The 57671-nt window shown below is 35.8% G+C and carries 53 protein-coding genes (2 of these 53 cut by a window edge); 19 read left to right on the top strand and 34 right to left on the bottom strand.

What is annotated here, in order from left to right:
* From C1631_RS14670 to C1631_RS14650, 5 genes are all read right to left on the bottom strand, one after another.
* Positions 1 to 143, bottom strand: the 5' end (the start) of a protein-coding gene (locus C1631_RS14670; RefSeq protein ID WP_109712994.1) for an NADPH-dependent FMN reductase. It extends 409 nt beyond the left edge of the window; 143 of the gene's 552 nt are visible here — the first part of the coding sequence; it begins with the start codon at positions 141 to 143; its stop codon lies beyond the left edge, outside the window.
* A gap of 111 nt (positions 144 to 254) precedes the next feature.
* Positions 255 to 983 (bottom strand): pirin family protein, encoded by a 729-nt coding sequence (locus C1631_RS14665; RefSeq protein ID WP_109712992.1) that lies wholly within the window; start codon positions 981 to 983, stop codon positions 255 to 257.
* Between the two features lie 299 nt (positions 984 to 1282).
* Positions 1283 to 2686 carry an MFS transporter gene (locus tag C1631_RS14660; RefSeq protein WP_109712990.1) on the bottom strand — a complete coding sequence of 468 codons (1404 nt, stop codon included), beginning with the start codon at positions 2684 to 2686 and terminating at the stop codon, positions 1283 to 1285.
* Positions 2687 to 2688: 2 nt separating this feature from the next.
* Complete coding sequence (locus C1631_RS14655; RefSeq protein WP_103249617.1) at positions 2689 to 3207, bottom strand: nuclear transport factor 2 family protein; 519 nt, start codon at positions 3205 to 3207, stop codon at positions 2689 to 2691.
* A 12-nt stretch (positions 3208 to 3219) separates the two neighbouring features.
* Positions 3220 to 5079 carry a glycoside hydrolase family 13 protein gene (locus C1631_RS14650; RefSeq protein ID WP_109712988.1) on the bottom strand — a complete coding sequence of 620 codons (1860 nt, stop codon included), beginning with the start codon at positions 5077 to 5079 and terminating at the stop codon, positions 3220 to 3222.
* A 205-nt stretch (positions 5080 to 5284) separates the two neighbouring features.
* Here C1631_RS14650 and C1631_RS14645 point away from each other — a divergent pair, with 205 nt between their 5' ends.
* Positions 5285 to 6259, top strand: a complete 975-nt coding sequence (locus C1631_RS14645; RefSeq protein WP_109712986.1) for a sterol desaturase family protein — start codon at positions 5285 to 5287, stop codon at positions 6257 to 6259.
* A gap of 51 nt (positions 6260 to 6310) precedes the next feature.
* On the opposite strand, the gene C1631_RS14640 is transcribed toward C1631_RS14645, so the two are convergent.
* From C1631_RS14640 to C1631_RS14600, 9 genes are all read right to left on the bottom strand, one after another.
* The gene (locus C1631_RS14640) at positions 6311 to 7306 is read right to left on the bottom strand and encodes a bile acid:sodium symporter family protein (protein WP_109713333.1); all 996 of its coding nucleotides are present in this window, start codon (positions 7304 to 7306) and stop codon (positions 6311 to 6313) included.
* Between the two features lie 95 nt (positions 7307 to 7401).
* Positions 7402 to 8559, bottom strand: a complete 1158-nt coding sequence (locus tag C1631_RS14635; RefSeq protein WP_123966693.1) for a pepsin/retropepsin-like aspartic protease family protein — start codon at positions 8557 to 8559, stop codon at positions 7402 to 7404.
* 14 nt (positions 8560 to 8573) lie between these two features.
* On the bottom strand, positions 8574 to 9449 hold the full coding sequence (locus C1631_RS14630; protein WP_109712983.1) for a hypothetical protein: 876 nt from the start codon (positions 9447 to 9449) through the stop codon (positions 8574 to 8576).
* A gap of 29 nt (positions 9450 to 9478) precedes the next feature.
* Positions 9479 to 10309: a hypothetical protein gene (locus C1631_RS14625; RefSeq protein WP_103247776.1), complete on the bottom strand. Its 831-nt coding sequence runs from the start codon at positions 10307 to 10309 to the stop codon at positions 9479 to 9481.
* Positions 10306 to 11547 carry a radical SAM protein gene (locus C1631_RS14620; protein ID WP_103247775.1) on the bottom strand — a complete coding sequence of 414 codons (1242 nt, stop codon included), beginning with the start codon at positions 11545 to 11547 and terminating at the stop codon, positions 10306 to 10308. The genes C1631_RS14625 and C1631_RS14620 overlap by 4 nt, the downstream gene beginning before the upstream one ends.
* A gap of 72 nt (positions 11548 to 11619) precedes the next feature.
* Positions 11620 to 11829, bottom strand: a complete 210-nt coding sequence (locus tag C1631_RS14615; RefSeq protein WP_109712980.1) for a hypothetical protein — start codon at positions 11827 to 11829, stop codon at positions 11620 to 11622.
* A gap of 195 nt (positions 11830 to 12024) precedes the next feature.
* Positions 12025 to 14181 carry a glycoside hydrolase family 97 protein gene (locus C1631_RS14610; protein WP_109712978.1) on the bottom strand — a complete coding sequence of 719 codons (2157 nt, stop codon included), beginning with the start codon at positions 14179 to 14181 and terminating at the stop codon, positions 12025 to 12027.
* Between the two features lie 78 nt (positions 14182 to 14259).
* Entirely contained in the window at positions 14260 to 15864 is a 1605-nt protein-coding gene (locus tag C1631_RS14605; protein WP_109712976.1) for a RagB/SusD family nutrient uptake outer membrane protein, read from the bottom strand.
* A 12-nt stretch (positions 15865 to 15876) separates the two neighbouring features.
* Positions 15877 to 18636 (bottom strand): SusC/RagA family TonB-linked outer membrane protein, encoded by a 2760-nt coding sequence (locus C1631_RS14600; RefSeq protein WP_109712974.1) that lies wholly within the window; start codon positions 18634 to 18636, stop codon positions 15877 to 15879.
* 333 nt (positions 18637 to 18969) lie between these two features.
* Between C1631_RS14600 and metG the strand changes: the two genes are divergently transcribed.
* Complete coding sequence (gene metG / locus C1631_RS14595) at positions 18970 to 21006, top strand: methionine--tRNA ligase (protein WP_109712972.1); 2037 nt, start codon at positions 18970 to 18972, stop codon at positions 21004 to 21006.
* Positions 21007 to 21199: 193 nt separating this feature from the next.
* Here metG and C1631_RS14590 read toward each other — a convergent pair whose 3' ends face one another.
* From C1631_RS14590 to C1631_RS14560, 7 genes are all read right to left on the bottom strand, one after another.
* On the bottom strand, positions 21200 to 21904 hold the full coding sequence (locus tag C1631_RS14590) for a class I SAM-dependent methyltransferase (RefSeq protein ID WP_103249820.1): 705 nt from the start codon (positions 21902 to 21904) through the stop codon (positions 21200 to 21202).
* Between the two features lie 171 nt (positions 21905 to 22075).
* The gene (locus C1631_RS14585; RefSeq protein ID WP_109713331.1) at positions 22076 to 22888 is read right to left on the bottom strand and encodes a siderophore-interacting protein; all 813 of its coding nucleotides are present in this window, start codon (positions 22886 to 22888) and stop codon (positions 22076 to 22078) included.
* A gap of 106 nt (positions 22889 to 22994) precedes the next feature.
* Complete coding sequence (locus C1631_RS14580; protein ID WP_109712970.1) at positions 22995 to 25208, bottom strand: TonB-dependent receptor; 2214 nt, start codon at positions 25206 to 25208, stop codon at positions 22995 to 22997.
* Positions 25209 to 25485: 277 nt separating this feature from the next.
* Positions 25486 to 27078, bottom strand: a complete 1593-nt coding sequence (locus C1631_RS14575; protein ID WP_109712968.1) for an MFS transporter — start codon at positions 27076 to 27078, stop codon at positions 25486 to 25488.
* Between the two features lie 102 nt (positions 27079 to 27180).
* On the bottom strand, positions 27181 to 28299 hold the full coding sequence (locus tag C1631_RS14570; protein WP_109712966.1) for an HlyD family secretion protein: 1119 nt from the start codon (positions 28297 to 28299) through the stop codon (positions 27181 to 27183).
* A 25-nt stretch (positions 28300 to 28324) separates the two neighbouring features.
* The gene (locus C1631_RS14565) at positions 28325 to 29635 is read right to left on the bottom strand and encodes a TolC family protein (protein WP_109712964.1); all 1311 of its coding nucleotides are present in this window, start codon (positions 29633 to 29635) and stop codon (positions 28325 to 28327) included.
* Positions 29636 to 29724: 89 nt separating this feature from the next.
* Positions 29725 to 30570, bottom strand: coding sequence for a helix-turn-helix domain-containing protein (locus tag C1631_RS14560; RefSeq protein WP_109712962.1), 846 nt, complete (start codon positions 30568 to 30570; stop codon positions 29725 to 29727).
* A 73-nt stretch (positions 30571 to 30643) separates the two neighbouring features.
* Between C1631_RS14560 and C1631_RS14555 the strand changes: the two genes are divergently transcribed.
* On the top strand, positions 30644 to 31117 hold the full coding sequence (locus C1631_RS14555; RefSeq protein WP_103249732.1) for an Mpo1 family 2-hydroxy fatty acid dioxygenase: 474 nt from the start codon (positions 30644 to 30646) through the stop codon (positions 31115 to 31117).
* Positions 31118 to 31205: 88 nt separating this feature from the next.
* Complete coding sequence (locus C1631_RS14550; RefSeq protein WP_109712961.1) at positions 31206 to 32054, top strand: DUF4349 domain-containing protein; 849 nt, start codon at positions 31206 to 31208, stop codon at positions 32052 to 32054.
* A gap of 225 nt (positions 32055 to 32279) precedes the next feature.
* Here the strand turns inward: C1631_RS14550 and C1631_RS14545 are convergent, their stop codons facing one another.
* The 5 genes from C1631_RS14545 to dnaA form a co-directional block, all read right to left on the bottom strand.
* The gene (locus C1631_RS14545) at positions 32280 to 34076 is read right to left on the bottom strand and encodes a lytic polysaccharide monooxygenase (RefSeq protein ID WP_109712959.1); all 1797 of its coding nucleotides are present in this window, start codon (positions 34074 to 34076) and stop codon (positions 32280 to 32282) included.
* A gap of 398 nt (positions 34077 to 34474) precedes the next feature.
* Positions 34475 to 35173: an SAM-dependent methyltransferase gene (locus C1631_RS14540; protein WP_103249388.1), complete on the bottom strand. Its 699-nt coding sequence runs from the start codon at positions 35171 to 35173 to the stop codon at positions 34475 to 34477.
* Positions 35174 to 35177: 4 nt separating this feature from the next.
* Positions 35178 to 35678, bottom strand: a complete 501-nt coding sequence (locus C1631_RS14535; protein ID WP_109712957.1) for a Cif family virulence factor — start codon at positions 35676 to 35678, stop codon at positions 35178 to 35180.
* Positions 35679 to 35683: 5 nt separating this feature from the next.
* The gene (locus C1631_RS14530) at positions 35684 to 36133 is read right to left on the bottom strand and encodes a low molecular weight protein-tyrosine-phosphatase (RefSeq protein ID WP_109712954.1); all 450 of its coding nucleotides are present in this window, start codon (positions 36131 to 36133) and stop codon (positions 35684 to 35686) included.
* A 101-nt stretch (positions 36134 to 36234) separates the two neighbouring features.
* Positions 36235 to 37689 (bottom strand): chromosomal replication initiator protein DnaA, encoded by a 1455-nt coding sequence (gene dnaA, locus C1631_RS14525; RefSeq protein WP_103292907.1) that lies wholly within the window; start codon positions 37687 to 37689, stop codon positions 36235 to 36237.
* 135 nt (positions 37690 to 37824) lie between these two features.
* Here dnaA and C1631_RS14520 point away from each other — a divergent pair, with 135 nt between their 5' ends.
* From C1631_RS14520 to C1631_RS14495, 6 genes are all read left to right on the top strand, one after another.
* Positions 37825 to 38250: an acyl-CoA thioesterase gene (locus tag C1631_RS14520; protein ID WP_109712952.1), complete on the top strand. Its 426-nt coding sequence runs from the start codon at positions 37825 to 37827 to the stop codon at positions 38248 to 38250.
* A gap of 158 nt (positions 38251 to 38408) precedes the next feature.
* Positions 38409 to 39257, top strand: coding sequence for a prephenate dehydratase (gene pheA, locus C1631_RS14515; RefSeq protein ID WP_109712950.1), 849 nt, complete (start codon positions 38409 to 38411; stop codon positions 39255 to 39257).
* A 288-nt stretch (positions 39258 to 39545) separates the two neighbouring features.
* On the top strand, positions 39546 to 40256 hold the full coding sequence (locus C1631_RS14510) for a hypothetical protein (protein WP_103248432.1): 711 nt from the start codon (positions 39546 to 39548) through the stop codon (positions 40254 to 40256).
* A 389-nt stretch (positions 40257 to 40645) separates the two neighbouring features.
* On the top strand, positions 40646 to 41353 hold the full coding sequence (locus C1631_RS14505; RefSeq protein WP_109712948.1) for a hypothetical protein: 708 nt from the start codon (positions 40646 to 40648) through the stop codon (positions 41351 to 41353).
* A gap of 102 nt (positions 41354 to 41455) precedes the next feature.
* Positions 41456 to 43678 (top strand): DUF2339 domain-containing protein, encoded by a 2223-nt coding sequence (locus tag C1631_RS14500; protein ID WP_109713329.1) that lies wholly within the window; start codon positions 41456 to 41458, stop codon positions 43676 to 43678.
* 110 nt (positions 43679 to 43788) lie between these two features.
* Positions 43789 to 44205, top strand: coding sequence for a hypothetical protein (locus tag C1631_RS14495; RefSeq protein WP_109712946.1), 417 nt, complete (start codon positions 43789 to 43791; stop codon positions 44203 to 44205).
* A gap of 43 nt (positions 44206 to 44248) precedes the next feature.
* Here the strand turns inward: C1631_RS14495 and C1631_RS14490 are convergent, their stop codons facing one another.
* The gene (locus C1631_RS14490) at positions 44249 to 45526 is read right to left on the bottom strand and encodes a replication-associated recombination protein A (protein ID WP_109713327.1); all 1278 of its coding nucleotides are present in this window, start codon (positions 45524 to 45526) and stop codon (positions 44249 to 44251) included.
* Between the two features lie 100 nt (positions 45527 to 45626).
* On the opposite strand from C1631_RS14490, the gene yidD reads away from it, so the two are divergent.
* Positions 45627 to 45875 (top strand): membrane protein insertion efficiency factor YidD, encoded by a 249-nt coding sequence (gene yidD, locus C1631_RS14485; protein ID WP_228441243.1) that lies wholly within the window; start codon positions 45627 to 45629, stop codon positions 45873 to 45875.
* Positions 45876 to 46302: 427 nt separating this feature from the next.
* Positions 46303 to 47169, top strand: a complete 867-nt coding sequence (gene lgt, locus C1631_RS14480) for a prolipoprotein diacylglyceryl transferase (RefSeq protein ID WP_228441268.1) — start codon at positions 46303 to 46305, stop codon at positions 47167 to 47169.
* A 104-nt stretch (positions 47170 to 47273) separates the two neighbouring features.
* On the opposite strand, the gene C1631_RS14475 is transcribed toward lgt, so the two are convergent.
* On the bottom strand, positions 47274 to 48791 hold the full coding sequence (locus C1631_RS14475) for an NAD(P)H-hydrate dehydratase (protein WP_109712941.1): 1518 nt from the start codon (positions 48789 to 48791) through the stop codon (positions 47274 to 47276).
* A 221-nt stretch (positions 48792 to 49012) separates the two neighbouring features.
* On the opposite strand from C1631_RS14475, the gene mscL reads away from it, so the two are divergent.
* Both mscL and C1631_RS14465 read left to right on the top strand, forming a co-directional pair.
* Positions 49013 to 49390: a large conductance mechanosensitive channel protein MscL gene (gene mscL / locus C1631_RS14470; protein WP_109712939.1), complete on the top strand. Its 378-nt coding sequence runs from the start codon at positions 49013 to 49015 to the stop codon at positions 49388 to 49390.
* Between the two features lie 247 nt (positions 49391 to 49637).
* Positions 49638 to 50681: a peptide-N-glycosidase F-related protein gene (locus C1631_RS14465; protein WP_103248893.1), complete on the top strand. Its 1044-nt coding sequence runs from the start codon at positions 49638 to 49640 to the stop codon at positions 50679 to 50681.
* 38 nt (positions 50682 to 50719) lie between these two features.
* Here the strand turns inward: C1631_RS14465 and C1631_RS14460 are convergent, their stop codons facing one another.
* Positions 50720 to 51682 carry a D-2-hydroxyacid dehydrogenase gene (locus C1631_RS14460; protein ID WP_103248892.1) on the bottom strand — a complete coding sequence of 321 codons (963 nt, stop codon included), beginning with the start codon at positions 51680 to 51682 and terminating at the stop codon, positions 50720 to 50722.
* An 82-nt stretch (positions 51683 to 51764) separates the two neighbouring features.
* On the bottom strand, positions 51765 to 52175 hold the full coding sequence (locus C1631_RS14455) for an LNS2 domain-containing protein (RefSeq protein ID WP_109712937.1): 411 nt from the start codon (positions 52173 to 52175) through the stop codon (positions 51765 to 51767).
* Between the two features lie 319 nt (positions 52176 to 52494).
* On the opposite strand from C1631_RS14455, the gene idi reads away from it, so the two are divergent.
* Genes idi through gcvT form a run of 3 tightly spaced genes read left to right on the top strand, consistent with a single transcriptional unit; the run spans position 52495 to position 54563 of the window.
* On the top strand, positions 52495 to 53004 hold the full coding sequence (gene idi / locus C1631_RS14450) for an isopentenyl-diphosphate Delta-isomerase (protein ID WP_103249691.1): 510 nt from the start codon (positions 52495 to 52497) through the stop codon (positions 53002 to 53004).
* Between the two features lie 2 nt (positions 53005 to 53006).
* Entirely contained in the window at positions 53007 to 53477 is a 471-nt protein-coding gene (locus C1631_RS14445; protein WP_109712935.1) for a hypothetical protein, read from the top strand.
* A gap of 9 nt (positions 53478 to 53486) precedes the next feature.
* Positions 53487 to 54563 carry a glycine cleavage system aminomethyltransferase GcvT gene (gcvT, locus tag C1631_RS14440; protein ID WP_109712933.1) on the top strand — a complete coding sequence of 359 codons (1077 nt, stop codon included), beginning with the start codon at positions 53487 to 53489 and terminating at the stop codon, positions 54561 to 54563.
* 64 nt (positions 54564 to 54627) lie between these two features.
* On the opposite strand, the gene C1631_RS14435 is transcribed toward gcvT, so the two are convergent.
* The 4 genes from C1631_RS14435 to C1631_RS14420 all read right to left on the bottom strand — a co-directional run bounded on the left by C1631_RS14435 (position 54628) and on the right by C1631_RS14420 (position 56844).
* A complete protein-coding gene (locus C1631_RS14435; protein ID WP_123966691.1) occupies positions 54628 to 55356 on the bottom strand; it encodes a hypothetical protein in 729 nt (242 codons plus the stop codon).
* A gap of 309 nt (positions 55357 to 55665) precedes the next feature.
* Positions 55666 to 55851 carry a hypothetical protein gene (locus tag C1631_RS14430; protein WP_103249924.1) on the bottom strand — a complete coding sequence of 62 codons (186 nt, stop codon included), beginning with the start codon at positions 55849 to 55851 and terminating at the stop codon, positions 55666 to 55668.
* A gap of 137 nt (positions 55852 to 55988) precedes the next feature.
* Positions 55989 to 56351: a hypothetical protein gene (locus tag C1631_RS14425; protein ID WP_123966689.1), complete on the bottom strand. Its 363-nt coding sequence runs from the start codon at positions 56349 to 56351 to the stop codon at positions 55989 to 55991.
* Positions 56352 to 56490: 139 nt separating this feature from the next.
* Positions 56491 to 56844, bottom strand: coding sequence for an arsenate reductase family protein (locus tag C1631_RS14420; protein WP_109712929.1), 354 nt, complete (start codon positions 56842 to 56844; stop codon positions 56491 to 56493).
* Between the two features lie 113 nt (positions 56845 to 56957).
* Here C1631_RS14420 and C1631_RS14415 point away from each other — a divergent pair, with 113 nt between their 5' ends.
* Positions 56958 to 57425, top strand: a complete 468-nt coding sequence (locus tag C1631_RS14415) for an acyl-CoA thioesterase (protein ID WP_109712927.1) — start codon at positions 56958 to 56960, stop codon at positions 57423 to 57425.
* A gap of 104 nt (positions 57426 to 57529) precedes the next feature.
* A protein-coding gene (locus C1631_RS14410) for a GLPGLI family protein (protein ID WP_109712925.1) crosses the window boundary here: on the top strand, positions 57530 to 57671 show its 5' portion. It continues 695 nt past the right edge of the window; 142 of the gene's 837 nt are visible here — the first part of the coding sequence; the start codon lies at positions 57530 to 57532; its stop codon lies off the right edge, out of view.

The following is a 57671-nucleotide window of genomic DNA, read 5'->3' as shown; positions in this document are numbered from 1 at the left end:
TCATGCTTATAAATGGGCATTTCGAAAGGATTTAAGTCGATTACTTCTACCTCTGCATTTTCAAATAATGTTGATGCGTATGCCACCAACTGCTTGTTCATGGAAACTTCTGAGTTACTTCCTGCTATTGCTAAAATTTTCATACTTTGATAATTATTTTTTAAGTTAATATCAACCCGTCATGGTCATTTCGTAAAATTTCACGAATAACGGGTTGATCTTATTTCTGATTTTAAGATTACAAATTTAGTTTTTTATTTAAGATAAGCCGGTAATTCCATTGGTACTTCCATCAATAATATTTCTGTGTCTTCTACTGCTTCAATGTTAAAACTTTGGGTATCCCAGATTCCCAACCCGTCTCTTTCATTCAAAACACGGTCTCCTACTTTTGCGCTTCCTTTTAAAACAAATGCATACACTCCATTTCCTTTTTTATTAAGTGTATAATTTTTACCGTTTCCTTTTTTAAAGTTAGCCAGATTAAACCAGGCATCCTGATGAATCCATACTCCGTCATCATTTTTATTCGGAGATAAAATCTGTTGGAACCCGTTTATTTTTTCTCCTTCTTTGATGCTTTTCTGATCATATCTTGGCTCAACATTCAGCTCTCTTGGGAAAACCCAGATTTGTAAGAATTTAACCTCTTCATCTTTATTTTTATTATACTCACTGTGTTGTACACCGGTCCCTGCGCTCATCACCTGAATTTCACCTTTTCTGATGACCGCAGTGGTACCTATTGAATCTTTATGTTCCAGATCACCTTCCAAAGGAATGGAGATAATTTCCATATCCCTGTGCGGATGTGTTCCGAAACCCATTCCCTGGGAAACGGTATCGTCATTCAATACTCGTAAAACGCCAAAGTTTGTTCTGTCTCTGTTTTGATAATTGGCAAAACTGAATGTATGATAAGAATTTAACCATCCGTGATTGGCATGGCCTCTTGAATCTGCTTTATGATATACTGTTTTCATTTCTGTGATTATTTTATGATACAAATGTACGGGATGTTATCTGGGAAAAAGTTGATATAGGATAAGAAAGGAAATTTATGACAAAAGAGTTGAGGGAATAATGAAGATGGGCAGGTTGGATACCCAAGATCTGTGTTATTTGTGGAATCTGTCGGAGACTATAGTTCTCCGATCCTTATGATAAAGATAGGTTTCGGCTAAAGCCAATTAATAAACGGATAAAAAAAGCGGGCTTTAGCCCGCTTCTATTGATATTTTGATAAATATTTTTTTCGACAATCACACACAATTTTCAACTCTTAAAAGTGTACCTGCTGGATTTCTTCTTCAATTTCCTTTGGTGTTTCATCTTCAGATTTCACAAAAATCATAGTAACCAACGCTCCTATCAACATACAGATACCTCCAACAACTACATAATCCATAGCCTGTTTTCCAAAAATTCCACTTACAATAGGCCCACCAAACAAACCGTTGATGATCTGTGGAATCACAATAAAGAAATTGAATATTCCCATGTATACCCCCATTTTCTTTTGAGGAATCACTTCAATCAGCATCGCATAAGGCATTGCAAGGATGCTTGCCCACGCAAACCCTAATCCGATCATTGAAATCCATAGATGGTTGACATCTTTAATAAAATACATTGAAATCAGCCCTACACCTCCACACAACAAGGCTAAAGCATGGGTTTGTTTCTTTCCGATCCACTTTGCAATGGGGGTCAATAGAAAAGCAAAAGGTATTGCCCACAGATTATACATTCCGAAGAGTTTACCTGTTAGATCTCCGGCATCATTAAATGCTTTAGAATGGGTATCTTCCGGCGAAAGGCCAAAATGATGGGTAGCTAATGCACTTGTTGTAAACACCCACATGGTAAATAAGGCAAACCATGAAAAGAATTGTACGGCTCCCAACTTTTTCATTTGTGTTGGAATGGCCGCAAAATCTTTAAAAATATCTGAAAATCTTGAAGGCTCTTCTTCTATTTTTTTCGCATCTTCAAATTCTTCAAATTCTTTTGGGGAATATTCTCTGGTTGTAAAAATCGTATATAAAATTGCTATGAGAAGTAATGCTGCCCCTATATAAAAAGAATAGATGACATTATCTGCCACAAAACCTTTGGGGGCTACATTGGAAATTCCCAGATTCGTCAACCAGTCTGGTAAATATGAACCCAGTACAGCCCCAATCCCGATCAGAATGGTTTGTACAGAAAATCCTATTGTTCCCTGATGTTTTGGAAGCATATCTCCTACTAAAGCCCGGAAAGGCTCCATCGCGATATTGACTGAAGCATCCATCATGGCAAGGAAAATAACAGCCAGAAGAAGAGCATTAGCTGCAAACATCTGAGTTACTGATGCTGCATTTGGTAGTAACACAAGTCCTATTGAACATAAAACAGCTCCTATCAGGAAATAGGGTTTCCTTCTTCCTAACGGACTCCAGGTATTATCTCCCATGTGCCCGATAATCGGCTGAACAATCAACCCTGTAATGGGGGCAACCAACCAAAACCATGATAATTCATGAACGTCGGCTCCGAGGTTGGCTAAAATACGGCTTGCATTTCCATTCTGCAACCCGAAAGCCATCTGAATTCCCAAGAAACCCATGCTCATATTAATGATCTGAAGCATGGAAAGATTAGGCTTTATTCTCTTTGAAACTGTATTCTGCGAAAGATTCATTTTTATTTCTTTAATTCCTTGATTAAAGGATCTTCAAGAGCAGTTTTCTCAGCAACTACTTTATCAACTACGTCATTAGGAATGGTCATGGAAAGTACATACTGTTTTATTTTCCATGTTCCGTTGATTTTTTCAACGACTCCGGAACCTCTGCATATTTTCATCTGGGTATCCAATAGTTCATCAAACCATGCCATTTTTCCATCTTTACTGAAATAAATATTTCTTTTCAATGCTGTAAAATTCCAGGTTTTCTTTTTGTCAAAATGAGGTTTTGCCCAGATCATAAAAGCTTTTTTGTCCCAAACTTCAGTAGCATCTGTTCCGATAAATGTAGACTCCTCTGCAAAATAATTAAAGTAGTTGGTATACTCTGCTTTTGCAGCAGCCACATTGAAGGCATCGAGCATGGTACTGATTTCTGATTTTTCTTTTTCAAATCCATTTTTTGACTGTGCCGAGAAAAATGCAGATCCCAATAAGAAGAGGACCAGTACATAAACGCTTATTGATTTTTTCATATAGTTAGTAATTTATTTTTCAAGTTCAATAATCAACGAAGATTTCCCGGGAATGGTGATGTTGTCTTTAAGGTTCCATTTTTTTTCTGAAATCACTTCTTTTCCTTTAGAAAATCCTTGTAATGATTCTTCAAAACGTTTTACATCCAACGTCTGATTTTCCTCATTATTGTTGATGGCAATCATTACACTTTCTTTTTCGTTATATCTGAAATAGGTAAAAACTCCATCCTGAGGAACATAATTTTTAGTTTTCCCGGTATGAATTACTTCTTTTCCTTTTCGCCAGTTCAATAATTTTTGAGTAAACTGAAAGAATTCTTTTTGTTCTGTTTTTTGGGTAGAAAGGTTAAAAGCATTTTGCTGATCTGACTTCCAGCCTCCCGGAAAATCTCTCCTGATATCAGCATCACCCCCTTTGTTTTTATCTCCACGCATCCCTATTTCTGATCCATAATAGATCTGGGGAATTCCGCGAACTGTTGAAATCAGAGTAAGAGCTATTTTATAGGCTTTTGGATCGGAATTGAAGATTTCATTCCATCTTTCTGTGTCATGATTCTCGAAAAAGACGAGAAGGTTATTGATATCCGGATACAGGAAATCGCTGGTAAAAGAGTCATACAATTTTATCATTCCTGTATTCCAGCTTTCTTTTTCTTTCAGTGCTTTAGGCATATCCGCAAATAACATAAAATCCATTACTGAAGGTAAATTCGAATTATACCCTGCTGCTTCTCCAGTTTTGGAATTTTTTTGCCATGCCGAAATCTGTCCTGCTGTATATAACCAGGTTTCTCCTACAATATTGAATTTCGGATATTCATCGGTAATGGCTTTAGCCCATTTTGCCATGGCTTCTTTGTCGTTGTATGGATAAGTATCAACACGAAAACCTCCCAATTCAGCATATTCAATCCACCAGATGGCATTCTGGGTCAGATATTTTAATACTAATGAATTTTTCTGGTTGATGTCCGGCATTGTTTTATCAAACCATCCATCCAGGGCATATTTTTTATCAATTTCAGAAGCGTTGGTGTCAAACTGTGTGGTTGTTTTATAGTTTGATCGCTTAAAGCCATTCTCGCCATCCTTAAACCAATGAATCCAGTCTTTTGTGGGAAGATCTTTGATCATCCAATGAGAAACGCCCCAGTGATTGGTCACATAGTCCATCACCAGCTTCATATTTCTTTTATTGAGTTCGCGGGAAAGAGTTCTGTATTCATCATTGGTTCCGTATCGGGCATCAATTTTATATAAATCAGTTTGGGCATAGCCATGATAAGAATAGACTTTTTCATTGTCTTCATTCACCGGAGTCAGCCACACTGCTGTGGCGCCAAGATTTTGAATGTAGTCAAGATTATTGATGATCCCTTTAAGATCTCCTCCATGTCTTCCATTGGGCAAAGTGCGATCTGCTTTTTCTGTCAATTCCGGAGTGGAGTCATTTTTTACGTCTCCATTGGCAAAACGATCGGGCATAATGAGATACATTACATCTTTTGAGGTAAAAGATTCCCGGTTTGCAGAATTAGGTTCTCTCTGTTTCAACTCATAGATATAAGAGGCGAGATTCTTTTTCCCTTTTTTGATCGTAACAGAAAACTTAGAAGTTTTTATTTCATCGGTATTAAGGGTAATAAAAACATAGTTTGGATTTTCAACTTTCCGAATATCTCTGATCTGTATACCGTCTGAAAGAGTGATTTCCTGATTAGCGATATCTTTTCCATATACTAAAAGCTGTAGTTCGGGGTTTTTCATTCCCTTCCACCAAAATGCAGGTTCTACTCTTTCCAATATTTTTTGGGAAAAAGCAGCAGAAGCGATAGAGAGGGCCAATGCTACATATATTGTCTTCATATTAGTGGTCAATTTAGCATTAAATTTTCAAATATACACTCAAAACCTATCGGAATACATCTTTTCCTTTCTTGCCCTGGTCAAAAATTAAAAATTCACTATCGTTATCTTAAATTCTATTAAAAAAGTGTAAAAATTTTCATAAAATTTTAATCTAAAAATAGGCTGTCCCACCCTTTTTATCTTTAGATTTACAGAAAAAAAGATGTTTGACTTCAGTAATATGTTCAAAACAGAGGGTCCTGATGTTGTTTACACGTGGACAATTCCTGTTTTTGCTGTTATTATTTTTATTGAAATGGCGTACAGCCATTTTAATAAAGAGAAAATTTATGAAACAAAAGATGTCGCAACCAATGTCCTTTTTGCCTTATTAAACTATGGGTTAGACATTATCATGAAAGGCTTTTCTTTGTTTGTTATGATGTTTTTTTATCATCACCGCATTTTTGACTGGCAGGAAGGTATATGGTATTGGATTGCGGTTTTCCTTGCCCAGGACTTTGCCTATTATGTACATCATTATGTAGACCATCATTCACGGGTTTTCTGGGCAGTACATATTACCCATCATAATTCTGATTATTTCAATATCAGTACAGGTTTCAGAAGTCCGGTATTTCAACCGTTGTACCGATATTTATTTTTCTCTCCACTGGCATTCATGGGATTTCATCCATGGCATATTCTGGTAGCTTATTCTGCTATACAGATCTACGGTACTTTTGTTCACACTCAATCGATTAAAAGCATGGGCTTTCTGGAATATATTCTCGTGACTCCATCACATCACCGTGTACATCATGCCTGTAACATCAAATACCTGGATCGCAATATGGGAATGGGACTGATTATCTGGGATAAGATTTTTGGAACATTTGAGAAAGAGGATCCCGAAGTTCCTGTTAAATATGGTGTATATCCGAAAATAAAATCTAAAGATCCTGCTACCATGCTTTTTTATGAATGGAGAAGAATAGGAAAAGATATCAGACAACCCGGCATCTCATTTAAGACCCGGATAAAATATCTTTTTTATTCACCGGGATGGCGACACGATGGTACCGGAAAAACGGTAAAACAATATCAAAGAGAATACAAAGAAAAGATAAAGAAGAAAGGAGAACTTAAGACGTCTCAACAACCTGAAATCCAGGAACCTGAGTATAGTTCAAATTAAAAGATAAAATACCCTAAACTATTACTGTAGTTTGGGGTATTTTTTGAAATTTTAAAAATTGATTTCTTTTTTTCTTAAAGATTTTTCAGCAATTCTGCCGGCTAGCCAGCTCACATAGAACAACTGGAAACTATGATACACCATTACGGGAAGTAAAAATAACACCTTCTTTTCTTCAGGGATACCTAAAACCAAAAGGAAAAGACTTCCGTGAACAAGTGATTTTTTTGAACCACAAAAAGCAACTGTAATGATGTTCTGAGCAGTAAATCCCATCTTTCGTGCGATCAGTTTAAGAACATTATACACTGTAAAAAACAGGAAAACCACACTGAAAGCCAGAATTAAAAAGGTGACCGGAGGAACCGAACTGAAAATATTTTCTATAAATGCTGTTGAAAAGCTTTCGTAAACGATTAATAAAATAATTAATCTATCAAACTCTGCGATGATGCCTGAATATTTTGTTACCCATTTTTTGAAAACAGGATTCAATATAATTCCCAGAATAATAGGCAATAATACTTTCATCAAAAGCTGTTGCAAAACCTCGCCATGATCTCCAGATCCGGATTCTGAAGTTAAGAAAAAACTCATGAGAAGGGGTGTCATCACAATACCTATCAATCCGGAAATTGAAGCATTGAAGATTGCAGAAGTGACATTTCCTTTGGCAATAGACACCATTACTACCGAAGATGAAACCGTAGAAGGAAGACATGCCAGAAAAAATAGGGAAAGCCAGATTTCATGATATTCGGACCCTTTTACGAAAGGATAGAAAATAAGGACCAACAGAGGAAAAAGAATAAATGTTCCTGACTGTATAAGTAGATGTAATTTCCAGTTGGAAATATCTTTTATTACTTCTTTGAGGTTTAATTTGAGGCCATACAATAAAAAAATGACCGCAATTCCCCAATCTATAAAGGCTGAAAGGTTAAAATAAGAATTGTAAGATTCGTGAAAAGGGATCAGATATCCCATGAAGACCATCCCGATCAGAAGGAGAAGAAAAACATTTTGTTTATTGAAAATTTTAGCCATCAACATTAAAAATAGAATATTCACACATAAAATAATCCTTAAAGGCAAAAACCTTTAAGGATTATAAAGTTAAGGAATATTATTTATCCCCATTATTATTGCTTTTCGACATAGCCTTCATTAAACAATTTATTAGGTTTCATATACACCACATTGTTTTGAAAATCCAGGAAAACATTAAATCTTTTTAGAATTTCATTCCCCAGAATATTCATTTTTTTATCATTTACAGGTCTGCTTGCGGAAAGCAACTGAGCTGGAATATTTTTAAGGCTATATCTACCCAGACTCAGCGTTTCAAGGTTGGCAGTAACGACCGGAATTTCATTTCCTTTAGCTCCTTTCATAATCACCTTTTTTATCAGCTTCATTTGATCTGTAGGAAATTTTTGTTCTTTCAACAGAGGGCCATCCAGCATCACTGTTCTCTGATAACCGGTGTCAAAAAGAAACCAGTCTTTATTTTTTACTGAACCTTGCTGTATTGTTGTTTCAACAAAAAATAATTTATCGAAAAACGTGATATTTAATTTTTCATAGGCTTTATCTTTTTTCACTTTTTCCGGAAGTTGAGAATGAACAATCATATTTCCAAGATCATAATTAAGCTCAACAACCATTCCGTCAAAGAGATCCCAGCCAAATCTTCCATCGGTTCCATGTCCGGTTAATTCTACTTTGAAAATTCTGAAATCCTGATACTTTTTGTTTCCTATAGCAAGTACATTGACTCCCGATTTTAAGGATTGTTTAATTTTGTTCTGTAATGTTTCCTGAGTAAGAGAAAGATTACTGCTTCCCGTATCGAAATTCAGGGTAAGAGAGTCTGTTTTGTTTAAAGCTGCTTTTACGAACATGGTATTCTGTTCGTTAATCCCCATACGAATTGTATCGTGAAAAGCAGGATGGACAGTACTAAAATTCTTAGAGGGTAGACTTTCAATCCTTGTTAAACATGAATCTTTACCTTTAAGAAGGATGATAAAATCTTTTTTCTCGCCTTTTTTTATTTTTATTCTGATAGAATCGATATCTGTTTTTACCTTTATTGTTTTCGAACCCTTTACCATTCTGGAAACAGTATACACATCGGGCTTTATGGACGGATCGATATTCCAGTCTGTTTTGAGATCGTTATCTTCTTCAATGAAAATTGCTTTTGAAGAATTGGCATTCAATACAGGAAGTTTTTTCTGAGCCATTATCTGAATAATCGAAAAAATTGATACTAAAAAAGTTAATGTATATTTCATAATAAAGTTATTCATTACAATAAAAACTTGCCCAGATAAGTCATAAGAATATCAAGAGAACCCGTCCCCATTGTAGACCCGTCATGGAAGCAATTGTCTGTAGGTGCAATATAATAATGATAGGGTTTATGCTCTATTCTTAAAACAGGATAGTCAGGAAAAAGTTTTAGGAAATAAGAGGTAATATTTTTATTGTTTACTTCGTTTTCTTTGATATCAATTTTCTTTTTGATCATGTCATAGACCTGAAGCATAGACAAATTGATAATGAGCAGATATCTCGATTCTTGTCCCAGATTGAAGGCAATACGGTTTCCGAATTTATGGGCGGTATGCAAAGTCATATCTTTGGAACTGTCTTTATGCACTCCGATAAACCTGATATCATGGATGGTGTAGCCGGGAGGTAGCTTTCTTTTATCCAAAGAAACAATTTCGCTGTTGGCAAAATTGGCTGCAAGGCTCATAAATTTAAACGGGGCCAGAGAAATACTCTCAAGAAATGCATTTAATTTGTCATTCATCTGACTGACCAGCATTTCATTTTCCCTGAATCGATCAAATACTTCCGTCTCTGTAGTAGCACTATGAAGGTCAAGTTTAATGAAAAGTTCTTTTATATCATGAGGAATTTCTCCTGTAAAAACGGAATTATAATCTCTTTTATTTTTATGATCTCCTGTAAATATTTTAGATTCTTCCTCAGTAGGAGTTCGCCAGTCCCTTTTGGGAAGATGAGCCTCCGGTTCATATTTTTGTACAAACTTTTGATTTTTAAAAATAATTTCGTTCGGAATCTGCTTTGCGTGATGGATGGTGCCTGAGTTGATCTGAACATTCCCTTCCTTCTCATTCAGATATATTTTAATCCCTGGTTTTAGTTTTTTCATATGTAATATCTTAATATTGGTGATTGTATCTAGTATTTATCAAATACTCCTGTATAAACCATGGTAATATCAAAAAATTTGTTTCCCAATGTCGTCCCGTCATGAATGAAGTTATCTGTAGGGGCAATATAATACTGATAAGGTTTTATTTCCAGCCTCAGTACAGGATAATGAGGGTATAATTTAAAAAATTCTTCTACAATATTCTCGGAGGTAATTTTTTCTGAGTTTTTTTTTTGAATTTTAGTATAAATCTGCCTCAGGGTAAGATTAATAAAATAAAGAAACCGGGATTCAGCACTTACATTAATAGAAATTCTGTTATCTGATTTGTAAGCGGTATGAGGTGTAAAAAAAATGCTTTTGTCAATATGTAATCCTGTATATTTAAACGTATTATCACCTGTATGGTGAAAAGTTGTACTTTGCATATCAGGCAATGATCTTGCAATTCTATGAAATTTATAGTTTCCGGTTACTGATTTCTGATCCAAAAAAGTATTCAGTTCTTCATTCAGTTTCCTGATCAGTTCTTCATTTTTTTCAAATTGCTTCGGAACATCAAAAAGAGATTCACATTCATTCAATTTAAGATTCTGAAACAACTTTTCTAAAGATCGCGGAATCTCACCCATTCCCAGGGTATTGAACATCCTGCTATCCTCATTGGCTGTGAAAATTTGCTTATACTCCCAATCGGTAAGTGCCCTCCATTCTGGATTGGGTAAATAGGCGTTGTGATAATATTCTATCTCAGGGTTCGTGTTATGAACCGGTAAAACTCCCGAGTTTATACTGATCTGATCTTTTATATTTTCAATCTGCCGACTGTAAACTCTGATACCTTCTTTTAAATTCATGCTAAACTGTAAGCTAATAATTTTTCTTTAATTTCTTGCTGAGGAAAACCTTCATTTATATTTTCCAGTTCCTGTACAATGTCATCATATGAAACTCTGGTAAGTTGCATTTCTTCACACACCTCTTCCGGAAGGCTATCAATAAGATCATTCTGGATATAGCTCACCAGCTTTATCATATCATGACAATAAATTGTAGGATTGTCGAATCCTTTTTCATTGGAATATCTGTTGAGCAGAAAACCTCCTCCACAAATTTCATAAATCGGACAATGAAGACATTTTGCATTCACCATCTGATGAGAGTTGATGTAAACATCAAAAAGAGGATCTTCCAGGATCGCTGCAATTTCATGAGTATGAATGTTAATATTATTTCTGGTGATTCCTTCATAACAAGCTCTGATAGAGTCTGCAACTTCCAGATTTCCGTTGGTTTCCACCACCGCTACTCCATTTTTTTTCAATCCTACCATCTGATCTCCTACTTCTTCACCTGCGACAAGCTGGATAAGCGTTTTGAAGAATCTCATATTAGGTCTGTCCGGATCGTTCTTCCATATTTGAAACAGCTCAATCAACCAATCTGCAAAAGGAGTATATCCATGAGTATTGATCTTCTCCGGAAGTATATCATCGGGTAATTTATCAAAATGGCCATCCGGAAGAAGAAGGTTAAAACTCGGTATATTAAGATTTTTGAATTCCTGATACAGCTCCCTGGGAGTAATGTTAAGATTAACGACAGATAAAACGCCATGCATCCCTTTATCCAAACCAATCTGAATAGCATGCCGAACCTCATCGTAAGACCCTTTCCCGTTATGAAAAACACGGTATTTATCGTGATATTCTTTAGGCCCATCCATGCTGATTCCGACACGGATATTGAGTTCATCAAAAAGAGCATACCAGTCTTCATCCAGCCCGACACCATTGGTTTGAATTACAAAATCAAAATATGAATCGTTGAGCGTTTCTGTAAATATCCGGACACTTTCCTTATAAAATTCCTTAGGAAAAAGTAAAGGCTCACCACCATGAAATACAATCTGAAAAGCTTTTAATCCGTTTTCAGTGCTATAGCGTGATAATTTTTCAGCGAATGTTTTTATGGTATGTATGGACATAAATTTAGGCTGTTTCAAATACGTTTTATCGCCTAAATTGTACATATAACAATAAGAACAGTTGAGGTTGCATCTGCTTGCAACCTTCAGAACAAAAGAAGTAACCATATCTCTATCAATAATAAAGTTCTTCGCTATTTGACTAACGAAGAACTTAAATTTTTTATAAAAAAGTAATTTTTAAGCTCTTAAAAAAGTATCATGAGCTCTGTCGTATGCTGCAGAAGCTCCTGAAATAGCCACTACACCACAAGTTCCGATTGAAGAGTCGATACCACGTCCCCCAAAGATAGATTTGTAAAGGTCTGCGTTTTTTTCAGAGTTTTGGATTGATTTTTTAAGAATTTCCTTTTGTTCAAGATTTTTAGAAATCTGTACTTTCTTTTTCATGTTTAATTAGTTTTGATTAATAATTTTACTTACATCACCAAATATAGATAAATATTTAAAAAAACAAAACTATTTTAACTTAATTATTCCTTTTTTTTAAAAATTAAAAAAAACTTCACTACATCCAAAGAAAGCAAAGCCAAAAAAAACCAGGAAGAATACACATTTCTCAGCCTATTTTTCCCGGTTTTTAAATTATTTTACAGGTTTGATAGAAACAGCAAAACCACCGCTTCTTACCATTTTGAAATTAATTTTTGATTTGCTTGTAATCTCTTTTTTGTAGATATTATAGCTTTGAGGATTATCAATATAATCTGCATCTTTTCCATCTTCATAGATGGTTGCTTCATATTTTTTCCCTTTATCAAGGAATGAGAAGTCAACAGTATATTCACGTTTATTTTCGTCTGTAATACCTCCTACAAACCAGTTTTCAGTACCTTTTGCTTTTCTTGCAGTGATCACATAATCTCCCGGCTCAGCAGATAATATTTTTGTATCATCCCAGTCTGCTGCTACATCTTTAATAAACTGGAAAGCATCCATATGTTTTTTATAGTTCTCAGGAAGGTCTGCTGCCATCTGAAGAGGCATATACATTGTTACATACAATGCAAGCTGCTTAGCCAGTGTAGTTTTTACAAAACGATTATCTCCAGGGAAATAATAATCCAACTTTGTCTGGAAAATTCCCGGTGTATAGTCCATAGATCCACCCATCCATCTTGTGAACGGAAGAACCGTCTGATGATCCGGCTTATTTCCTCCAAATGCTTCATATTCTGTACCACGGGCTGCTTCTGCAGAAATATAATTCGGATAGGTACGGCTTTCTCCCGTAGGACGCACAGATTCATGAGAATTTACCATGATTTTATAATCATTTGCTTTTTCAGCAATTCTATAATAATGGTTGATCGTCCATTGAGAATAATGATGCTCGCCTCTTGGGATGATATCACCCACATATCCGGTTTTAACTGCATCATATCCATATTTATTCATGGTCTGGAATGCTTTATCTGCCCATCTTTCATAGTTGGTTGCAGAACCTGAAGTTTCGTGGTGCATGATCAGCTTGATTCCTTTAGAGTGCGCATACTCATTCAACATTTTGATATCAAAATCCGGGTAAGGAGTGATGAAATCAAAAACATATTCTTTGGAATTTCCAAACCAATCTTCCCAACCGATATTCCAGCCTTCGATCAATAATCCCTGGAATCCGTTTTCTGCTGCGAAATCAATATATTCTTTCACTTTGGTGTTGTTGGCAGCATGTTTCCCGTTAGGAGTCAGTTTTGCAAAATCTGTTTTACCTAAGTGTACGTTTTCAGCAGTAGAATATGCCCATTGTGACTTACCAATAATCATTTCCCACCAGACGCCCATATATTTTGTAGGGTGAATGTAAGAAGTATCGGTATATTTTGTAGGCTCATTAAGGTTGAAGATCATTTTAGAATCCATTACCTCTTCAGCTTTTGGAGCAACGATGATCGTTCTCCAGGGTGTCACAGATGGAGTCTGAATATATCCTTTTGCTCCTTGTCTGTCAGCAGTTAAATGCGTTTTGAATTTAAAATTCGCAGCATCAACTTCCAGATGTGAAGCCGGATAATCTAATACAGCCGCTTCAGCAACGTTGATATATAAAGGATTTTTTCCTTCTTTTTTAAGCATCAATGGAGATTGAACAGCATTTTTCACCAACGTCTGAGAAGCATTGGCATCGAATGCCTTATCCCATTTTCCAGGAATTTCAGAGACTTTTGTTTCCTGATACTGATATTCCTGAGAATCGTAATCTGCCACCATCCACCAGGCCTTCATATCGGTTGGAAAATCGATTTCAGAATCTTCCTCTCTGATGACAAAATAGTTCAGATTTTTCTGTTGCGGGAATTCATATCTGAATCCCAATCCGTCGTTGAATAATCTGAACTTCACTACAATACTTCTGTCTGTAGACGCCTGATTCAACGTGACTGCCAATTCATTATAATTGTTGATATAATTCTTCTTCTCTCCTAAAACAGGTTGCCATGTTTCATTTTTAGAATCTCTTTTTTCATCTACTTTAGCAAAACCGTTATTCAAATCGAATTTTGCATCTTCCGGTTTCGCGATTTCAGAAGCGAATTTTATCGCTTTGTCTTTAAATAATCTTAACCCCAATTTAGAATCTTCAACTACCACTGAACCGTTGTATTTCAGGTTGTAAAAAGGAACTCCGTCTTTCAACTGAAAATTCATTTCAAACTTCCCGTCCGGTGATTTTAAAGATTGTGCCTTCACACCTGCAAACATCATCGAGAGCAAAAGGGCTCCAACTGTAATTTTCTTCATAATGACTATTTATTAAACTTTAGTAAAAGAAAACGCTGCACAGAGCAGCGTTTTTACTCTTTATCAATGTAAATTGTATTAATACCCTGTATTTTGTACCAGGTTTGGATTAGCAATAAGATCCCTTGTAGGAATCGGGAAAAGGTTTCTGTAGCTGTCAACAGCTTTTCCATCTTTTACATTTCCTTTCCATGGCCACAGATAAGCTCCGGTAGTATATTTACCGAATCTGATAAGATCTGATCTTCTGGTCATTTCCCATGACAATTCTCTTGCTCTTTCGTCTAAGATAAAATCAAGGTTAATAGCGCTAACATTTCCGCTTGTATCTCCATAAGCACGCTCTCTCAGCTTATTGACATATTCAATAGCAGTAGCCTGACTACCTCCGCTTCCACCTCTGAGCACCGCTTCTGCATACATCAGATAAATATCTGCCAAACGGTACAAAGGAATATCAGCTTCTACCCAGTTATTGTGAGCACCGGCAGATCCGTTACTTTTAATGTTTTTATATTTGATAAAGGCATATCCGTCATTGAAAGACGCCAGATCATTAATTTCAAGGTTTTGTCCCTGGGTAAAGAATCTTCCTCTTTTATCATTTCCGTTAGCCGGGAATAAGCCTACAAATGATTTTGTAGCTCTCAGACCGTACCAACCTCCATTGATTCCATAATCTACAGCTTTCATATCACCTCCTACGGCTGCGTGTACCATATAGGTAGTTCCACCGTTAGTCTGGGTGTTGATTCCGTCAAAGTTTACACTTAAAATCTGTTCGGAATTGCTGATGTTGTTATCTGCTAAAAACAGGTCTTCATATTTTGGTTTTAAAGAATACCCGGCTCCGATCACTTTATTACAATACGTGATACAATCGGTATTTCTTTGAGTTCCCGTATAGACTTCAGCATTTAAATACAATCTTGCCAGCAAAGCCCATACTGCAGCTTTATCAGCTCTTCCATATTCGTTTGTTCTTGGATCTTTTAATTGATCAGCAATGGCTAAAAGTTCAGTCTCAATATATTTGAATAAGTCTTTTCTTTCTATTCTTCCTGGCGGATTAGGTGTTCCCGGAGTGTAAGCTTCATCTACAAAAGGAACATTTCCAAACATATCCAAAGCATGGAAATAAGATTGCGCTCTTAAGAAGCGAGCTTCTGCCCGCATTAATTTTGCCTGGGTAAGATTTTCCCCGGTAATATTGTTTGTGCTCAGTCTTTCATCGGTAACATTTCTTAAAAACTCATTACAATAAGCAATTTCCGTATATACTCTGTAATACATTGCTGCAATAAATTCGTTGGAGGCATCCCACGTCATTTTGTGCATTGTGTGAAGATTTCCGTCATTCCAGCCAATTACAGCTTCATCTGTAGTCACCACATTAAGGGTATACAACAATCTTGTATATTGAGAAAAGCCACCATTGATCCCGTTAATATCACTATCCGGCTGATCTCCGTCACCACTGATCTGTCCTCCCATGGCAAGGCCTCCATATAACTTAGCCAACACATTTTTATAGTTGGAGAAATCTTTATAGATATTATTTCCAATCTGATCTGTTATCGGTTCTCTTTCCAGGTCTTTCAAACAGGACGCTGCTGTTGTTAACAGAAATGCAGCAGAAATTGGTAATATTATATTTTTAAGTTTAATCTTATTAAGTCTCATCATACTTCTTATTTAAAATTGAAAGTTAAAGCCTAATGAATAAATTCTAGGCATCTGATAATATCCGTTGTCTATCCCACCATATACTTCAGGATCCAGACCTGAATATTTAGAGATCACAAAAACATTTTGTGCCATACCATACACTTTCAGATTACTTCCTTTGGAGAAAATTTCTCCGAAATTATATCCGATATTAAGATTATCCAATCTGAAAAATGATGCATTTTCCACATAAATATCAGATCTGTACTGGAAATCTGAGAACTTATAGTCAGCAGCGGACGAAAATACATTCTGTAGGTACTCGTTGGTAGAAGCAGACTTCAGGGAACTATTGGATGCCGCATTATTATATACATAGTTACCCAATACAGCTCTTGCGCTTAAAGCAAAATCCCATTTTTTATGAGACAATTTGGTAGAAAAACCTAAAATAGCATCAGGAGTAGTTGATTTGTAATAATACATATCTTTCGTGTTGATGACCCCATCACCGTTTCTGTCTACATACCCACCACTGATCGGGTTTCCGCTTCCGTCATATGCCTGTTGGTATACCCAGAATGAATTAGGAGCATATCCTACAGCATGAGCCTGAATTCTGTTTCCTGACCCTCCTTCAATTCCTCCAACTTCCATATTAAAGGATTCTCCTCCTCTGTCTTTCAATTTTGTAATGATAGGTTTGTAGTGCGTTGCATTAAAGCTTACTTCCCAGGTGGTATTTTCATTTTTAACAGGAATTACAGTAACAATTCCTTCAATCCCTTCATTTTTCATATCTCCGATATTCTGCCAGCTTGCATTACTTAAACCTCCTGCCGGTTCGTCTGCAAATACCAATAAATCTTTGGTGTCTTTTCTGAAGAGATCAATGGATCCTGTTACTCTGTTTTTAGCAAAACCAAAATCCAATCCTATGTTTTTGGTAACGGTCGTTTCCCAGGTAAGATTAGGATTGAAATTGGCTGGACGGAACATATAATAATATTCGTTGCCAAACTGATAATAGGCTCCCGGATTACTTGGATTATAAGCTCCCAATGCAGGATAATTATTCGGTTTGTTACCATTTACGCCCAATGCCGGTAATTCCTGCTGTCCTGTTTTCCCCCATCCTGCTCTCAGTTTTAAGGTACTGATCGCTGAAATATTTTTAATAAAATTTTCTTCGTTTAATTTCCATGCTAAAGATAGCCCCGGAAATACCCCCCAAACATTATCTCTTGTCAGGTTATAGAACCTTGAAGAACCATCCCTACGGATAGATCCGGAAATGATATATTTGTTGGCAATGGTGAAAATAGCTCTACCATAGAAAGAGATCAGTGTATTTCGGCTTTCAAAATCCACATCTTTTGTATTATTTCCGATCCCTCTGTACGTCATAGCCCCCGGGATAAGGATATTAAAATCCTGATAAGAATATCCGGCAGTAAGATCTACCCCAGTATTAATTGCAGAGATATTTTTAGTATAGCTCAAATAGGTTTCCAACAACTTATTTTTCTTCTCCATAGAATAGAAGTTCTCACTTCCTTTGTCTTCGTATCCTATTCTGTATCTTGCATCTTTTACTTTGTGCCCTTCACTTTTGGTATAATCATAACCTGCGTTTACGTTAAAATGTAAATCCGGAAGAAAATGGAATTTGTAATCCAACTGAATATTTCCCAACCCTCTGGTCACTGAAGAAACGTCACGCAGACCATCAATCATTCCCAGTGGATTTGAACTGGCATTTACATTATAACCATTGGGAGAATTGGCATCCAACCATTCATAATATCCGCCATACTTAGAGTTCCCGGAATATACGGGTTGTGTAGGGTCAAAATAAGTAGCCGCTTTTATTACCCCTGCATCAACAAATCTATTGTCGGTAAAAGTTCCTTTTGCGTTTACATTCACTGATAAATGATTATCGAAGAATTTAGGATTCAGATTTAACCCTACTGAAGTTCTTTTGAATGAGTTTGATCTTACAATACCATTTTGTTCATTATATCCGATTGATAAACGATACGGTAAATTTTTAATTCCCCCGGAAAAAGCAACATTATTATCTGTTCCCCAGGCTGTCTGATAGATGACATCCTGCCAATTGGTATTTGAGTTTCCGAGCTTCGTTTTATAATTGTCGGGAGCATAGGTATTCACAAATTTTCTAAACTCATCAGCATTTAAAACATCTACATTACCCATTTTGGTAGAAAGTGAAGTCACCGTTGAGAAGTTCACTTTGAATCTTCCGGCACTTCCTTTTTTGGTAGTGATCAAAATAACCCCGTTAGATGCCCTGTTTCCATAGATTGCGGTTGCAGAAGCATCTTTTAAGATATCAAATGTTTCAATATCATTAGGATTTATTAATGATAAGGGATCTGACACTCCATTTACTCCCACAAAATCCTGAGGTACTCCATCAATAACAATCAACGGTGAGTTCTCCCCTCCAAGAGAAGAGGTTCCTCTGATACGGATTTTAGTTCCGGATCCCGGAGCACCGCTATTATTGGTAATCTGTACCCCCGGTGTTTTTCCCTGGATCAACTGCCCGGCAGAAGTAGCTCCGCCGTTGAAGTCTTTGGCTGTAACCGAAGTGATGGAACCTGTAAGGTCAGATTTCTTTTGTTTCCCGTACCCGATCAATACAACTTCTTCAATCTTCTTCTCCTTCGTGACAGAGTCTGTGGTCTGCGCATGCATTATTGTACTGGCCAATAAAAAAGCGGGCGCAACTTTTAATACCGTTGTAAAATTCTTCACAATCTTATTTTTAATATAGTTTCGTTTTTGTTCATTTTTAGCGTAAAGCTTGTGTGCAATTTAAAAAAAAATCAGAATTATCATAATTTTAATATAATTTAAGTTAAAATTCTGTATATTACGAAACTAAAATAAGTTAGTTCTTTACAATCCAATAATTTATTGGATCATATGTAATGCATAACATATTCTTTACAGCAATCAATAAGTTAAACATTTGTTTAACTTTATTTCATATTAAACTCCGAAAAATTCATTACAGATCATAATAACTCCACAAATAGCGGTATTCAAGAGATAATCCTTATCTTTGCAGTTAAAACTTTACTATAAATGTCAAACAGAAAGATGATTACGGCAGCTTTGCCTTATGCAAACGGGCCGGTTCATATAGGACATTTGGCAGGTGTTTATATTCCTGCGGATGTTTACGCAAGATTTCAGAGAAGATTAGGAAAAGATGTAGCGTTTATCTGTGGTTCAGATGAGCATGGGATTCCTATTACCATAAGAGCTAAAAAGGAAGGGGTTACCCCACAGGATATCGTTGACAAATACCACGGGATCATTAAGAAATCCTTTTCAGATCTTGGAATTTCTTTTGATGAATATTCAAGAACGACTTCCAAGAAGCATTATGAAACGAGCCAGGACTTCTTTAAGGTTCTGTATGAAAAAGGGAAATTCACAGAAGAAATTTCGGAACAATATTTTGATGAGCAGGCAGGAGAATTCCTTGCTGATCGTTATATTGTAGGAACGTGCCCGAACTGTGGCAACGAAAACGCTTATGGAGACCAGTGTGAGAAGTGTGGTTCTACCCTTTCTCCATCAGAACTGATCAATCCGAAATCAATGCTTAGCGGAAATGTTCCTATTTTAAAAGAAACAAAAAACTGGTACCTTCCTTTAAATGAATATGAAGATTTCTTAAATGAATGGATCATTGAAGGTCATAAAGATGACTGGAAACCCAATGTATACGGACAGGTTAAATCATGGTTAAATGATGGCCTAAAGCCGCGAGCCATGACGAGAGATCTGAACTGGGGAGTTCCTGTTCCTCTTCCGAATGCGGAAGGGAAAGTTCTTTACGTATGGTTTGATGCCCCAATCGGGTACATTTCTTTTACAAAAGAATGGGCAGAGAAAAACGGAAAAGACTGGAAAGATTACTGGCAAAGTGAAGACAGTGACCTGGTACACTTTATCGGAAAAGATAATATTGTATTCCACTGTATCATCTTCCCGGCGATGATGAAAGCACACGGAGATTATATTATGCCTAAAAATGTTCCTGCATTTGAATTCCTGAATCTTGAGAATGATAAAATCTCAACATCAAGAAACTGGGCGGTGTGGGCACATGAGTATGTAGAAGATTTCCCTGGACAACAGGATGTATTAAGATATGCGCTTCTTTCCTCTGCTCCGGAAACAAAGGATAATAACTTTACATGGAAAGATTTCCAGACGAAGAATAATTCTGAGTTGGTGGGTATCTTTGGAAACTTTATCAATAGAGTTGCGGTTCTTATTCATAAATATTATGATGGTGTAGTTCCACAAGGAGATATTAATAGTCCTGAGCTACAAGAAATCAGTAAATCAGCAAAAGAGATTTCCGGGTTTCTGGAAAACTATGAGTTTAGAAATTCCTTGACTGCCTTGATGAATCTTGCTCGTTTTGGAAATCAGTATCTTCAAACGGAAGAGCCATGGAAAACGATTAAGGATAATCCTGAAAAGGCTGCTCAATCTTTATTTGTTGGAGCTCAGATCGCTGTAGCATTAGCTCAATTATGTGAACCGTTCATGCCTTTCAGTTCTGAAAAACTTCTGAACATGTTCAACGTTGAAAAGAAAGCATGGAATGATATCGAAACTCAACCTGTTTTAATCGAAACGGGCCATAAGATCAATGAAGCATCTCTTCTCTTCTCAAAAATTGAAGATAATGTGATCGAAGCTCAGATTCAAAAGCTGGAAGACACCAAACAAAACAATAAAAAAACAAACCCTAACGCCAACCCTATGAAAGAAGAGATCACCTTTGATGATTTTACTAAAATAGACTTACGAACAGCTACTATTACAGAAGCTGAAAAAGTAGAAAAAGCAGATAAATTATTAAAACTGACTGTTGATACAGGAGTAGACGTAAGAACTGTAGTTTCAGGAATTGCTGAAAGCTTTACTCCAGAAGAAGTAATTGGTAAGCAGGTAATGATTTTATTAAATCTTGCACCAAGAAAAATCAGAGGAATTGAATCTCAGGGAATGTTGTTACTGACTACTAAACCGGATGGTAAATTATCTTTCGTAACACCGGACGACAGCAATGTTGAAAACGGTATTGAGATCGGATAATTGTCCCTTGATATAAAAATTGAAGGCTGTTTCAAAATGAAGCAGCCTTTTCTTTTGATTATAGAACAACAGTTGTGATCTATTCTACTGTCCCACAGATTAGCAGGTGATTCCAAAAATAAGTTTTGGCTAAAGCCAATCGAAAGGATTAAAAAAGAAAACGGGCTAAAGCCCGTTTCTATTGACGTTTATATTATTTTTTAGTCAGTTTTGCCAGATAAGAATCTTCATCCTTCAAAACTTTTTCTATTTTGAAACCGTTATTCACTGCCGCATTTTTCAACGTATTAAAGTCGAGATATAACCAGGTAATAGGTTCTTCAGATTCTCCTTTATAATGCACAATATAATCCAGTTCTCCGTAATATCCTCCTGCAGGAATATACACTCCTCCATCTTCATCACGGTCAAACATATAGAGAATATCCGTACTGTCAATTAATATTTGTCCTTCATCATTTAATAAGGTATGCAGCTTCTTAAGATAGGTATCAATTTTAGAAAGGCTTTCAAAAATTCCTGTTCCATTCATCAATAAGATAATGGTATCAAAAGTTTCGCCTGAAAAGTTGAGAATATTTTCACTTACTGCTTTTTTAATTCCTCTTAGTTTGCAGACCTCAATAGATTTTGGGGAAATATCCAATGCTAGCACATCCAAATTTCTTTCATTCTGGAGGTATAAAGCATGAGATCCTGCACCGGTACCAATATCTAAAGTTTTTCCTTTGGAAAATTGCAATGCTTTCTGTTCAATTTTATTCATGTCTTCAAAACCTCTGAATAGATACTCGACCGGAAGTTCGTCCAGTTCAGAAATTGAAGTTTCAGTCTGCAAATCTTCAGAATTTTCATTGTGGTAATAGTCCCAGATCGCTTTGCCCATTAAATCTTTCATGATGCAAAGATAAGTGTTCAGGGTTCAATGTTCAAAGTTTTTGGCTGCGAGTTGCGGGGTACGGGAGAATTCGAGATGCGAGGTGTAGGTTATTATTGCTCTTGGTTATCCTCAACGTTAAACTCAAAACCTTAACCCTACCGCACTCAAACCCTAATCTCTCCACTCTTCCTACTCCATCGAATCCTTCTCCTTATGTCTGTCAGCTTGTGATTCATTTTCTGCCACACCTGCTTTCCAGTAAGAATAGGCATACAGCTCTTTCGACGTCCAGTTTCTTTCTTTTCTGAGATAGTTTCGGATTTCTTTAACGCTTGAGAATTCACAAGCTACATATCCGAATTTACTTGTTTCAGGAATGACAATGCTTTTGACTACCTCAGCAATTTCACTTGCATTTTGTGGTTCCGAATTATGTACCCATATAAAATCAATATCGGCTTTAGTTTCTAGTATCTGCTCGTCCTCCTTTCCATGAACCTCAATGATACAGACTCCTTTTGCAGTAGCCGGTAATGTTTCTAAAATAGCACTTAGTACAGGAATGGCGGTTGCATCTCCCACCAGCAAATACCATTCAGCTTCAGGATATAACTCTTTTCCACCCAGGCGCATCATGACTCCCAGTTTTGAGCCTGCTTTCGCTTCCCTCACCCATTTTGATGCCGGGCCGGTGTCTCCATGGTCTACAAAATCAATGATCAGTTCATTCTTCTCAAGGTCAATTCCCCTGTGGGTATAGGTTCTGATCACAGGCGCTACTTCTTTTGGTGGATACACCCATTGATGATTTTCGTCCAATGTGGGGAAATGAATTTCATTCAATCCTGCCGGCGGAACTGCAATTTTGTTGTTATCTCCCACAGTAGCTTCTTTAAACTGAGGCACTTCGGGTGAATACAGATATACCCTGATAAAATGATCTGTAATGTATTCTTTTCTGGTTACTTCGGCAACAATTTGCCCTGTTGAAACTTTGGCCATAACTGATTTTTTTAAGTTAATATCCGGTTTCAGTTCTTTGATCAGAAACCGGATTTTGTTAGAAAGTATCATTCAGACCAAGGCAGGTACACCTTGATCCTGTTTTTTAAAAATCAAATGTATAAGACAGGTTAAATGTTCTTCCTCTTCCTTTATAATTAAATAGTTCCGGAAGTCCGTAAGAAGAATACAGAACCTGCGAACGTTTGCTCCATATGGTCTGATAATCCGTATTGAATATATTCTGGATTCCCAGGTTAAATTTCCCCCAATGGAAACGATACCCTACCATCAGATCAGAGGTATTATATCCGTCAATCACATTACTCAATTCATCCGTGAGTTTGAAGTTTTGCAAAGACTGGAATCTAAATGACCAGTTTTGGATATTATATCCGATATAGGTTACTAATTTTGAAGGGGAAGCATTATAAATCTCCTGCTTCTTCCATTCTCCGTTATTATCTACTTCAGATTTGATTAAAAGACCGCTGGCTCCAAAATAAACTCCATTGCTCATAGAATAGGAAATCTCAGCTTCGATTCCCATATTTCTTAACTTCAGGTCATTAACCAGAATCTGGAAAGTCTTTTTATCTACGGCCACACTTTTATCTGAATTACTCAGGAACCCTGCAATCTGAGCTCTCAATCCTCCTTTATTAATACGGTATCCTACCTCAAACTGATTGGTTTTAATAGCTTGTAAAGGCTGATCTTTGACATTGATACTGGATATCACATTCCAGTTGGTACCCTGCATTTCATATTTTCCAATACCATAATATTTTGCAGGATCAGCAAGGCTTGCTCCCTGGGAAAAAGTTCCCCAAACCTGGTGGTGTTCATTAAATTTGTACAGTAACCCGGCATTGGCAAGGGTTACATTATAAGAACTTTGTCCTCCCGGAATTGCAGATGCCGATTGTCCGTATCCCATCGCGATCTGTGTCTGCTGTTCAGAGCCTACAAAATCATCCATTTTGACAGTGATGTTCTGGTAACGAACACCTGCATTAAGCTGTAATTTGGAAAGAATATTATATTTCGCCTGCACATATCCGGCATAACTTTGTGAATGGTTGGTAGGATATCTTCCCAATCTGTATTGGGTCTCGTTGATCAATCCGCCACTTGACATGGTTTTACCAATATTATATACAGACTGATTGCCTTCAAATTTCTCAAAATCGATGTCTGCTCCGTACGTGACATTGAGTCCGCGCCATGATTTGGATAGCAAAGCCTTAATTCCGGAGTAATAAGTATCCTGTTGAGATGAGGACATGTAGGCTACTTTTTGATTACTCTGCAGGGTTACATTTCCGGGGAAAGGGTAAAATCCCAGCTTTTCACCACGGGTAGCAAATTGTACATAGATGTCCTGGCCACCCAAAATTCCGTTTCCGGTATAGGCTACAGTTCCCATATAACGTTCAGTACCAACATTTTTATCAGAAGAAAAGCCATCTCTCATTTCCAGTAGTGATGCTTTTTTCTGGGTAAAAGCGCTTAGGTTTTCACCTAAAAATAAACTTCGGTCTCCATTAAATTTTGAATTGTAATATTGAAGTGAAGCCGTTATTTTATGTTTATTATTAAACTGATATCCTCCTGTAGCAAGAATATCAATGGATTGATTGTATTGAAGGTCAGTTTGAGTAATATCTGTAAACAGTTGTTTTTCATCTGCTCCATAAGCTCCCCCATTTTGTTGGTATGCGACTCCCAGTCTGCCGAAGAATTTCTCTCCTTTTCCTGAAATAGATTGTGCTGCCCGGAAATCGTGATCATCTTTTCCCATAAAACCGGTACGTACTCCCAATTCAGTTTCTCCACTAATTCCTTTTTTTGATGGTGTTTTGGTTATAATATTGATGATCCCACCCGTCGCATTGCCTCCGTAAATAGAGCTTGCTCCCGAAAGAACTTCAATTCTTTCTATATTAAAAGGATCAATCGCATCAAGCTGGCGACTGATTGCACGAATACTGTTCAGAGAAACTCCGTCAATCATTACCAATGCAGAGCGTCCTCTCATATTCTGCCCATAGTTGGTTCTTCCCTGGGGACCAATATCCATACTTGGAATTAAAATAGACAACATTTCTTTAATAGGAACACCGCTTTTTGCCTGCTGCTGAATTTTTTCTTTCTGTACGACCCAAACCGTACCCGGAATTTCAGAAATTTTTGTAGGTTTTCTGGAGGCTACGATCACAACATCGTCAATACCTTTAGAGGATATAGAATCCTTCACTGTTTGGGAAAACATCATTCCCGATGCTACCATACCTATGAACGCATACTGCTTTTTCATTCTTCTACTCAAAGTTTTATAATCCCACAAAGGTAATTTTTATTATTTCTAAATAAAAATAAGAGACTATGAAATTTTTCATTATTTAACAAGATGGAAACCGGGAAAATGGAGCAAGAAGTGGCCTGACAACTTATAACCACTAAAAAGTTATAATGATGATGTATAGTTTTATCCTTAACTGCTCATTTTAACCTTTATTACTTATCTTCCTAAAAAGCGTAAAATCCAAGCCCTAAAAAGGACCAGGATTTTACTAGTGAAAAACAAGGTATTTTTACATCGCAGGCCCTGCTGCGTCTTTTATTTCTTCTAATAATTTTTTGCGCTCACGAAGTCTTCTTCGGGCAATCACTGATTTACCTCCTAAAACTCTTACAAATCTGAAATATTGGAAACGTTTTGCTCCAAAATGATGGGTAATCACATAAAGCAACACTCCGAATCCTGTTACAATTATATATCCAAATATTTTTTTTGTGGCTATAATAATAGCATTCAGCTGAATGGCCTTCATATTGGCAGCAACATTCTGAGGGGTAATGGTCATTCCGTCCATATAAACTGCCAGATCTCCTATTGCATTAATCTGAAACCGGTATTGCAACCATGAATATAATGTCGAAAATATACCTACGGCCAGGAACGTTCTCCACACTAAAACAAGTCCGATTGCAGCAAGCATTTCATCCATTTCGAGCTTATCCAGAGTATAAAACCAGACTGAAATAAATAATGAACACATTCCATAGCCTTTTAAAAACATCGGCAAATACCAGTTTTCATAATTAAATTCCAGTACCATTGAGAAATACATAATGATTGCATAACCTACCATCGCGGCAAAACCGGAAAAAATGTACATCTTCAGCGGTTTCTCCTTTTTAAACCAGAACACGGCAATACCACCCGCTAAAATAATCCCTGGGATCATCAATAAGCTTAATCTTGCATTCGTTACCTGATCATATCCCAAAACTCCTACTGCAAAAGTATTCTGAAGAGAAGCTGTTCCTAAAAACATTCCCAGCCAAAACAGCATAAATAACCCATTCTGTACATTATTTCTCGAGAAAATTTTGAATGAAAGATAAGGTCTTTTCAGGGTTAGTTGCCGTATCGAAAGTAATGCAAAGCTAACAAAAGCAGCAATGCTTGCATTGATGATGTTCTTAGAGTTCAGCCAATCCTGCTGTCGTCCAAATGCATATACATAAGCTGAAAACATAAAGGTGGATATGAAAAGTAAGATACTTAACCAATCAATATAATGCAACGGCACTTTCAGGGCGAAGTATTTATTGTGCATAAAAATCCAGTGGATCAATGCTAATGTAAAACATAAAACTGCGGTAAAAATATAGAATTGCTGCCAGTTGTAGAGCAGTGCAAATTCTGCCGCATAGTAAGCTGCCACCTGGTTCATCACCAAAACGAATGTATAAAACAATCCATAAAACATCCCACGATTTCCGATCATAACCATCAATGGCAGGAACAGTTCTATCGTTACCATCATCTTCATAAATCCGATCAACAGTGAAGTAGATACGAAAATCATGGGTTGTAAAGTTGTAGCATTGATATAACTTAATACACCTAGTAATACCAGCAATAAAACCATCTTGTCCCGAACTTTGAACCTCATCTTAATTCTGAGAACAACAGGCATACAGGCTCCCATCCCAATGGTGGTTGCATAGTTTGCCCACATAAAATATTCTGTCAACGCTCCTGTACCACTTACCAGATGACTGATATTTCCCGTATATACCCCACCGATAGGCATTACCACTGCAAGCAATAATATAATCAGCAGAAGCTGTATGGGCTTGGGTACCCAGTCGTTGTATAATCCTTTGTTGTACATATTTTAGATAGTAGATTACAGATATCAGATAACAGACTTTACCAATTCAGCCTTCAATCTTTATTCCTCATATCAAGTCTGAAATCTGACCTCTGATATCTTTTAGTCTTTATTAATATTCACATTCATATTCATCCCTGCACTTAATTTATCCAGGATTTCCTTTTTATTGGATTCAGTAAACTCGATTCTCACAGGAATCCTTTGCTGAACTTTTATAAAGTTTCCGGTAGAATTATCAGTAGGTACACTTGAATATCTAGATCCGGTAGCTGCAGAAATTGCCGTTACTATTCCTTCAAACTTTTGACCGCCTAAAGCGTCGGCTGTCATCGTTATTTTTTCTCCTACTTTAATATTAGGCATCTGGCTTTCTAAAAAGTTAGCAGTCACCCATTTTTGCCCGTTAAGAACGATTGTTGCTACTTGTTGTCCTGGCTGGATCAACTGCCCTTCAGAAATTGTTCTTCTTCCCATTACTCCATCATAAGGAGCTGTAATTACGGTATACGACAGATTGATTCTTGCCATATCCAAAGCAGACTTTGTCCTTTTAATCTCTGCATCGTTGATTCCCAATTTACTTTTCACCTCAGTAGTGGAAAGATTCGCCGATTGCTTTTGATTGACCAACGTTTCATAAGCTGCTTTTTGAGCGTCGTACTCAGTCTTTACCTGATCATATTGCTGTCTTGTCACGGCTTCTGCAGCAAGAAGGTTTTTGTATCGGTTTAGGTTTTGTTCGGCATTCCAAAGTCTGGCTTTTGCTCCTGCAATGTTTGATTCCATAACATTGATGTTATTGGAAACTGTATTTACTGAAGAACTTGTGGCAGTCTTTTGTGCCATTGCATTTTGATAGGCAGCTTCAGCCTGTCCCAGTTGCGTAAGAATTTCACGATTATCAAGGATAACTAACGTATCACCTTTTTTTACTTTTTGGTGTTCAATGAATTTAATATCTTTAATATAGGCAGAAACTCTGGTGTTGATTGGATTGATAAACTCTTCTACCTGTGCTGCTTCTGTATATGTTTTATTTCCGATGTGGAAATACTCGCGAATTAACCAGAACAATCCGAAACCAATCACCAGAAAAACGATAATATTAGAAATGATCGCTCTGATTTTGTTTTTTTTGTTCTGCTTTTTTTTGCTGTCTCCACTTGGTCTTACCGGGGTTGGAGTTGTATTTTGAGTGGTTTGTTCCTTGTTTTCCATTGTGTTGATTTTCAGTTTTAAAAAATTAAAGTGTTCCCGTAGATTTCAGAAGATTATAATATTGATACAAAACATTGATTTCCGCATTGGCATAATCCAGTTCTGCCTGTAGTTTCTGGTTCTGCGCATCTATCATTTCTGCCTGCACAGCCAGCTGATTCAGATATTTGGCTTCAGTGATTTTATAATTTTCTTCTGCCAGTCTTTTAGAATCATTAAGAATATCAGCTTGTTGAATCGCTTCCTGATATTTTGTATAGCCCGCATTCACTCCCATATCTACATTTTGTTGCACCAATGTCACTGCATCATTTGCCTGATTTTTTTGTATCTCACCGAGTTTAACTTTTTCTTTTGTTTTAAACAATGTATCTATATTATAACTCAAAGAAACCCCGGTCTGCCACCCTCCTGAATACATGTCCAAAACTGGATTTCTCGTTGTAATAGGTCTTTGTAAAGTATATCCACCAAATCCTGCTATGGTAGGCATATTATCTGTTTTGATAATTTCGATATTCTTATCTGCAATATCAATGTTTTTCTTTGCTGATTTCAACGCAGGATTACTTTCATGAGCCATATTCAGGTAATAATCCATCCCAATCCCGGATTCTTTATTTTCTAAACTTTCTGTAGGGATGATTTCTGTATCCGAAGATAGTCCCAGAGCAATACTCAAATTATAGTTAAGAATTTTCTTATTATTTGTCAATGTCAGAATTCCCTGATCCAGGTTTTTGATAGCGAGTTCACCACGAATGACCTCATTTCTGGTTACCATACCCTGTTGATAAAATTTCTGAACATTTTTAAGACGCTCCTGAGCAAGCTTTTTGTTGTTTTGGAAAACTTCCTCCTGATTTATTATTTTATAAATATCCAGATAGTTTGAGATCACTAAAAACTTTACCTCCTGTTTATTTTTCTCCAGATCCAATTCGGAAAGTTGCTCACGAAGCCCTGCCATTTCAACAGACTTGTTTACTAATCCTCCTTTAAAGATCAATTGTGTTGCTTGTACAGCATATGAGCTTCCGTAGTGAGGCATCGGAATTTTTGTGGAATTCGAAAAATCTTTGTCAATTGCCACTGCGTCTCCCAAATAAAACTGGCTTGTAGAAGCCGTAATGGTGGGCAGTTTCTGAAGTTTTACAACATTAATGTTCTGTTTCGCAATATCAATATTCTGAGCAGAAACTTTTAACTGCTGATGATTCTGAACTGCCAGTTCGGCAATTTCACCTGCAGTCAGCTGTTTCACCTGTTGCGAAAAAAACAGCGCAGGAAAAGCTGCTATCAATACAGATAGTGCTGTTTTTATATTCTTTGTCATTTTACCTTGTTTTACAGATGCAAAGTTAGGTCAACAACAAAATCAATCAAATGTTTGATTTTTGGAAAAAGATGTTCAAATGTAAGATTTTAGTTTTCGAACTGATTTCTATATTGTGAAGGACTTACCTCGAGATGTTTTTTAAAGAAGTGGGAAAATGAGTATTGATCACTAAATCCAAGGATAGAAGAAATCTCCGATACAGGTTTAGTTGACGAGTTTAAAAGCACTTTTGCCTCATTGATTACAATTAAAGCAATAATCTGGCTTGCTGACTTACCTGTAATGGATTTTACAACTGCTGAAAGATGTCTGGTTGTAATAGATTGCTTCTCGGCATAAAACTCCACCGTTCTCTCGGTGAGATGATGTTCTGCAACATTCGTAAGAAATACAAAAACAATCTCCTCCTGTCTGGACATCTGGTTCATAGAATTATTGTCTTCCTTGGAAATAATCCCGGCCATCTGATAACAAAAAACAGAAAAAAGATGTTCTACCATTTCCTTTTTATACAACATCTCAGTTTCAGAGTCGAGAATATATTTAAGAAAATTGACACTTTTCCATACGACTTCCATTTCATTCTCAGGGAAAGGTACTCCCTTGTTCATTTGTTGTCTGAAATAACGATACGTGATCAAGCGATTGAATTTTAAAGATAAAGCTGAAATAAATTCTCTTTTATATGACACCATCCTCGATTGAAAATCATCACTTACCGAGACCACTTCATAGATCGTTTGGGGATCAGTTACCATAAACATATTGGCAGAAACCTCCAGATCACTGAAATGCTGCCTAAGCTTTATGGTTCCGGATTTAATAAAAATAAATGCCGGATTATCAGGCCGAAATGGCTTATCAACCGCAATTCTCTCGAAAATATTGCGTTGTGTAAAGATTTCAACTCCGAACTTTTCTAAGGCAGACATATCACAAATGTAAGCAATCTTATCACTGATTACAAAATTTTATTATTTTAGCATTTATCAAATTCCTACGAGTATGAGAAAGGTTGATTTACTTTTTGCAGAATATAGTAAGAGCCATAGAAATGCAATTAACAAATGTATTCATTGGATTTGTGTTCCTGTGATTTTCTGGACTATTCTCGGCTTTGTTTCCCTTATTCCTGCTCCGCATTTCTGCATTTCATATTTTGGTTGCATCAGTATTGTAAGTCTGGTTGTCATCAGCCTTATTACTTTATTTTATATGAGACTTTCATTATTAATCGGGATTGTCATGATCGCTATAATGACAATGATGGAACACTTTATTTATCTGACAAATATTAGCGTGGGCAAGAAATCGTGGATTCTTTACCTATCTGTGTTTGTTGTTACATGGGGTTTCCAGCTGATAGGACATACAATAGAAGGAAAAAAGCCCTCTTTTATAAAAGATTTACAATTCCTCCTGGTTGGCCCTATCTGGCTTTTAACGTATATCCTTAAGAAAACTGGAATCAGATATTAGTTTGTTTAGGGTACTCATTGAAACAATTTCAAAGCATTTATCTTTCCAAGCATGGTTTTTGCTAGCATTCATGAAAAGCTAATTTTTCATGAGAAAACTATTTTTACCACTATTAATCATCTTAGTCAACTGCAGCAAATCTCAAAATGAAATACAATCTGCAGATGCTTCCGTTGAAGAAATAATAATGGAAGACAAGGCTCCTGTTAATAAATCTTTGCTTATCAATGCAAAAACAGATGATCCATCTTCTCCTGCGGCGGGTAAGGCAGATACCTTATCCCGGAAAATTATTAAAAACGGAAATATGAGAGTTCAGGTTGGAGAAATTAAAAAAGCTCAGGCCCAGGTGAATGAGGTTTTAAAAAGGAACAATGCCTATATCCAAAAAGAGGAATTTCAAAATACAGATGTAGATGAAAATCTTAACCTGACGATTCGTGTTCCTCATAAAAGTTTTGATGCTTTAGTAAATTCATTTTCCGATGGTATTGGATCTGTTTTATCAAAAAACATTTCATCGGATGATGTTACCGAAGAGTACACAGACATTTCCATCAAATTAGCCAACAAGAAGCTCTATCTTGAAAAATATCGTGACATGCTTAAAAGTGCCGCGACCACCAAAGATATGCTGGAAATTCAGGAAAAGATTCGTGGACTTGAAGATGAGATTGATGTCGCTGAAGGCAGGCTTCATTTTATTGATGACCGTGTCAACTACAGTACCCTAAATCTAAGTCTATACAAAGAAAAAGTAAGAAGTTCAACCACTTCCAGAATAGGCTTCGGGAGTCGATTTATTGATTCTCTCACAGAAGGCTGGAATAGTTTTGTAAGTTTCCTGTTGGGACTTATCTCTTTATGGCCATTCTTTTTACTCATTCCTGTTCTTGTTTTCCTATGGAGAAAATGGAGAACGAGAAAGAATAAATAATATCATAAAAAATCCGGGCATCTCCGATGCCCGGATTTTTTATGCATTATCAACAATGTATACTGTTTCCGGTACTATATAAAAAAACAAGAATAGTGCTACAAGCTTGTTAAGGGCTGTTAAATATTTTTACGTACCAAAACAACACAAAAAAATAAAATGTTCATATCGTAAAAAACCACCTTGTTTCCACGGTGGTTTTTTCTCATTATAAATTTCAGCTTATTATTTTCGGATTGTTTTTGTTACCCTACTTCCATCTTTATAATGAATTCTGACAAAATAAATTCCAGACTGAAGATGACTGATATTAATTTTGTTTTTTGTTGGATTAACAGCAGAAAGCATCTGAAGTCCTCCAGGATTAATGATATCCACTCTACTCATTTTCTCATAGTAGTCTTCCGGTGAAAAACTGATCACATAATCAGATACAATTATTGAAAGGCCCGTTTCTTTACCTGTCAGACCAGCTGCACACCCTGTACCTTCCGTACAGTTACTTACCGCTTTCCAGACAGCATTACTTCCCGGAATTTCTCCCGGATTAACGTACCATTTATTTTCCCATATTTTGCAGGCATAAAAAACTTTTGTCCCGGCCGAAGAATACGTTTTTACAGGATTATACACCTGTGATCCACAATAAGTAACAGGACCGCCGGATGTACAATCAGGACCTTCGCTGCATACGCTTACCTCTTCCCAGACCATATTTGCTCCCGGAGTTTCACCCGGATTAGCATACCATTTGTTTTTCCATATTTTACAGGCATAAAAGACTTTCGTTCCGGCTGTAGGATAAGCATTCGCAATATTATACCGTTCAGATGCACAGTACGTTTGTCCATTACCTGACGTAATCCTGGTTTTGACTTTTAACTCATTACTCATATCAGAGATCTGATCATTCATCGCAACAGATCTCACCGTATAATGATACTCTGTGTCTTGTGCTAATCCGGTTCGTAAAAAGTTTGTTTGTACGGTCTCTCCTACTTTGATTCCATTTTCAAAGATTTGGTAATTTTTGATTCCCTGCGAGTGAGTAGAAGCCATCCACATGAGTGAAACAGAGTTTTCTGTAACTGTCATTGAATGAAGGTTGGATGGTGCTGTAGGTTTTTCAAGTGTACCTTCGTTGTTTGTCTTCACATTGAGTGGCGTGCTTTTTCCTGAAATTAGCCCAGAAGAGCCTTTCGCCTGTATTTCGTACGTATAAACCGTATTAGCAGTTAAGCCGGTATCCTGAAATGTAACTCCACTTACTTGCTGAATGTTTTGTCCATTGCGGAAAATGTTATAGGAAACAGCATCCGATTGTGGGTTCCAGCCTATTTTGACAGACGAACTTGTTATTCCTATCTGTGCTAGTCCTGTAGGTGTGGCAGGTGCAGAAACGCCTGTTCCGGAAGTTACATTAACATCAATGACATTATAAAATGCATTAGTGGTATCTGCCACATCCCAGACCGCTAAAATAACATGGTACCCTGTACGGTTGGCGGGCACTGTAATCTGATGAGAAACATTATCCTGCGGTGGTGTACCATTATGCATGATCGTACCGATGAGTTCCAGATTCTGACGGGTAAGCGGCTGATTAGGATCCCATCCTTGCTTTGTTATATAATAATGCCATTTTGCCGTCGCATGATAAGCCGTATATTTCCAGATAAAGGCATTCACTCCAGTAGTTATATTGGTTTTCTTCCAACGATCAGCCGTTTGGAGATCCAATGTAGTGTCTCCCCCTATACTTCCATTAGCTGAAGCAATCTTTCCGTCTGCAGGACCATATGTAGGAAATCCTTTTGGTGCCTCCAGAGAGGCTGGTTCATTAATTACAGAGCCATAGATTCCCAATGCAGCAGAATAGCCAAGTACTGCTCTATCCAGACTTCCCTGATAGCCTCTTGAGGCAGGGCTTACAACATATCCATGTGCAGATACATGAACTAACGACGGTACCAGTGTGGCCAGCATCAGCAATACCGGGAAAAAAAATTTACATTTAATCATATTTAAATATTTTGGTGTTAAGTTTCAAATTAAAAAATACTCAAAAAAAGTTAAATAAAATAATAAAAAAATCATGTATTATAGATAATAAAACTAAATATAATAATTCATAATCATTTATTTTAAACATATCAATAGAATATTTTTCGATATAAAAATATGAAAAAAAATACAATATATCACAAAATATAGAAATATTTTCTGCTGGTTTATATTCATATTAAGAAGTATTAAAAACGGAAAAAATGAGGGGATGCTGTTGGTTCAAAATTTCTGAAGATAATTATCTATATGACAATCAATTATTCTAAAATGAAAAAGTTGGTTTATTTCTGTCTCAGGTCTTCCATTCAGAACAAAAAAATTCCTGTAGATTAAATCTACAGGAATAAATTCTATTATTTTCCAAGTACGAATACCGCTGGTATTTTATGCAGTTCGGTTTTTTGTTTCTGCCAGTCTTTAATGGACTTTGTTTTGATAAATTCATGCTCCGGATCATTGATATTGGCTGCAATACAAAGCCTTGTATTGGGTGATAAAAACTTACACAAATCTTCAAAGAGTTGATTATTCCTGTATGGTGTTTCCATAAAAATCTGTGAATATCCTGTTTTCTGAACAAGGCTTTCAAGATTCATGATTTGTTTCTTTTTTTCTCCTTTATCAATAGGAAGATAGCCATGGAAAGTAAACTCCTGTCCGTTAAACCCACTGGATATCAATGCCAGAATAATAGATGATGGCCCGGAAACAGGGATAACCCTTATATTTTTTTCATGGCACCATTTTACAATTAAGTTCCCGGGATCTGCAATACAGGGCAATCCTGCCTCTGAAAGCAATCCAAAATCCTGTCCTTTCAACATCAGTTCCTGAGCTTCCTTAATATCTGCATTTTCAGTATACTTATCCAATAAGAACAGCTTCAGATCTGCCTGTTTTTTTTCAGGAGCAAAAAACTTAACAACCTTTCTCGCTGTTTTTTCATTTTCTACAAAGAAGTAATCAGTTTGCATGATATATTCCTTTATAACAGGTGAAAAGTGAGTAATAGAAGTATTTTCTGATAAATAAGCAGGGAGTAAAAAAAGCATTATATTATTTTTTAGTTCTTTCGTTCAGTGAAGGTTGTGGGAAGTATTTAGTCAGATCCATGGAAAAGGTAACAGAAGTAATCTTCCAGACTCCGTTGATCTTCATCAGTGTCCAGATCTCCTTACCCCAGTTTTCCATTTTTCCGTCGTACCAAAAACTGTAATCGAAATTGGCAGAAGCTACTGCTCCATCTTCCACGATTTTAATATTGTCAAATTTTTCTTCAGATTTGTAATCCTTAAAACCCTTGATAAAAGTTTTATAATTATCGGAGAAGTAATGTTCCGCTTTAGGATTTTCCTCAAAACGCTTAGCTTGTGTTCTTTCTTTGTAGATTCCGGTCCACAATACGGGTTCCTGGAATAAAGAAAGATATTTGGTTTCATCTCCGGATTTAATACATCCCATGAAGTCATCCATAACTTTACGGATTTCTGCTTCGTCCTTAGTTTGGGCAAAAGAGAAATTAAAGCTTAATAAAATGAGTAACAGCAGCTTTTTCATGAATCTTATTCTGATATTTGGTTTATAATAGCATCACATCCTTTATTCAAAAGCTGGAAAACCATTTCAAAATCTTTCATATCACCCCAATACGGGTCTGGAACCTCAGCATTTTTGTGATCTCCCAATGCTTCTAAAAACAATGAGACTTTCTGGCGTTCCTCTTCATTTTTAGTTTTAGAAACAACATCTTCTAATACGTCAATATCCATGCAGTATATCTTATCAAAGGTTTCAAAGTCTTTTCTGGTAATAGGTCTTGACTTTTGCCTGGATATATCAATATTATGGTTAGCAGCAGTTTTAATGGCTCTTTTATCAGGGTGCTCACCCTCATGCATTGAAATAGTTCCGGCTGAATCTACCATAAAACTTCCCGATAGTTTTGCTTTCATTATTCCTTCTGCCAAAGGACTCCTGCAAATATTCCCGAGACAGACCATCAATATATTCATATGTTGTTTATTTAAAAAGAGTCTTTTGTCGCAACAAAACTAAATAAAAAATGAAGAATAAAACTATCCTTCATTTTAATTTATTTAAAGCTCAACACTACTTATTGTTTGATTCTCTCTGTAAGGTCTTTAACGTACTTCTTGATTTCTTTATCAATTTTTGATACATCCTTAATAGTATCACACGCATACATTACTGTAGAGTGGTCTTTTCCTCCCATTTCTTCTCCAATTTTAGTGAAAGTAGAGTTGGTAAACTCTTTTGAAAAATACATAGCCAATTGTCTTGGTAATGCGATCTCTCTTTTTCTTGTTTTGGATAGAAGCTGCTCTTTTTTGATTCCAAAATAGTCACACACCACTTCCTGAATATAAGGAATATTAATTATTTTTTTCTGGTTTGCAGCAATTCTATTGATGGTTTCTTTTAATAATTCAAGACTCAGATCTCTCTTATATACGGTAGAATATGCAATAACAGAGTTGATAACCCCAATCAATTCTCTTACGTTGGTTTTAGTTTCTACAGCAAGGAAATCCAACATATCACCAGGCAGGACAATCCCATCTCTGCTTAATTTATCTTCAATAATTTGTCTTCTGGTAGATAAATCAGGTGATTTTATTTCTGCAGAAAGTCCCCACTTGAAACGGGAAACAATTCTGTCCTGAATATCCATTATATCCGCCGGAGCTTTATCTGAGGTAAGGATGATCTGTTTTCCATTTTGATGCAAATGATCGAAAATGTGGAAAAAACTGTCCTGAGTAGCAGATTTTCCAGATAAGAACTGAATATCATCAATAATCAATACATCTACCATCTGATAGAAGTTGGCAAACTCGGTTTGCTTATGGGCTTTTGCAGCAGAGATAAATTGCTGAATAAACTTTTCCGAAGACAGATAAAGAACTACTTTGTCCGGAAATTGGTTCTTCACTTCAAGACCAACAGCCTGACCTAAATGGGTTTTCCCTACTCCATATCCCCCATAAAGGAATAATGGATTAAATGCCGTCGCACCCGGTCTTTTTGCAATTGACCTTGCTACAGTAGCTGCAAATTTATTGCTTTCTCCTTCTACATAACTATCAAACGAATAGTCTGGCTTCAGGTTCGAATCTATATTTACTTTTCTTATTCCAGGAACTACAAAAGGGTTTACTATATTAGCTGAGAATCCTTGTGGCATCGTTTCCTGTGTTTTAGGAGTGGGAACGCTTTGTCCCTTCATATTCATGGTAACCGGTTTTTCTTCACCTTTTGGTCTGTTTTCCATAACAGAATACCATAATTTAACTCCTTTTCCAACATTTTTCTTCAGGGCAGCAGAAAGTAAGGACAGGTAATTGTCCTCGATATATTCCTTGTAAAAATCACTCGGTACGATCAACGTAAGGTTATTAGCAACTAACGAAAGTGGCTGTACCTTATCGAATAACATATCGAAAGATTTTTCAAGTTTTTTTAGATCAGAATTATCTTCAGCTGCATTGAGGTTATCACGCATAAACTGAAGGCACTTCTGCCATATCATCATTAAATTGTCATCCATTTTTATGCCCCGATTATTCTTTGTTTGTACTGTTTTTAGAAGGAAGACAAAGGTCTAATTTTTTCTTTTCAAAAAAAAATATTGCGGGTATTGATTATTTAAAAATATATTTGTATGTATAATTTAATACCTAAAATGATACACACAACACACTCAATACGAGTACGTTATGCAGAAACAGACCCTATGAAATATGTATACTACGGAAACTATGCTGAGTACTTTGAAGTAGGAAGGGTTGAACTTTTCAGAAGCATAGGAATTTCATACGATGAAATTGAAAACCAAGGAATTTGGCTGCCCGTTTCCGACTATAAAATTAAATATATCCGCCCTGCGCTGTATGATCAAAAATTAGAAATTCATACCTATGTCAAAAAAATTCCAGGTGTAAGAATTGAATTTGAATATGAAATTTATAATGAGGAGCATATTAAAATAACGGAAGCATCTACGACTCTATTCTTTTTGGATGCTCATACAAACAAAGTGATCAGGTGTCCTGATTTCCTGATGGAGTTTATTGAGGCAAATTGGAAAAAAGATGAAGCCGGCAAGTAATTACCAATCGATATAAAATTTGAAACCGTAGCCCAACAACCATAAGCTCATAATTTTATATTATCAAGTAAGGATATCTATTAATTTAAAAAGTAAACTTTGAACTTTAATTCGCACCTTTGTTCTTTATTACAACAATACCTTATATATTATACTTTATGAAGATTGCATTTTTGGGGCCGCATGCCAGTTTTACTCAACTTGCCGCAGCACAACTCTTCCCGGAAGATGAGCTTTTACCACAAGCCAGTATTCTAGACTGTTTCAATGCAGTAGAAAATGGAGAAGCAATAAAAGCTGTTGTTCCGTTAGAAAACTCTATAGAAGGAACTGTTTCTATGACGCTGGATTATTTATACAAAACACCGTCTATTAAAATCCAGGCAGAAGCTGTAATGCCTATTGCCCATCACCTGATGATTCATCCCGAAAACGCTGTAGAAGATATCGAGAAAATTTACTCACACCCTCAAGCTTTAGCACAAAGTTTCCATTTTTTGGATACCCATTATAAAGGAATTCCAAAACAGGATTTCTCATCTACCGCAGCTGCAGCAAAATATGTTTCCGAAAATCCTGATATTAAAATTGCAGCAGTAGCCAATCAATTTGCAGCCAATTTATATGGCTTAAAAATCATTAACCGTAATATTCAGGATTTTGAACAAAACCATACAAGGTTTATCGTCATATCCAAAGAACAGGACATTTATGAAAATATCCAGCTTGAGATCCTGGGAGAGAAATCAGGGATGCTTATTACCATGCCCGAAGACCATCCTGGAGGATTACATCAGGTTTTATCGGTTTTTGCCTGGAGAAAAATGAATCTTAGTAAAATTGAATCCAGGACATTAAAAACGGGTTTAGGTAATTACTTCTTCTTTATTAATGTGGTGGGCCCATGGCAGGAAGTTCTTCATGGCAACGCATTAAAGGAACTTGAATCTATTCATGCAGAGGTAGATTTTCTCGGTTACTACAAAGAGTTTCTTTTAGAAAGCTAAAATATTATTGTGAAAAAATAAAAAAAACGATAATAATTTCCTTAATTTTCTCTCTTTTATATAACGGGTAATTAAAAATATAATTATTATATATCTTAATATTTTACGTCTGAAGTTTTCTTTATTTTTTTTAAGAAAACTTCAGACTTTTATTTGATAAAAAAATTAAACTATTACTGTAAAACCAGATAAAATCTACCGTCTGCAAAACAAATTAAAAGCACTTAATAATTCTAATAAAGGTGAATAAATTTTGTATTTTCAATTCATATTACAAACATGAATACAATGAAAATTAAAATTTTAAAATTCGCACTGATCTTAATTACAACATTTAACAATGCCCAGATAGGCATTCTTACAAAAGATCCTCAGGCTATTTTGGATGTCAATGGAAACACAATGATAAGACAGGTTCCACAAACAACAACTCTGTCCGGATACCAATTATTACTTCTTAATCAAAATAATTCTGAAGTATCCCAGATAAGTCCGGATAACATCAATTTTGGAGGTTCAAAAAATCAATCGATCTATTCAGCTCAAAAGAAAAGCGGCATTAATCTCCTCAATATTGGGATTCTGCCATCGGGATTTAGAACTATAAACTTCACAACAGCTGAAAAAACAGTAGGCAACTCTTCATTATTCTCTGATTCTGACAACACATACATTGTACCTGCCAATGGTATATATATGATAGGCTATACATTTCGTTATGGAACAGGCCTTCAGGCTTCCTTACTTACCAACACCCCGGGTATTGGAATAGTAAGAACCAGAGCCAATACTGCCACCTTGATAGATAGTCGTGACTTCAGCGGTGTCAATCTGTCAATACTGCTTAGTCTAACAATATCTGACAGCAGTATAAATTCATTATACGAGCTGCAAAAAGACGATAAAATTTCGTTTGGGCTCGTGGGCTCCAACCTACTGAATGTAGGATTATTAGGCTCCAGCACCTCGTCATTTTATATTTTTAAAATATCTGATTAGCCGATTATCATTCACAGATTATTATAACAACTTCATAGAATCCCATCATTTTTTGGAACTGCACTGTCATAGCGACAGTGTTTTTTTTGTCTCGAAACCAACAAAATCAGAAACTAAAATAATTTTAAACCCCACCTAATCAGATTATTTCATTTTAATAAAAAAAATAATTCAATAAAATGAGATATACTTTCTTTTTTTTATATATTTGAACCGTCTTTAATTAATAAATAATAAACAGTAATTAAATTATGAAGCATCTTAAGATAGAATATAAACATATGTTTAGTTATTTAATATCATATTAATGTTAAAATTAAAAAATTAATAATATTAAACATATTTTTTATTATCTTTATACCTAAGAAACTAATTAAAAAAATCTGATCATGAAAACTAAAATCTACAGCCTAATTTTAGCTTGCGCAAGTATCCCTCTATTTTCCCAAGTAGGTATTAATACCGCCACTCCGCAGGCAACTCTTGACGTCAACGGAACATTAATCGTTCGTGATACTCCACAAGCCACAGTTTTGCCAGGCTTTCAACTTTTAGCAAGTAACCTTGGAAGTGACGAGGTTTTCATCATGGATCCACAACTTGTAATAGGCGCCTCCAAAACAGATCCATCAATATTTGCAGCAAAAAAAACAACAGGAATCAGTCTTTTAAGCCTTGGGCTCTTCCCTTCAGGATTTAGAGCTGTGAACTTCCTGGCAGCAGAAAGAACTATCGGATCTGCTGCATTATTTAATGATACAGATAATACCTACACAATACCCTCAACTGGTGTATATGCGATTGGATTTTCTTTCCGATACGGATCAGGACTCCAGGCATCCATACTAGCCAATAGCCCGGGAGTAGGAATTGTAAGAACCAGAGCAGGTGTAGCCACTGTAATCGACAGTCGTCCGTTCAGTGGAGCCAATCTTGTATTATTAAGCTTAACAATCTCTGACACTTCTGTTAGCTCATTATATTCATTCCAGGCAGGAGATAAAATATCATTTGGACTGGTAGGATCTACAGCATTAGATGTGGGACTTTTAGGATCTAGTACATCATCATTTTATATTTATAAAGTATCCAATTAAAACATATTGTTAGTTATCTATATCTTTAGCCCATCACTGTCGCTGTGATGGGCTAATTTTTTCTACATGTCAAAATTCTTTATATTTGATAAAAACTATATAATGAATGAACTTCTTGCTGTCATATTAATTGTGGTGATCATTATTATTTTCAACAATCTGAATAATAAGATTAAAAAACTTGAAAAAGAAATATCTGATCTTAGCTCTAAAATTACGAGCCCTTTAGTACAGCCAGAAGCCCAACCAGAAGCTGCCCCTGAAAAAGCAGCCCCACAACAACCGGAGAGCTCTTATCAAGAAGATACACAGCACAGCAAAATCAAAGAATTTCCTCCATCAATTCAAAAAGACTGGCTTAGTCCCATATTTGACTTTCTAAGGCAAAATGCCCTTACTATTATTGGTATTTTCACTCTTGTTCTTGGAATAGGTTATTTTGTAAAATATGCCATCGATAAAAACTGGATTGGCGAGACTGCAAGAGCCGGAATCGGTTTTTCTACCGGAGCAGTAATCATCCTGATCGGACATTTTCTTAGAAAGAATTATAGCACTTTCGCCTCAATCATTACAGGGGGAGGAATTGCTGTCCTTTATTTCACAATCACCATAGCCTTTCGGGAATATCATCTTTTTACTCAGAATACTTCTTTTATCATTACCATTCTCATTACCGCAATTTCTATCATCCTCTCCTATTATTATAAAAGTGAAATATTGATTATTTTTTCATTAATAGGTGGCTTTTCTGCCCCTTTAATGATCAGCACAGACCAAAGTAATTATCTGTTTCTCTTTATTTATCTGAGTCTCCTTAATACAGGAATGCTTTCCGCTACTTTTCTAAAACATTGGAAAAGTGTGGGATGGACCGCATACACTTTAACCAGTCTTTATCTCCTGTCCTGGACTTCCGAAAAGCCAGAGCTTCTAAGCATTGTTTTTTACTTCATCAGTTATATTATTTTCTACATTTTTGCCCTTCAGGATTATATCAGGAAAAATATACTTTCAACATGGGATATTTTAATGCTGGCTTTAATTAATTTTACAAGTATTATAGGTCTTGTTTATACTTTTAATGCATTAAAGTACGAACCGGTCATTATTTTCCCTCTTACTTTTGCCTTTATTAATACCCTCCTTTTATTCCGGGAATATGGAAAGAAACATCTCGGTATCCCTTTTTCAGTTTTTGCAGGCATTACCGTCAGCCTGATTACAATAGCCATCGCACTTCAATTTAAAACCCATCTTATTACCAGCGTCTGGGCCATTGAAGCAACGCTACTTCTTTTTATCTGGAAGAAAACCGGACATACAATTTTCAAAACACTTTTTTATGTTCTTTTTCCTCTTGTCATTATCGCTCAGATGATTACATGGGGTGAATATTTTAATGCTAAAAACCTCAACATTATATTGAATCCAATATTCTTAACAAGTTTAGTTACTGCTATTTCAGCAGTTGCTAATATATACCTGTTAAAAGAGGCAAGAAAAGAGAATCAGGCGGAAACCAATACTTTTTTTGAGGATCTCATTACTGTTGCCAGCTACGTACTTATTTACACTGCTCTACTGCTGGAAATCATTTATCATATCCATCACATACCGTTGGCTGCCATTATAAATATTGGATTATTGTTCAGTATGTATTACATCTTCATTTTATTACTTATCAGGAGTAAAATCAATCTTGCCAGTGATTTTAAAAGTCTGTTAATCTACCTCTTTTTATTCTTACTGATCATCAATATATCCGTTTCCACATTATCAGTAGTAACATCTATTTTATCAAAGGAACTTGAATCAAGCTTTTATTTACTTCACCTTTTACAATGGATCCCTTTTCTTTATATAGGCTTTAACGTTATTCCTTCTTCAGGTTTTCACCGATACAAAATATCTTATTGGATCTTGGGTTTAGCAATTATTATTGCTGTAAGTTGTGAACTCCGTCATTCATATGTCCTTATTACGTCTCATGACCTGGCACAGTCTTTTAAAGTACAGAAACATTTCAATATTGTCTACCTACCTATTATATGGACAATTCTGGCCAGCACATTAATTTATATTGGCTTAAAAAAGCATATTCTGGAATATAATAAAATTGGTTTTGCGCTGATAGCTCTTATGGTTTTAAAACTTTACACCTATGATGTATGGCAAATGGACAATATCTCCCGGATTACTGCATTTATTATATTAGGTATCATATTATTATTAAGCTCATTCACCTTTCAACGCTTCAAGAATCTGATCAGAAATATGGTTGATCAAAAAGATAAAAATGAAGAAAACTCAAACTTACAATAATGACAAAACCATTTATTTATAAATAAAATGTAAAACATTTTAAGATTTAATTTGAATTTTATAAAAAATAACTATATTTATCGTGTTTTTAACAGCTATATATTCTGATTATGAAAAAATTACTTTATTCTTTTTTAATACTTTCATCTGCAACTGTATGGAGTCAGCAAAAACTCGCTTTTGCTGATAATGCTATTGGGACGGTAAATATATTCAATGCTAAAAAATCTGTATTACAGGTTTCAAAAACGTATACTGCAGCCAATCTTCCGGCCAGTTTGAAAAAATACAGTTCTATTTTTACAAAAGGAATTACCGAATACAAATTCAAAAACGGTGAAAATGTATTAGACAGAATGTCTCTTGCAGAAATTAATACACAATATGGACTTCCAAAAGACACTCCCGTATTTATTGGAGAATATGAATTTAATGATACCAGCATCCTGATCTATCCTGAAATCATTGATAAAGGAGAAGTAAAGGACCATAATGGCAAGAAAACCTTATTTGTAACCCTGAGATAAATAACCCAAAATATAAAAGGATACTGTTTTCAGTATCCTTTTTTTAATATTTATTGCCCCATTTTTTCATAAGCTCCTCGTGAATTTTCTTCTCTGTAGAGTTTTTTCCGGGTTCATAAAGTTTGGCATTTTTAATCTCCTCCGGCAAAAAATCCTGTTCTACAAAATTCCCTTCATAAGAATGAGCATATTTATACTCTTTGCCATAGTCCAGATCCTTCATCAGCTTTGTAGGTGCATTTCTTAAATGCAACGGTACAGGAAGGTTACCTGTTTGCTTGACCAAAGCAAGAGCTTCGTTAATTGCCATGTAGGTAGAATTACTTTTAGGTGAGACCGCAAGATAGACAGCCGTTTCACTTAATATGATCCGGGATTCTGGATTTCCAATCACATTGACAGCCTGAAAGCAGTTATTCGCCATAACCAACGCGTTGGGATTTGCCAATCCGATATCTTCAGCTGCCAGAATAAGCATCCTTCTTGCAATAAACTTTATATCCTCTCCTCCTGCAATCATTCTTGCCAGCCAGTAAACAGCTCCATTAGGATCTCCTCCCCGCATTGATTTAATGAAAGCTGAGATGATATCATAATGTTGTTCTCCATTTTTATCATACAGCGCCATGGTTTCCTGTAGGACTTCAAGAACATTCGTATTGGCAATTTCCCGGATATCAGAATTTTTATACTGATTTAAAACCAATTCAACGGAATTGATCAATTTCCTGCCATCTCCACCTGAATATTGAATAAAAGCTTCTTTTTCTAAAATCTTAAAATCCGTTCCTTCATCTTTATTAAATCTCTCAGAAGCAATATCAATCAGTTCTTCGAGTTTATCATAACTTAATGCTTTTAAAATATACACTTGACTTCTCGATAATAATGCGGAAACAACTTCAAAACTTGGATTTTCTGTAGTGGCACCGATCAGGACAATCCAACCTTTTTCTACCGCATGTAATAAGGAATCCTGTTGAGATTTATTAAAACGGTGGATCTCATCAATAAACAAAATAGGTGATTTTCCTGAAAACAGGTTTTGTTTTTTAGCATCATCGATTACATCGCGGACATCCTTTACCCCTGAAGAAACAGCAGAAAGTTTATAGAACTTCCTTCCGGATTTTTCAGAAATAATCTCTGCCAAGGTTGTTTTTCCTGTTCCGGGTGGCCCCCAAAGAATCAGTGAATTAAGGGTATTATTTTCAATCATTTTTCTGATCGTTCCCTTTTCACCGGTCAGATGCTCCTGTCCCAGTACCCCATCCAGAGTTTTGGGTCTTAATTTTTCAGCTAGTGGAATATTTTGATTCAAAGTAATTCTATTTTTAAGATAAATGCTCCAGTTTTTAGCTACTGAAACTTCTAACAAAATTAAACTAATTTTCATTTTTTTACCCTATTTTTGCATTGTTTTGAAACTTACATTCAATAAAATCATCACATTTCCCCTGGTAATTTTGATAAAATTTTACCAGTGGTTTATCTCGCCCTTACTTCCCAAAAATTGCCGTTACGAACCTACCTGTTCTCATTATATGATTGAAGCACTTCAGGTACATGGGATATTTAAAGGATTCTGGATGGGATTCAAAAGAATTGTAAGTTGTCATCCCTGGGGTGGAAGCGGTTATGATCCTGTACCTCCAAAACATAAACATTAAAAACAAACTATTAAATCAATAGAAAATGAGTACTACCTTTTTCAGAATTTATCTTGTTATGTTCGCATTGATCACCCAATGCCTTTTTGCTCAGCAATATCCGGACGGATTATCTGATGGTTCATTACAGGTAAATGGAAATAACATTCCTGTAAAAATTTATTCTACAACAGAATTAGTTGAACTCGGTTCTTTTCCAGAGAGAGCAATTAAAAATAATGTATTGGTTATCCTGAACGAATCAAATTTTGAAACAGCCAATTATGATACTGGTGCATCTGTTTTGGCAAGATTTAAAGATTCCGGATATCAGTTTTTTGATAAAGATTTCAGAATGATTGATACTGCTCCCACTACAAAAAATATTACCAGTTTCAAATATGCTGTAAAATCAGCAAAGCCTATCACCGCTTCCGAAAAAGTAGAATTGGACACTCCTTTCAAAATATGGGATCCTTCAAAAGGCATTAAACTTGGACCTGTTACCCTGCATTTCTACAGCTTAATGTTTGTGTTCGCCTTTGGATTCGGATATGTTTTAATGACCAAAATCTTTAAAATTGACAATGTAAACCAAAAATATCTGGAACCACTTTTCACATGGACCTTAATAGGGACAATCCTTGGTGCCAGATTAGGTCATGTTATTTTTTATCAACCCGAATTATTTAAAGAAGACTTCTGGAGTGTATTTTTACCCATCAGTACCAAAAATGGATTAAAATTTACCGGCTTTTCAGGATTAGCAAGCCATGGAGCTACCATAGCATTGATTTTCACCACCTTATACTATTCATTCAAAATCATCAAGAAAAATCCTTTCTGGGTATATGACAGATTAGGAATTGTAGTTGCATTAGGAGGAGCATTTGTAAGAATGGGTAATTTTTTCAATTCTGAAATTGTAGGAAAGCCAGCAGCTCCAAACTCTCCCTTCGCATTACTTTTCCCTCAACAAAGCAGTGAGTATGGTGTCACTGTACCTCGCTACCCAAGCCAGTTATTTGAAGCTGTGGGATATGTTGCCCTTTTTATTTTATTATGGGTTTTATATAGAAAGACAGATAAAAAATATCAACAAGGATGGTTATTCGGGCTTTTCTTTATTATTCTTTGGGCAATCAGATTCTTTGTAGAATTCCTTAAAGAGCCTCAGGGAGATGAATTTATTCAAATCGGAAGCTTAAATACCGGGCAGGTTCTTTCTATCCCTTTCATGATTGCAGGAGTTGTTATTATGGTTGTCTCCAAGAAATTTAAAATTACACAAGCGGAGAACGAAAAACCTGAATAATCAGAAAATTTTTATTTCTAGAATACTAAAAGGCAAATTGGCAAAACAGCAAATTTGCCTTTTTTACGCTTAGTTCTGTCAGGAATTTTTATCTTCCAATAAACTTATAAATTAACGGCAACCCTCCTGTTCATTTCAATAAAAACACTTCCTAATTCATTAATAACATCCGTAGGAAGCATTGATTCTTTGGAATATTTTTCGGAAGCACAGTCTGCAGCTTTTCCATGTAACCAGACCCCTAAAATACAGGCATGCTCCTCAGAATATCCCTGAGCAAGAAGAGAAGTGAGAATACCTGTAAGAACATCTCCACTTCCTCCCTTAGCCAGTCCTGCATTTCCGGTTATATTATAGAATACCTTACCCTGAGGAGTAATGATCTGTGTATGATGATCTTTTAGCACCATATAAATCTGTAATTCTTCTGACTTCTTTCTGGCTAATTCTAAGCGATCAAAGGAATTGTCCGTTTTTCCAAAAAGTCTTACAAACTCTTTAGGATGGGGAGTGATAATAGATTTTTCAGGAATTAGTCTAAGATTTTTCTCATCTTTGGAAATCATATTCAGTGCATCAGCATCCAAAACCAGGGGTTTGCTATAATTTTTTAAAAATTGCAGAAATTCTTTTTGAGTGTCCTGATGGGTGCCTAGTCCAGGTCCTATTCCGCAAATCGTATCTTTGGCAACTTCAAAACTCACGATGTAATCTTCCCCACCTTTGATAAACATTGCTTCAGGGCAAGAAGTTTGTAATATTTCATATCCACATCGGGGAGCCAGTGTAAAAGTAAGCCCTGCTCCCGTTTTTAAGGCAGCTTGTGTTGCTAATACCGCGGCCCCTGTTTTTCCATAGCTTCCGGCAATAATCGTCGCTTTGCCATAGCTTCCTTTATGTGAAAATTCTCTTCTGGGTTGAAAGACGGACTCAACAAGCAAGTCATCAATGACAAAATACTCAGTTTCTGTTGACTCTACATATTCTTTACTTAAATGTATATCCAGAACAATCACTTTTCCGGTATATTTTCCACCTTCCGGATGAAGAAAACTGCGTTTCCACGATTGAAAACTTAATGTATAGTCAGCTCTGAGAACTGAGGTATTACTTTCGCTTATTGTATCCACTGAAAGGCCTGAAGGAACGTCTATAGATATTTTACTATTGTTTTTGGCGTTAATCACATCAACCAGATCTTTATGCTTGTTATCCAAAGATCTGGATAATCCGGTACCGAAAAGCGCATCAACAATAACTGTTTTATCATCAAAATGATAAGTATCTATATCTTTGAATTCCTTTAATGAAACTCCTGAAACATCACGCAACCTCCGAAGATTTACCGATGCACTTTCCGAAAACTTAGCTTTAAGATCTTGTATAAAAACATCTACATCAAAGCCTTTTTGGTAAAGCATTCTCGCTACCGCCAATCCATCTCCACCATTATTGCCTTTCCCACAAAAGACGACCATCTTTTTGTGATTCTTGCAGTTTTCAGAAATCCAGCCAGCAACCATCAGTGAAGCTCTTTCCATCAACTGAATAGAAGATACCGGTTCGTGAATCATCGTAAACTCATCCCATTTCCGTATTTGCTCTGCTGTAAAAATTTTCATCGTTTATCTCAACTTTTAAGCAAATTACGAAAGATTTTTGATTAAAAATATGACTCCAATAACAAAATAAAGCAACACTATGAAAGGAAAGTTCTCTTGATGACAAGGATTCTTCTTTTAAAACAAAATTCAAAATTTAGAGAATAAAAAACAGTAAAAAGTAATGTTTTTTACATTTTTAAATTATATTTTTGTGTAAATACAATTAAAAAATATAAATTATGGGATTTGTTAAGGAATTTAAAGAGTTTGCATTTAAAGGCAATGTAATGGATCTGGCTGTCGGTGTGATCATCGGTGCAGCATTCGGTAAAATTGTTACCTCTTTGGTAGAAGACGTTATTACTCCTCTACTTTTAAATCCAGCATTAAAAGCTGCAGGAGCAGAAAATATTGCCAAACTTACATGGAATGGGGTTGCCTATGGAAACTTTCTTTCTGCCGTAATAAGCTTCCTGTGTATTGCAGTTGTTCTTTTCTGGATTATCAAAGGAGCAAACAAAATCAGCAAAAAAGAAGCTCCGGCTCCTGCTGGACCTACAGAAGATCAGAAATTACTGATGGAAATAAGAGATCTTTTGAAAAGCAAGAATATATAACACATAATGCCTTTCAAAAGGCATTTTGCATAAAGTACGATTACCGGAGAGTTTTTACTTCTCCGGTTTTTTTTATTCGTTCCCAAAAGGATTTAATAATTTTCACTTTCTAACCTCACGCACCCTCCTATTTAAATATAATTACACAGATACAAGAATTCCTTACATAAATCCAAAATTAAATCCCATACTATTGATATATTAAAAATAAAAACATTAAATTCACCATATCATCAAAAGATAAATTATGAAAAAACTACTTATTGTAAGCTTATCGGCCTATGTGCTTGCAGCTATCACATCCTGCAAAGGGGTTGACAATACCTTCCCCGTTACAGAAGAGCTTCTCATTACCGAGGGGACAGTCAATGTAAAAACATTCAATAAAGTTATGAATGCATTTGGAGATGGACTTTCTCAAAGTGCTGAGGGAACTTTCTCACTACCTACTGACATTGTCAATGTCAAAACGATTAAAATGTTTATTAAAAACGATTGCCCCAATAAAACATGTGATGAATGGGATCGTTATGCCAATGTGTATGTTAAAAATAAAAGTACCGGAGAATGGTATGAAATAGGCCGCTTTATTACTCCTTATTGGGTAGGAACCGAAAAACTGGCACGTGGGCTGGAAATTGATGTTACAGATTTCAAACCATTACTGACAGGAAATACTGAATTAAAAATTTATACTGAAACATGGTTGGCCAAAGGAAGAGAATATAGTGTTGATTTTGACTTTATTTATGGTACCCCGGATTATAAGTATTCTGCAGTGATTCCTGTGATTCAATACAATAAATCCTCTATTGACGGTGTACCTTATGGTCAGGCACACAATTTGAATCTTAAGAAAAATATTAAATTACCGCCAAATACCCAAAAGGCTTATCTGAGAACTATTATATCCGGATGGGGTCATGCTACACCCGCCGATTCCGGTGGGCGACCTTGTGCAGAATGGTGTTTTAGAACTCATAATATTGCGATCAATAATGTCAATACATTTCCTCATCAGCTTGCACCGTTAGGCTGTGTGAATAACCCAATCAATAATCAGAGTCCGGGAAACTGGAAGCCAGACAGGGCAGGATGGTGTCCGGGAATGGTTGTACCTACCCGAATTGACGCTTTAGAGAACACTCTCATCCCCAATAAATTCAGCTATGAATACAAATTTCAGGACTGGACCAACAACGGGTCAAACGGAAATGCATTCTATGCCATTTCTACATTTGTAATAGCAAAGAGCAATACTCCTCTCAACTCACCTGTTGTCACAGATTAATAAAAAAAGCGGTCTCAATATTGAGACCGCTTTTTATGTTAGTTGTGAATCTGTAATATGCTTGAAATCTGTTCTGCCAATGAAAGACCAATTCTATCCTGAGCCTCAAGTGTAGAAGCACCCGTGTGAGGGGTTAGAGATATTTTAGAATGATTTAAGATTTCTTTCGACGGTGTAGGTTCATTGATAAATACATCCAATCCTGCAAATTTCACCTTACCAGAGTCTAATGCTTCGATAAGGGCAGCCTCATCAATTACACCTCCTCGCGAACAGTTGACTACTGCAACACCATCCTTCATCATATCAAATTCCGCTTTACCAATCATATATCCGTCTTTCTGAGCCGGAACGTGCAATGTTATAAAATCAGAATGCTTCAAAACATCCTGTAAAGATTCTGTTTCTATATCAACATTGATAAATTGATTGTTGTAGAACTTAACTTTGATACTGGCTTTTCCTACATTATTGTCAGCTGCAATTACTCTCATTCCAAGACCTAGAGCAATTCTGGCAACCTCCTGTCCGATCCTTCCCATACCGACAATCCCAATCGTTTTCCCCCTCAATTCGATACCTGCAGCATATGCTTTTTTAAGTCCTGCAAATTCAGTATCACCTACCTGAGGCATTTTTCTGTTGGAGTCCTGAAGAAATCTGGCTCCTGAAAATAAATGGGCAAAAACAAGCTCAGCAACCGATTCCGAAGACGCAGAAGGGGTATTGATCACATGGATTCCTTTTTCTCTTGCATACTCTACATCGATATTATCCATTCCGACTCCTCCTCTACCAATGATTTCAATGGATGGACATCCGTCAATAATGTCTTTTCTTACCTGTGTAGCACTCCTTACCAATATAGTACGGATTTTGTGCTCATTAATAAAATCCACTAAAAACTCTTGTGGAACTTTTGTTGTAATGACTTCAAAGCCTTTTTCTTTTAATGCATCAATTCCAGATTGATCCAGGCCGTCGTTTGCTAAAACTTTCATAAATACTCGTATATTAAAAAGTAAAAAGATTTAAAAATTAAAGTATATACCACATTTAATCTTTAAATCTCTCCGTTATATTTTATTCTCCGTCTTCTTTGAAAACTTCAATAGTCACTTGTTTTTCTACCAGATCTGTAAATCTACCTTTATATCTTGTAGCTCTTACAAGGTGGTTATCTATCCAGTGATAATTTCCACCTCTTGGTTTCCCGCAGAGTACACTGTGGTATTTGAAACCATGTTTATCCAACCAATCGATTGTAATTTGCTTAAGATTCTCGGTTCTTGAAGTGAAAAAACAGATTTGATGACCTTCATCATACCATTTATTAATGGTTTCCAATGCATCGGGATAAGGTTCACAGGTAACCATTCTTTCCGGTTCTTCATTGGGAACATCATCTGTAATGGTTCCGTCAATATCTATTAAGTAATTTTTAATTCCGTCCTTAAGAATAGGACTTAAATGCTCTATGTATTCTAATTCCATCCGTAAACATTAAGTAACAAAGTTAAGGCTTTTAGATATATCACACCGACTAATATTAGTTTATATTAAAATTTTACTATAAAAAACGTTATTCTGAGAATAAAATAAACATATTATTCACTTTTTCACTGATTTTAGTTAAAATTTTTCGTTTTAAGGTTTTATTTAATGAATAAAGCAAAAAGTATGACTTAGGCTTATGATAACTGAGCATGAATGGAAAGTTGAAAAACGAATAAGAGTGCTGTTTTCCTTATCAAAAGCATGATGTTTATCTAAAAATTTCCAAAATACATTTATTACACTTACATTTGTAGGAATGGAAGAATTTGTAGTTTTAGTAAATCCTGAAGATGAAATTTTGGGTCTGATGGAAAAACAGCAGGCGCACATCAATGGCTTGTTGCACCGCGCTTTTTCTGTATTTCTGTTTAATAGCAAAGGAGAAATGCTTCTTCAGAAAAGAGCTTCAGGAAAGTATCATTCTCCCAATCAATGGACCAATGCCGTATGTTCTCATCCCCGGGAAGAAGAAACATACCTTGCAGGAGCAACCCGCCGGCTGAAAGAAGAGCTGGGTATTGAAACTGAACTTTCCGAAAAATTCCATTTCATTTATAAAGCCAATGTAGGCGGAGGCCTTTGGGAGCATGAACTCGACCATGTATTTGTGGGAAATTATGAATCCGGATTCAGTTTAAATAAAGAAGAAGTGGAAGAAGTAAGGTTTATATCTCTTTCTGAACTGGATAAAGAAGTAGCTGAAGCTCCCCACAACTTTACAGAATGGTTTAAGATCATCCTCGAAGAATACAAACACCATTTTTAACGATGAAAAAAATATTTCTATTACCCGCTTTTTTATCGGGATGCCTTTTCTTTGGTCAACAAGTAAAGGTATATGACAGCCCGAATTACTCAATCAATGTTCCCGATGGATGGAGATCTACCAACGACAGTGACATTGTCAATATTTTCCCTGGCAGTGAAATCGGTGCTGTTACCATTTCCGAATATCATGATCTCGCACTTCCTAAAGGAGAAATGAAAAAATTTATTCTGGCTCTTTATAAGTCTGAAGACCCCGAGAATAAGGTAAAAGAAAACCGAAGCAAGAAGGGATATACAGAATATTTCTACGAATATTTTGATGAAAAAGAAAAATTATTCTGGATCACCAGGGCTTTTCAAAAAGATAAAGACCTATATCTGGTAAGCATTAATTGCGGCCAGAAGTTCTGGAATGGAAACTATATGACCCTGTTTAATGAGACTTTTAACAGTTTTAAAATAAAGAAATAAAAATTAAATATGAAGACAACAGCCTTGTACGACAAACATGTTTCTTTGGGAGCTAAGATCGTACCTTTCGCAGGTTTTGAAATGCCTGTACAATATTCAGGAGTTACAGAAGAACATTTTGCAGTAAGAGAAAAAGCAGGATTGTTTGATGTTTCCCACATGGGACAGTTTTTCATCGAAGGACCTGGTTCAAAAGAACTTTTACAATTGGTTACTACCAATAATGTAGACGCCCTGGAAAATGGAAAAGCTCAGTATTCTTGTCTTCCTAATGAAAACGGAGGAATTGTAGATGATCTTATCGTTTACAAAATGGAAGATGATAAATATTTTGTGGTTGTGAATGCTTCCAATATTGAAAAAGACTGGAATCATATTTCAAAATATAATACTTTCGGAGCTACAATGACCAATGCTTCTGATGAGATGTCTTTATTGGCAATTCAGGGACCTAAAGCTACTGAAATTCTTCAAAAGCTTACTGAAGTGAATCTTTCAGAAATTCCTTACTACCACTTTACAGTAGGAAGTGTTGCAGGAGTAAGTGACATCATCATCTCCAATACCGGATATACAGGAAGTGGTGGTTTCGAGATTTATTTCAAGAATGAAAGCGCTGAAAAACTATGGGATGAAATCATGAAAGCCGGTGAAACAGAGGGTATTATCCCTTGTGGTCTGGCTTCCAGAGATACTTTAAGATTAGAAAAAGGGTTCTGTCTTTACGGTAATGATATTGATGATACAACTTCTCCTATTGAAGCAGGTCTTGGATGGATCACAAAATTCGATAAAGATTTTGTTTCTAAAGATGTTTTTGCCAAGCAGAAGGAAGAAGGTGTTACAAGAAAATTAGTTGGATTCGAATTACAGGATAAAGGAGTTCCAAGACATGACTACCCTGTTGTAGACGCTGAAGGTAATGTAATCGGAAAAGTAACTTCCGGGACACAATCTCCTATGAAAAAAGTAGGATTAGGTCTTGCTTATGTAGATAAACCTCATTTCAAATTGGGTTCTGAGATTTTTATTCAGGTAAGAAATAAAAACATTCCTGCAAAAGTAGTGAAAGCTCCTTTTGTATAAAACATATAAAAACCGCAGAATTGATCTGCGGTTTTTTATTTTCATTATTTTTCAGGTTAGTACATCAGATATTATCTCCGTCACCTTCCATCCACCTTCTCATTTGCACTCTATGTGCCGGCGTCTCTTCTATACCTCCGGCTAATGCATTCAAAATTTTATCCCAAAGGTTTTTCTTTTTAGACTGGGATTCTTTTATCTCGTTATAGGCAACAAGATAATCTTGTTCATATTTAAAAGCATCCTCATCAGAATAATTCCACGGAATATGATTAAGAATATCTTCCGTTAAACTATCAATCTCATCGGGCTCCAGACTCTCCATCATTTTTAGTTTGAGATGATAGGTTTCAGATATGGATAGTATTTTGTTTAATGAGATCCTGATATCTTTCCAGAGACCTTTCCATTTTTCAAGATTGTTATCAATAAAAATGGTACTTCCCATTCTTTCCATGACAACAAAATTATCTAACACCAAATTTTTATATTCTTCATGGGTTTCCCAGATTCCTATTAAACCTGAGGCTTCTTTTTCTTTAAACTTTTCCTCAATTTTTTCCAAGATCTTAAGCAATGCATTAGAATTCTCTATAAGTTTAGCTTTTTCTCTTATCCATAAATTAATGACCATACTATCATTTGTAGCAGCAATTTGCTTTCCACAGTCTTCAATTTTCTGCCTTATTTCAGTATCGTTCGATTGAATTTCTTTATTTGTTGTCTTAATATCCAATGAAAGTTTCCTTAAGCTTTGTACAGCTTTAATCACAGGATTAAATTGTTTTTCCATCATAATTGTTTTTAATTATATTTATTTTAAAAGAATGAAATGTGTTTTTTTAAGGCGAGGATAAATTTCAATATCTCACGTTCGCTAATTTACAAAATTCTCAATAAAAAATTCAAATAACAATTAAAAACAAAATAAAAACAAACAAAATAAATACAATCCATAAAAAAATACCCACAAAACAATAAAATATAAAATAAAAAACAACAAAAAGACTAGAAATAAATAATTATTTTAACCGCACTAAACAAGAACCAACCGTTATTTCTCAAACAAAAAAGGTTGTATTCTCTACAACCTTTTTTACACTTAATAACAGATACAGCAGACGGATCTGTCAGAATTACAGGCATCCCCTATTCCTGGTCTGGTAGAAATCACTCCACCCCCGGGGCCACACAAGACATTGCATGGATTCAGAGCTTTAATCCCGCCATCAACCTGTTTTAACTCTGATCTGTTCAGAGCTCTCATTTTTAAAAAATTTGTTTTCATATTATACGTTTGGTCATTACAAATATAGAGATAATTCAAAATCAATCAATAACTTATAAAAATAAAGCATACTCACGAAAATAAAAAACGCTGCAGAATATCTGTAGCGTTAATGTATTTGTTTATTAAATTTTTCGTTATCTATACACCAAAATATTTTTTATAATCCTGGTTCCATAAAATCGTCGTTCAGAATCAGAAAAATAAAATTTATTTCTCTGGTTATTAAAACTCACCGTTTTATAAGGCATTTCCGTTTCCCATGTAATCAACATTTTTGTTTCATTCATGACAGGATAATTGATGTCAGAAAATCTAAATAAGGATTTGGTAACAATGGTACTATCCATTGAGTTCGGAATACTCCAAATGGTTTGTGGTGGCATCTTCTCCATTTTTGACAATAAATAAGAAAAACTCTTCCCTATATATTCTTTTTTATTTGCTTCAAAAGATTTAAGATACCCAAGTGTATCTATACCTTTACGATCCTTTATCAATTTTGAAGTTTTTACAACAGTCTTTTTCTGCGCATTAGAATGAGCAGTCAAAAAACAAAATACAATGAATATAATTCTGATAATCAATTGTCAATTTTATAAAAATGGATATTCTTTACAATAAAAGAAGAGGCAATATTTAATTCCCGTTGAAAAACGCTTGTAGTGCCGCTACATTATTCTTGTCATTTCCTACAAAAATCTCTTTATCCGTAAGGAAGACAGGTCTCTTCAAAAAGGTATAATGATCCAATAACAGCTCTTTAAAATCCTTTTCAGTTAAAGACTTTACCTCCAGCCCCCTCAATTTGATTTGAGTGGATTTTTTACTGAACAATGCTTCATATGATTTTGTTTTCTTGTACATTTCCGCCAGTTCTTCTTTAGTAACCGGCTCTTTCTTAATCTCACGAAGCTCCCAGCCGGTAAGATCAAATTGTGCTAAAATTTTTCTGCAGGTATCACATGTATTAAGGTGAAATACTTTCTTCATTATAGTTTCTATTTTGTATTAAAAATCTCTTCATTCTGATTTCGTCTTTCAAAAGTAGGATTTAATCTAAAACTTTGAAAATTATTAAATAACTTTATTCAAATTTTATAAAGATGCAGAACAAACCTATTACTTTTCAGTTTATTTCAGAACCTTCAGATGTTAATTACGGAGGAAATGTACATGGAGGAAGCGTTATGAAATGGATTGATCAGGCAGGATACGCCTGTGCTACAACATGGAGTGGAAATTATTCAGTAACGGTGTATGTAGGAGGAATCCGCTTTTATGAACCGATTAAAATCGGAGAAGTAGTAAAAGTAGATGCTCAGGTTATTTATACCGGAACATCAAGTATGCATATTGCCATCAATGTATTTTCAAGAAACCTTAAGCAACCTACATTTGATAAAAAAACACACTGCATTATTGTATTTGTTGCAGTTGATGAAAACGGTAAAAAACTTCCTGTACCGAAATGGGTTCCTACAACAGAGGAAGAAAAACAACAGGAGATGTATGCCAAACGCCTGATGGAGCTGAGAACACAAATTGAAGATGAGATGAAACCTTTTTTATAGTATATAATTTAACACAAATCCCCCAATAAAATAACCGTCTAGGTTCCAACACCTTAAGCCTTCTTTACACCAATTCAAAAAACGAACACCATTCAAATTATACTATGAAAAAAATTCTCATACTATCCTTTTTTTTGCTGATCACTTCTATCCAGGCACAAACTCACAGGTTTATCTACGAGCTGCAATACAAAATGGACTCTACAGATGCCATGAATGAAAAATTGAATATGGTATTAGACATCG

It is taken from the genome of Chryseobacterium phosphatilyticum, assembly GCF_002899825.2.
Classification (GTDB): Bacteria; Bacteroidota; Bacteroidia; order Flavobacteriales; family Weeksellaceae; genus Chryseobacterium; species Chryseobacterium phosphatilyticum.
The sequence above is the reverse complement of the archived record's forward strand: the minus strand, read 5'-3'. Positions and strand labels throughout refer to the sequence as shown.

Coding starts and splice junctions, on each gene's coding strand:
- C1631_RS14665 (WP_109712992.1), bottom strand. CDS start 983: ATGAAAACAGTATATCATAAAGCAGATTCAAGAGGCCATGCCAATCAC.
- C1631_RS14660 (WP_109712990.1), bottom strand. CDS start 2,686: ATGAATCTTTCGCAGAATACAGTTTCAAAGAGAATAAAGCCTAATCTT.
- C1631_RS14655 (WP_103249617.1), bottom strand. CDS start 3,207: ATGAAAAAATCAATAAGCGTTTATGTACTGGTCCTCTTCTTATTGGGA.
- C1631_RS14650 (WP_109712988.1), bottom strand. CDS start 5,079: ATGAAGACAATATATGTAGCATTGGCCCTCTCTATCGCTTCTGCTGCT.
- C1631_RS14645 (WP_109712986.1), top strand. CDS start 5,285: ATGTTTGACTTCAGTAATATGTTCAAAACAGAGGGTCCTGATGTTGTT.
- C1631_RS14640 (WP_109713333.1), bottom strand. CDS start 7,306: ATGGCTAAAATTTTCAATAAACAAAATGTTTTTCTTCTCCTTCTGATC.
- C1631_RS14635 (WP_123966693.1), bottom strand. CDS start 8,559: ATGAAATATACATTAACTTTTTTAGTATCAATTTTTTCGATTATTCAG.
- C1631_RS14630 (WP_109712983.1), bottom strand. CDS start 9,449: ATGAAAAAACTAAAACCAGGGATTAAAATATATCTGAATGAGAAGGAA.
- C1631_RS14625 (WP_103247776.1), bottom strand. CDS start 10,309: ATGAATTTAAAAGAAGGTATCAGAGTTTACAGTCGGCAGATTGAAAAT.
- C1631_RS14620 (WP_103247775.1), bottom strand. CDS start 11,547: ATGGTTACTTCTTTTGTTCTGAAGGTTGCAAGCAGATGCAACCTCAAC.
- C1631_RS14615 (WP_109712980.1), bottom strand. CDS start 11,829: ATGAAAAAGAAAGTACAGATTTCTAAAAATCTTGAACAAAAGGAAATT.
- C1631_RS14610 (WP_109712978.1), bottom strand. CDS start 14,181: ATGAAGAAAATTACAGTTGGAGCCCTTTTGCTCTCGATGATGTTTGCA.
- C1631_RS14605 (WP_109712976.1), bottom strand. CDS start 15,864: ATGAGACTTAATAAGATTAAACTTAAAAATATAATATTACCAATTTCT.
- metG (WP_109712972.1), top strand. CDS start 18,970: ATGTCAAACAGAAAGATGATTACGGCAGCTTTGCCTTATGCAAACGGG.
- C1631_RS14590 (WP_103249820.1), bottom strand. CDS start 21,904: ATGAAAGATTTAATGGGCAAAGCGATCTGGGACTATTACCACAATGAA.
- C1631_RS14585 (WP_109713331.1), bottom strand. CDS start 22,888: ATGGCCAAAGTTTCAACAGGGCAAATTGTTGCCGAAGTAACCAGAAAA.
- C1631_RS14580 (WP_109712970.1), bottom strand. CDS start 25,208: ATGAAAAAGCAGTATGCGTTCATAGGTATGGTAGCATCGGGAATGATG.
- C1631_RS14575 (WP_109712968.1), bottom strand. CDS start 27,078: ATGTACAACAAAGGATTATACAACGACTGGGTACCCAAGCCCATACAG.
- C1631_RS14570 (WP_109712966.1), bottom strand. CDS start 28,299: ATGGAAAACAAGGAACAAACCACTCAAAATACAACTCCAACCCCGGTA.
- C1631_RS14565 (WP_109712964.1), bottom strand. CDS start 29,635: ATGACAAAGAATATAAAAACAGCACTATCTGTATTGATAGCAGCTTTT.
- C1631_RS14560 (WP_109712962.1), bottom strand. CDS start 30,570: ATGTCTGCCTTAGAAAAGTTCGGAGTTGAAATCTTTACACAACGCAAT.
- C1631_RS14555 (WP_103249732.1), top strand. CDS start 30,644: ATGAGAAAGGTTGATTTACTTTTTGCAGAATATAGTAAGAGCCATAGA.
- C1631_RS14550 (WP_109712961.1), top strand. CDS start 31,206: ATGAGAAAACTATTTTTACCACTATTAATCATCTTAGTCAACTGCAGC.
- C1631_RS14545 (WP_109712959.1), bottom strand. CDS start 34,076: ATGATTAAATGTAAATTTTTTTTCCCGGTATTGCTGATGCTGGCCACA.
- C1631_RS14540 (WP_103249388.1), bottom strand. CDS start 35,173: ATGCTTTTTTTACTCCCTGCTTATTTATCAGAAAATACTTCTATTACT.
- C1631_RS14535 (WP_109712957.1), bottom strand. CDS start 35,678: ATGAAAAAGCTGCTGTTACTCATTTTATTAAGCTTTAATTTCTCTTTT.
- C1631_RS14530 (WP_109712954.1), bottom strand. CDS start 36,133: ATGAATATATTGATGGTCTGTCTCGGGAATATTTGCAGGAGTCCTTTG.
- dnaA (WP_103292907.1), bottom strand. CDS start 37,689: ATGGATGACAATTTAATGATGATATGGCAGAAGTGCCTTCAGTTTATG.
- C1631_RS14520 (WP_109712952.1), top strand. CDS start 37,825: ATGATACACACAACACACTCAATACGAGTACGTTATGCAGAAACAGAC.
- pheA (WP_109712950.1), top strand. CDS start 38,409: ATGAAGATTGCATTTTTGGGGCCGCATGCCAGTTTTACTCAACTTGCC.
- C1631_RS14510 (WP_103248432.1), top strand. CDS start 39,546: ATGAAAATTAAAATTTTAAAATTCGCACTGATCTTAATTACAACATTT.
- C1631_RS14505 (WP_109712948.1), top strand. CDS start 40,646: ATGAAAACTAAAATCTACAGCCTAATTTTAGCTTGCGCAAGTATCCCT.
- C1631_RS14500 (WP_109713329.1), top strand. CDS start 41,456: ATGAATGAACTTCTTGCTGTCATATTAATTGTGGTGATCATTATTATT.
- C1631_RS14495 (WP_109712946.1), top strand. CDS start 43,789: ATGAAAAAATTACTTTATTCTTTTTTAATACTTTCATCTGCAACTGTA.
- C1631_RS14475 (WP_109712941.1), bottom strand. CDS start 48,791: ATGAAAATTTTTACAGCAGAGCAAATACGGAAATGGGATGAGTTTACG.
- mscL (WP_109712939.1), top strand. CDS start 49,013: ATGGGATTTGTTAAGGAATTTAAAGAGTTTGCATTTAAAGGCAATGTA.
- C1631_RS14465 (WP_103248893.1), top strand. CDS start 49,638: ATGAAAAAACTACTTATTGTAAGCTTATCGGCCTATGTGCTTGCAGCT.
- C1631_RS14460 (WP_103248892.1), bottom strand. CDS start 51,682: ATGAAAGTTTTAGCAAACGACGGCCTGGATCAATCTGGAATTGATGCA.
- C1631_RS14455 (WP_109712937.1), bottom strand. CDS start 52,175: ATGGAATTAGAATACATAGAGCATTTAAGTCCTATTCTTAAGGACGGA.
- idi (WP_103249691.1), top strand. CDS start 52,495: ATGGAAGAATTTGTAGTTTTAGTAAATCCTGAAGATGAAATTTTGGGT.
- C1631_RS14445 (WP_109712935.1), top strand. CDS start 53,007: ATGAAAAAAATATTTCTATTACCCGCTTTTTTATCGGGATGCCTTTTC.
- gcvT (WP_109712933.1), top strand. CDS start 53,487: ATGAAGACAACAGCCTTGTACGACAAACATGTTTCTTTGGGAGCTAAG.
- C1631_RS14435 (WP_123966691.1), bottom strand. CDS start 55,356: ATGGAAAAACAATTTAATCCTGTGATTAAAGCTGTACAAAGCTTAAGG.
- C1631_RS14430 (WP_103249924.1), bottom strand. CDS start 55,851: ATGAAAACAAATTTTTTAAAAATGAGAGCTCTGAACAGATCAGAGTTA.
- C1631_RS14420 (WP_109712929.1), bottom strand. CDS start 56,844: ATGAAGAAAGTATTTCACCTTAATACATGTGATACCTGCAGAAAAATT.
- C1631_RS14415 (WP_109712927.1), top strand. CDS start 56,958: ATGCAGAACAAACCTATTACTTTTCAGTTTATTTCAGAACCTTCAGAT.